The following is a 56,604-nucleotide window of genomic DNA, read 5'->3' as shown; positions in this document are numbered from 1 at the left end:
CGGCAGGTCCGTCGAGACGATCCTGCCGTTCCCGGTCGCGACGAAGGCGGGGGTGCCCTGGACGCGGAACGCCTGCCAGACGGGCTTGCCGAACTCCTCCACGATCACCTCGCCCACGGACTCCAGAGCCGAGAGCATCTCCTGGAAGCGCGGGTCGTCGCGGTCCCCGTCCATCATCACCGCCACGGCGCGCAGATCCGCGTTCTTCGCGTACGCCACGAACTGCGGCAGCCTGGTCCGGCAGGGCTCACATCCGGCCGACAGGAAGGCGACCACCGTCCCCGAGGCCACGTCCCCGTCGCCGATGGTGGCACCGGTCGTCGTCGTCGCCGTGAACGCTCCGATTTCCGTCCCGACCGGCGCCACGACGGACGCGGAGAATCCGGAATTCATCGTCTGCCGCAACAGGTCCGAATGCTCGCGCAGCCGGCGGATAACGGCCACCGTGAGCAGCAGGTCGATTATCGCGACGGCCCCGACCGCGACCAATCCGGCCACCAGCAACGACATGAGCACGCTCCCGAGGTTAAATTCACGTTACAGACACGGAAACGCGGGGGCCGCGCCCGCCTGCAGCGGCAGGCGCAACCCGGCATTTCACAGGCAGTTGGACGACGAGACGCAGGTGCTGAACACCGCGATACAGCCGCCGCTCTGACACTGCCAGCAGTATCGATAGGCCCACCTGTTGTTTCCCTGACAGCCGCAGCCCTGCTCCCAGCACCCGAAGCAGTTGGTGCAGGCCGCGCTCGCCGTCACTCTGGGCACCAGCCTGCCGAGCAGCCGGTCGCCGAGCCGTGCCATCGACTCGAACATTTCCCTCCTTCTCCTGCATTATCCGAACGTGAACTTCTCTCGGATGGTTACACGGCGCGGACAGAAGGGTCAAGGCATTCCGTACGAGCCGGAACGACGGAGAGTCATTCACCGAATACGCCCGGCCATACCGCTCGCACGGGCCCGACTTCCGGAAAAGTCGGCGCATAATACCGGCGGCCCGGGCAAATTCAAGCTCTTGTCAGGTGATTTTCCATGACCGAATCTGTTCGGGTGAAGCGGTCGCAGGAACGTCGCGTGCGGTGGCGCCGTCCCCCGGCCGGGCCGTGGATCGCGCTGACGATGGCGTGGCGTGCCGGAGCCGTCTGGGCCGTGTCGATCGCCGCCGTCACCGCCGTGTCCTCCGGCGTTCCGGTGGCCGTCGCCTGGCTGACCAAACTGGTGCTGGACCGGCTGGCCGGCGGCCCGGGAGCGCTGCCGGACGTGCTGGGCCCCGCGCTGGCGCTGATGGCGCTCGGCCTGGTGGCAGGCGTGCAGCCCTCCGTACGGCGGTTCGCCGGGAACGAGCTGGACCGCCGGATCAGCCTGCTGGCGCAGGACCGGCTCTACACGGCCGTGAGCCGGCTGAGCGGGCTCGCCCGGTTCGAGGACCCCGCTTTCATCGACCGGCTCCGGCTGGCCACCCAGGCCGGCGGGTCGACCCCGGGCCAGGTGCTCAACGCCGTGTTCGCCGTCGCCGGCGGCCTGATCACCCTGGCCGGCTTCCTGGTCTCGCTGCTGACGATCAGCCCTCCGATGGCGGTGGTGCTGCTGCTCGGCGCGGTTCCGGTCCTCGGCGCCGAACTGGTGCTGGCCCGCCGCCGGGCCGCCTCCGACTGGCGGCTGGGCCCGGTGGAACGACGCGAGTTCCTGTACGCCACCCTGTTGTCGAGCGCCAACGCGGCCAAGGAGATCCGCCTCTTCGGGCTGGCCGCGTTCCTGCACGACCGCATGCTGCGCGAGCGGTCGGTCGCCGAGCGCGAGCGGCGCGGGCTCGACCGGAGCGAGCTGCGGATCCAGCTCGCTCTCGGCCTGACGGCCGCCCTGGTGGCGGGCGGCGGACTGGTCTGGGCGATCACCCAGGCCGGGCGGGGGGCGCTGTCCGTCGGCGACGTGTCCATGTTCGTGGCGTCCGTCGCTGGCGTGCAGGCGGGCCTGTCCGGCATCATCACCGAGATCGCCGTCGCCGCGCGCCGGCTGCTGCTCTTCCAGCACTACCTGGCGGTCGTGGGCACCGAGCCCGACCTGCGGGGAACCAGGCGTGAGCTCCCCCCGCTCACGGGCGGCATCGAGTTCCGCGACGTGTGGTTCAGGTACGGCCCGGAGCATCCGTGGGTCCTGCGCGGGGTCAGCCTGGTGGTGCCGTACGGCCGCGGTGTCGGCCTCGTCGGCGGCAACGGGTCGGGCAAGAGCACGCTGGTCAAGTTGCTGTGCCGGTTCTACGACCCGGAAAAGGGCGCCGTGCTGTGGGACGGGGTGGACCTGCGGGAGATCGACCCGGCCGTCCTGCGCGCCCGGATCTCCGGCGTCTTCCAGGACTACATGCAGTACGACATGACCGCCGGCGAGAACATCGGGCTCGGCGACCTGGACAGGTTCACCGACCGGGCGGCGGTGCGGGAGGCGGCGCGCAGGGCCGGGGCGGAGGAGTTCGTCGCGGCGCTGCCCCGGGGATACGACACCCTGATCACCAGGGTGTTCTTCGACTCCTCCGACGACGAGGAGGGCGTCTTCCTGTCCGGGGGGCAGGGGCAGCGGGTCGCCGTCGCGCGGGCGATGCTGCGCGGCGACCGCGACGTGCTGATCCTCGACGAGCCGAGCTCGGGGCTGGACGCCGAGGCCGAGCACGAACTGCACACCAGGCTGAAGGAGCACCGCCGGGGCCGGACGAGCCTGCTCATCTCCCACCGCCTCGGCGCGGTGCGCGACGCCGACGTGCTGGTCGTCCTGGAGAACGGCGTCGTCGCCGAGCAGGGCACGCACGACGAGCTGATGGCCGCGGGCGGCGTCTACGCCCGCATGTTCACGATCCAGGCGTCCGGGTACCGCGAGCCGGACCGGCCGGCGATGACGGAACCCGGCCCGCCCGGATGACGCGCGGGGGCGGGCCGGTCGGACCGGCCCGCCCCCGTCACCGTCGTGCCGCCCGCCTAGCCGGCGATCTTGCCGGTGTTGAAGGCGGTGTTCTTGTTGTTGTTGTCGGCGCCGTACTCGTAGATGCCGATCGTGGCCTCGGCCGGGTCACCGGCGTCGTTGAACTCGATCGGGCCCGACGCGCCGTCGAAGTCGATGTCCTTGCCCGCGGCCAGCAGGTCGGCGCAGGACTTGAAGTCCTTGCACTTCTCGCCGCCGGTGGACACCTCCTTCAGGTGGGCCGCGATGTCCTTGCCCGCGTCGCTCTTGGCGGCGGTCGCCGCGAGCGCGGTGAGGATCGTGGCGTCGTACGACTCGGGGCCGTAGTTGAAGTCCTTCAGGCTCGGGTCGACCGACTTCAGCTTCTCCTTGAAGTCGTCGGAGACCTGGGCGCCCGGCTGGGTGCCCTTCGCGCCGTCGAGCGTGCCCTTGGGGAACCCGTCCTTGCCGGTGCCGTAGTTGTGCAGGTTGCCGTCGACGAAGTAGTACTTCACCTTCTTGGCGGTCAGGCCCTGCTTGACCAGCTCGGGGACGATCTTCTTGGTCTCGTCGAACCCGATCAGCGCGACGGCCTTGGGGTTCTTCTCCTTGATCTTGGCGACGTCGGCCGAGTAGTCGGCCGCCTTCGGGTCGTAGATGACCTTCTCCACGACCTCGCCGCCGCCGCCCTCGACCGCCTTCTGCACGTTGTCGGCCAGGCCCGTGCCGTACGCGTCCTGGAGGGCGAGGATGCCCACCGTGTCGTTGCCGTCGGCGAGGATCAGGTCGCCGAGCACCCGGCCCTGGAGCACGTCCGGCGGCGCGGTGCGGAAGTACAGGCCCTTGTCGTTGTACGTGGTGAACTGGTCGGAGGTGTTCGCCGGCGAGATCTGCACGACGCCCGCACCAGTGATCTTGTCGATGACCGACAGCGACACCGAGGACGACGCGGCGCCCACGACCACGTCGGCCTTCTGCTGCAGCAACTTGTCGACAGACTGGGAGGCAATGTTGGTGGAGGTGTCACCCGAGTCCGTGTCGATCTCGGTCACCGGCTTGCCGAGGACACCGCCGGCGTCGTTGATCTCCTTCACGGCCAGCTTCACACCGGCGAACTCCGGCGGGCCGAGGAAGGCGAGCGAACCGGTCTGGGGCAGCAACGTGCCGATGGTGAGGACGCCGTCGCCCTGCGCGGCGGCGGGGGCCGCCGAGGAGGCCGCCGGCGCCGGGGCCGAGGCACTCGGGGCGGCGCTGTCCTCGCCACCGCCACAGGCCGCCAGCGCGAGGGTGGCGGCCGCGGCGACGGCCAGAGCCCGCCCGAGGGGGGCAATGCGGATCATGAAAGCATCTCCTTCATCCAGGCCCGGGAATCCGTCAGCGCTGCCGACTGTCCCGATCGACTGGCTGAAAGGTACATAGGCGGGGGTGCCCCCGACCAGGGATGCATCAGAACTGTCCGCACTTGGATGCGGAGTCGTAATAACTCCTCAACTTAGCGGCGCACGCCCCTGACCAGGAGTCTTCTCCTAGACGATCAGCACGGGCGCGTGGTCAGGCGGGCGCCGGGGCCCCGCCGCCGTTCTCGTTCACCACGATTTGCGCCACCTGGCGCATGCTCATGCGCCGGTCCATCGACGCCTTCTGGATCCACCGGAACGCCTGCGGCTCGGTCCACCCGTGCTGGGCCATGAGCAGGCCCTTCGCCCGCTCCACCAGCTTCCTGGTCTCCAGCCGCTCCGACAGCGTGGAGACCTCCTTCTCCAGCGCGGCCATCTCCTCGTGCCGGCTGACCGCCATCTCGATCGCGGGGACCAGGTCGCCCTTGGTGAACGGCTTGACCAGATAGGCCATGGCCCCCGCGTCCCTGGCCCGCTCCACCAGGTCGCGCTGCGAGAACGCGGTGAGGATGAGACAGGGGGCGATCCGTTCCGACACGATGCGCTCCGCCGCGGAGATCCCGTCGAGCACCGGCATCTTCACATCCAGGATCACCAGGTCCGGGCGGAGCTCCAGGGCCAGTTTGACCGCCGTCTCTCCGTCACCGGCCTCCCCGACCACGGCGTAGCCGTCCTCTTCGAGCATCTCCTTCAGGTCGAGGCGGATCAGCGCCTCGTCTTCCGCGATCACCACTCGCCGCTGCGTACTCACGCACAAGAGGTTACCGATGTCCGCTACATTGGAACCACGCCAGGTGGGGGTGATCGACTGGAAGCCGATCACTCTCGAAGCGGACATATCGGGACATAGCTCGATAAAAGAGCCGGAATGATGGAATGGCAGACATAGACGCCTCAAAAGCGTCCGTCCGAAAGGGCGTGCGGGTTCGAATCCCGCTTCCGGCACAATCCGTGACGATGTAAAAACTGTCGGTGGCGACTGGCATGGTCGGACCATGCACCCCCGGGAAACCGTCGACCGTGCCCTGCGCCTCTCCGCCCTCGGCTACAACGACCGTCAAGTGGCGGCGTTCTGCGGTGTCTCCCTCGGAGCCGGTCCAGAAGTGGCGGACCGGCGCCCGGCGTGCCAGGGAGGATCAGGACCGCAGGCGCAACACCAACTGCCCGCTCTGTCACGGACGCGCGCTCGACCGGCGGTCGTACGCCTATCTCCTCGGCCTCTATCTCGGCGACGGCCACATCGTCCTGTGCCGCAAGCGGGTCTACCGACTGTCGATCTTCTGCGGCGACACCTGGCCCGGCCTGATCGAAGCCGCCGCCCAGGCTCTCGCCGCAGTGATGCCGACCTCTTCCGTGAGCCGGCGACAGCACCCGGGCTGCACCGAGGTGAAGAGCTTCTCCACTCATTGGGCCTGTCTCTTTCCGCAGCATGGGCCGGGGAAGAAGCATCAGCGGGCCATCGTGCTGGCGGGCTGGCAGGAGGAGATCGTCGCCGAGCATCCGGGTCTCTTCGCACGCGGTCTCATCCACTCGGACGGCTACCGGGGGACGAACCGGGTCCGGCGGCCGGTCGGCGGGGAGGACAAGTGGTACGAGTACCCGCGATACCTGTTCAAGAACGAGTCGGCCGACATCCTCCGGCTGTGCGGCGAGACGCTGGACCGCCTCGGCGTCGCATGGCGCCACAACAAACCCAACGAGATCTCGGTCGCCAGACGCGACGCCGTGGCCCGCCTCGACCAGTTCGTTGGCCCCAAGTACTGACGATCACATGGCCGCCCGAAGCGACGGTCAGGCGAGGCTGTCGAGCCAGGCGTGGTGGAGGCGGGCGAACCGCCCGGAGCGGGCGATCAGCCGGTCGGGCGGGCCGTCCTCCACGATCCGGCCGTGCTCCATGACGAGCACCCGGTCGGCGATCTCGACGGTGGACAGGCGGTGGGCGATGATCAGCGCGGTCCGGTCGGCGAGGATCGTCCGCAGCGCCCGCTGCACGAGCCGCTCGCTGGGCACGTCGAGGCTGGAGGTGGCCTCGTCCAGGATCAGCACGGCGGGGTCGGCGAGGAAGGCCCGGGCGAAGGCGACAAGCTGCCGCTGCCCCGCCGACATCCGGCCGCCGCGCTTGCCGACCTGCGTCTCGTACCCCTCGGGGAGGGTGGAGACGAACGTGTGAGCGCCGATGGCCTCCACGGCCCGCACGATCTCCGCGTCCGGCGCGCCGGGCCGCCCGAACCGCACGTTGTCCGCGATCGTCCCGCTGAACAGGTAGTTCTCCTGGGTGACCATCACCACGTGGCGGCGCAGGGTGTCCTCGTCGAGGTCGCGCAGGTCCACGCCGTCGAGCAGCACCCGTCCGGCGACCGGGTCGTGGAACCGGGCGATGAGCTTGGCCAGCGTGGTCTTGCCCGCGCCGGTCGTGCCGACGACGGCGACCGTCTGCCCGGCGGGGATCTCCAGGTCGAGCAGCGGCAGCACCGGCGGGCCCTCGGCATAGGCGAACCGGACGGTCTCGAAGCGCAGTGCCCCGGCGGCGTTCGGCAGCGGCGCCGGACGAGCGGGCTCGGCCACCGCCGGCCGTTCCTCAAGCACCCCCGACAGCTTCTCCAGCGCCGCACCCGCCGACTGGAGGGCGTTGTAGAACTGCGAGATCTCCTGCATCGGCTCGTAGAACTGGCGCAGGTAGAGCAGGAACGCGGCGAGCACGCCGACCGTGACCGTGCCGCGCAGGGCGAGCATGCCGCCGTACAGCAGGACGGCGGCGACCGTGACGTTGCCGATCAGCTTGATGCCGGGCATGAACACGGCCACCAGGCGCGAGCCGCGCACGTTGGCGTCGCGGTAGTCCGCGTTGAGCCGTTCGAAGATCTCCTGGTTGCGCGGCTCGCGGCGGAACGCCTGCACCGCCCGGATCCCGGTCATCGACTCGACGAAGTGGACGATGACCAGTGCGACGGCCTCCCGCGTACGGCGGTAGGTGACGCTCGACTCCCGGCGGAACCACCGGGTGAACAGCAGCAGGACCGGCAGCGGCAGCAGCGCCACCAGACCGAGGTGCACGTCGAGCACCAGCAGCATGACCGCGGTGCCGCACAGGGTGAGCACGGCGGTGACGAGGCCGTCGAACCCGGAGTCGAGCAGTTCGGCGATCGCGTCCACGTCGGAGGTCAGCCGGGAGATGACCCGCCCTGAGGTGTACTTCTCGTGGAACGACAGCGACAGCCGCTGGAAGTGGTCGAAGACCCGGCGGCGCAGCTCCAGCAGGGTGTCCTGCCCGATCCGGCCCGCCATCTGCAGGAACGCCTGCCGGGTGAGCGCCTGCGTGAGCGCGGCCAGCAGCACCGCGGCCACGACGGTCAGCAGGGTCCCCGCGCCCTGCCCGCGCAGCATCGGCGGGATCCCGTCGTCGATGCCCCTCTTCACCAGGTACGGCAGGGCCAGCCCGGCGGCGTTGGACACGACGATGACCGCGGTGAGCACGGCGATCGCCCGGCGGTGCGGGCGGAGCAGGTCGCCGAGCAGGCGGCGGGACCGGGTCCGCAGCAGCAGGGAGACCCGTTCGGAGATCTCGTCCCGGTCCTCCGCCGCGACCCCCCGCCAGGCGGTGTTTCCCGCTTCGCTCATCGGGAGCGCGCTCCTCAGTCCAGACCGGCGGCGCGCCCCTCCGGCTCGCTCGGTGTTTCCCGCTTCGCTGCCGGTGTCGTGAGTCATGGCGCGGATCTCTCGGCGTCGAGGCCGGCGTCCTGGGCGAGCAGTTCGCGGTATTCCGGCACCGTGGCCAGCAGGTCGCCGTGGCGTCCGACGTGGGCGATGGTGCCGTCGCGCAGCAGCGCCACGCGGTCGGCGAGCAGCACCGTCGAGGCGCGGTGGGCCACGACGATGCCGGTGGCGTCGGCGAGCACACGGCGCAGCGCCTCCTCCACCAGCGCCTCGGTCTCCACGTCGAGCGCCGACAGGGTGTCGTCGAGCACGAGCACGCGCGGCCGGCCGAGCACGGCCCGGGCCAGCGCCAGCCGCTGCCGCTGGCCGCCCGACAGCGACATGCCCTGCTCGCCGATGCGGGTGTCGAGCCCCCACGGCAGGTCGTAGGCGAACGTCGCCTGCGAGATCTCCAGGGCCTGTCTGATCTCCTCCTCGGTGGCGTCGCCCCGGCCGAGCGTGACGTTCTCGCGCACGCTCATGGAGAACAGCGTGGGCTCCTCGAACGCGGTGGCGACCACCGAGCGCAGCGAGGCCAGCGACAGGTGCCGTACGTCGTGCCCGTCGATGGTGACGCGGCCCGCGGTGACGTCGCACAGGCGGGGCACGAGGGTGGTCAGGGTCGTCTTGCCCGAACCCGTGGCCCCGACGACGGCGACGGTCTCCCCCGGCCGCACCTCCAGCCAGACGTCGCGCAGCACCGGGCGGTCCGCGCCGGGGAAGCGGAACTCCACGCCCTCGAAGCGGACGTGGCCGCGGGGGCGTTCGATGACGTCCGCGCCGCCGCGGATCGCGGGGACCGTGTCGAGCACCTCGACGACCCGGTCGGCCGAGGTCATCGCCTCCTGCCCCATGGCGAGGATGTAGCCGAGGGAGGCGACCGGCCAGACGAGCTGGAGGACCAGCGTGGTGAACGCGACCAGCGTGCCGAGCGTCAGCGCGCCGGCCCCGACCGCGATCGCGCCGAGCAGCAGGACCAGCGCGAGAGTGACGTTCGGCACCACTTCGAGGAAGGTGAAGAACCGGGAGGCCAGGCGGACCTTCCCCAGGGCGGTGCGGCGGACCTCGCGCGCGGCGGCGGCGTACCCGCCGAAGACGTGCTCGCGCCGCCCGAACGCCTTGACGGTGCGGACTCCGACGGCCGACTCCTCGACGAGCGTCGCGAGGTCGCCCTGCTGGTCCTGCAGCCGGCGGGAGATGCCGATGTAGCGCCGCTCGAACCGCAGCGACAGGGCCACGACCGGGAGCGCGGAGGCGGCGACGAGCAGGCCGAGCGGCCAGTACATCCGGAGGAGCACCACCGTCACCGCGGTGAGCTGCAGGATGTTCATGATCAGGAACAGCACGCCGAACCCGAGGAACCGGCGGATCGTCGACAGGTCGCTCGTCGCGCGGGACAGCAGCTGGCCCGACTGCCACCCGTCGTGGAAGCTCATCGGCAGCCGCTGGAGCCGCCGGTAGAGGTCGTCGCGGATCGCGGTCTCGAGGCCGAGGACCGGCCCTGCCTGCGACCACCGGCGGACGAACGTGAGAAGCGCCTCGGTCACGCCGAGGCCGAGGGCGAGCAGCCCGAGCGGGACCAGCCCGGCCAGGTCCCCATGGGCCACCGGCCCGTCGATGATCTCCTTGCCGACGAGGGGGATCACCGTGCCGGCCGCGATGCCGCCGAGTGCCGCGAACCACGAGACGACCAGGCTGCCGGCGTACGGCCGCAGGTAGGTCCGCAGCCGCCACAGCGAGCGCCACGACGACCGGCTGTGGACGGGCCCGGGGGTCTGGGGGGATGCCATCAACGGGCGCAGCGCTCCTCCGGCGTCTGACAGGACGGATTACTCGCTCCTGCCATGCTCCGTCGAAGAACGCCACGCCCGCAAGCGGTTTGACCCCGCCGCCGGGGATCACAGCTCCCGCGGGGGCCGGGCCCTCAAGGCTCGGCCCCGCGGGCCGCCGGTGTCAGCCCGCCGGGTGGGCGACGAGCGAGCCGACGGTGTGGACGCGCAGCGCGTTGGTGGACCCGTGGTTGCCGGGCGGGGAGCCCGCCACGACGACGATCTTGTCGCCCTTCTCGCACACGCCGAGCGCGAGCAGCGAGGCCTCCACCTGGCGCACCATGTCGTCGGTGTGGTGGACGAACGGCACCTCGAACGTCTCGACGCCCCAGGTGAGCGCCAGCTGGCCGCGCACCTGCGGGTTGGAGGTGAAGGCGAGCAGCGGGATCGACGAGCGGTAGCGCGCCAGACGGCGGGCGGTCTCACCGGACATCGTGAACGCCACCAGGGCCTTGGCCTTGACGATCGCGCCGACCTCGGCCGCCGCGCGGGCGATGGCGCCGCCGGTCGTCTCGGGCAGCCGGTCCAGGTTGTGGGTGGCCTGCAGCGTGGTGCCCTCCGCCGCGACCGCGATGCGGTCCATCGTGGCCACCGACTCGATCGGGTAGGTGCCGACCGAGGTCTCGCCGGACAACATCACCGCGTCGGCGCCGTCCATCACCGCGTACGCGACGTCGGACGCCTCGGCGCGGGTGGGCCGCGGGGCGCTCATCATCGAGTCGAGCATCTGGGTGGCCACGATGACCGGGTGGGCCTTCTCGCGGCACAGCTCGATGATGCGGCGCTGGACGATCGGCACCTGCTCCAGCGGAAGCTCGACGCCGAGGTCGCCGCGGGCGACCATCACGCCGTCGAAGGCGTCGACGATCGCCTCCAGGCACTCGACGGCCTGCGGCTTCTCGATCTTGGCGAGGAGCGGGAGCCGGACGCCCTCCTCCTCCATGATCCCGTGGACGAGGGCGGCGTCCTCCGGCGACCGGACGAACGACAGGGCGATCATGTCGAAGCCGGTGCGAAGGGCCCAGCGCAGGTCCTCCTCGTCCTTCTCCGTGAGCGCCGGCGCGCTGACGGCGACGCCGGGGAGGTTGAGGCCCTTGTTGTCGGAGATCATGCCGCCGATGACGACGCGGGTGACGACGCGCGGTCCCTCGACCGCGGTCACCTCGAGGTTCAGCCGTCCGTCGTCGACGAGGATGGTGTCGCCGGGACTGACGTCGCCGGGCAGGCCATCGTAGGTGGTGGACACGATGTCACGGTCCCCGGGGACGTCCTCGGTGGTGATGGTGAAGACGTCGCCGAAGCCGAGCCGGACGGGGCCGGAGGCGAAGCGTCCGACGCGGATCTTGGGACCCTGGAGGTCGGCGAGGACGCCGACGGCGCAGCCAAGCTCGTCGGCGGCGGCCCTGACCCGGTCGAACACCTCCTTGTGCAGCTCGTGGCTGCCGTGGGAGAGGTTGAAACGGGCCACGTTCATGCCCGCCTTGATGAGCTCGCGAAGGCGCTCCGGTGAGGAGGTGGCGGGCCCGAGGGTACAGACGATCTTTGCTCGACGACTCACGACACTACCCTAATTGGTACAGACCACTCGATGTGACGGCACATACAGCCGTCGCCAAATGTTCAGACACTTCACGCGATCACCCGCGTGCCCTAGCCTGCAGCCATGGAACGTACCCGGGCATGGGGGGCGATAACGGCGCTGTTCACCCTGGCGGCGTGCGGAGGACAGGCTACCGAATCTCCCGCTCCTCCGCCGGGCGTTTCGGTGTCCCTGAACCAGTGGCGCAGCGACGAGGCGGCCCACGAGCTCGAGGTGTCCGTGCGCAACGACGGCGACGCCCCCGTCCGGTTCCTGGACGTGCAACTCGTCACCGGCTCCTTCGCCACACTCCCGCCTACCCGGGTGGACTCCACGCTCGGCCGGACTCCGCGCACCGACCTGCGGATCCCCTACGGCGAGGCGCGGTGCGACCCCGCGACGATCCCGCCGGTGCGCCCCGCCGTCGTCGTCGCGAACGTGCAGGCGGGCGAGGGGCCGGCGCACAGGGTGGAGTTCCCCGTACGCCATCCGGACCCGCTGCTGGCGGGGCTGGTGAAGGCCGAGTGCGGGGCGTACCTCCTGCGCCTGGCGGCGGATGTCACCTTCGGCGACACCTGGACCAGGGCGGGCCGGACGCTGCGCGGGGTGCTCCTGGTGACCAGGAAGCGGGGCGCGGAGCCGGTGACGATCGACGAGCTGGGCGGCACCACGCACTACGACATGAGGCCGCTGTCGGGCCGGAGCCGCCCGGTCGCGGTGCTGGAGGCGGGGACGCCGCGTCTGGAGATCCCGGTGGAGGTCACCCCCGCCCGCTGCGACTGGCACGCCTTCGCCGAGGCGAAGAAGGCGTACCTGTTCCCGATCTACGGGAGGGTGGGGGCGGGCGAGCGGCGCTACCTCATCGCGACGCCTCCGGCGCCGGTGCAGCGGACGTTCCTGTCGTACGCGGAGGACGTCTGCGGCGTCGGCGGATGACGACCGCCAGACCGGCCCAGGAGACGAGCACGACGGCGATCACCGCCAGCCGGACGGCCGTGACGTACTCCTCCGGATAGACGATCCCTTCGATGTAGGTGTCGATGAAGCCGCCGGGCAGCAGGCCGCGCTCCCCCGCCCGGGCGCGCCCCCAGTTCTCCAGCGCGGTCAGCGGGCACTCCACCAGCCCGGTGAGCTGGACCAGCGCCCAGGCGCACAGCGCGAGGTGCGGCCAGGCCAGCCGGGGCCGCCACCAGGCGGGGAAACCGCCCAGGGCGATGTAGGCGATGACCAGGAAGTGCACGGCCATCGTGGCCTGCCAGACGAACCGGTAGATCATGATCTGCCCTCCCGAGAGGCCGAGGGTAGATCGCCGTCCGGCCGCCGGGCATCCGGCGGCCTACTCAGTTCGATACTCATCCGGGCCAGTACTCATCCGGGCCGATACTCAGACGGGTCAGCGGGCGACGGTCGCGGCCCGGGCGGCGTCGATCAGTCCGTGGCCGAAGAAGCCGTTCCGGCTCGCGGGGCCCTCGCAGACCTGCGTCTCGCCGGTCCCGTAGCGGTAGGTGCGGGGCGAGGGGCAGTCCTTCGGCGTCGCCGTGGCGTACAGCAGGCGCTCCACCTCCGCGGGGTCCATCTGGAGCCCGCCCCGGCCCGGCTTGCCGAACCGCCCGATGATGATGGCCGCCACGCCGGTCACGTGCGGCGCCGCCATCGAGGTGCCCTCCATGTACTGGTAGTAGGCGCACTTCCCGGCCCGGCACTCGCGGATCACCGAGTTGTCCTTCGGCACGCCCTTGGCGTCGAGGCGCCCCTGGGCGCGCAGGACGTGCTCGGGGGCGGCGGCGAGGATCTCCCGGCTCGGCCCCCGCAGCGCGGTGCCGCCGTCGAAGACGTCACCGCCCGGCGCCGCGATGTCGGTCTGCTCGGTGCCGTAGTCGGAGTACGGCGCCTTGCGGCCGCTCGGGCCGACCGCGGACACCGAGATGACGCCGTCGAGTTCGGCCGGGACGTTACGGCAGGAGTTGTCGACGGACCGGTTCTTCTCGGAGCCCCTCGGGAAGTCCGGGCTGGTGGTGTCCGTCTTCGGCTTGCCGAGGTCTCCCCCGGCGTTCCCGATGGCGGTGATCAGCGTGACGCCGTGCGACCGGGCGTAGTTCACCGCCCGCCGCATCCCCTCCAGGATCGCCCGCTGCTCCGACCGCTCGGCGGGCGTGTCATCGGGGTTGTCCGGGCAGTTGAACGTCCACGGGTCGACGTAGAAGCTCATGTTGACCACGTCGACGCCGATGTCGGCGGCGTACTCCAGGGCGTCCAGGGTCGGCTTGAGGAAGAAGAAGCCCGAGTCGGTGCCGGCGCGCAGGTTGACCAGCGACACGTCGGGGGCGACCCCGGCGACGCCGATGCCGTTGATCGGCGACCCGATCGTGCTCGCGACGTGGGTGCCGTGGCCGTCGTCGTCGACGTCGGCCGGGTCCTTGCACCCCTTGTACTCGCAGGGCCCGTCGAGCTTCTTCCCGTTGGGGTCGATGGGCTGGTCGGTCACGAAGTTGCGGCTCAGCGCCCGGTTGAAGTTCGGCGCGATGTCCGGGTGCCTGCCGTCGACGCCGGTGTCCATCACGCCGACCAGCACCTTGCGGCTGCCCCTCGCCTTCGCGTAGGAGCCCGTGGGCGTGGCGCCGATCATCCTCATGTTCCACTGCCGGTCGGCGAGCGGCTCCGCGCCGCCCGCGCGCGCGGCCGTGCCCGGGCGCGACGCGCCGGGGAGCGTACGCCCCGGCCCGGCGGAGACGGGAGCGTCGGCGGTCCGGCCGATGGGGCGGTCGCGGGCGACGCCGACCACGGCGGGGTCGTCGCCGATCCGCTCGGGCGCGGACGTGCGCACGACGAGATAGCCGAGGCGGTCGTCGCGGACCCGCACCGTGCCGCCGGCGGCCTCGGCCGCCCGCTGCGCGGCGGCCCGCCCGCCGTCCACGTAGAAGACCAGGTAGTCACCGGCCTGCCCGCTTCCCGACGGGCTTGACGAGCTGGATGGGCCTGCTGGGCTCGGTGTGCTCAGCGCGACCGGTATGCCCGGTATCCCTGGCGTGCCCGACGGGGCGCCCGGCCCGCCGAGCAGTGCGACCGACATGATGGCCCCGGCGAGCCGCCCCCGTGCGCGCAACGCTCCTCCTCGATTCCGGGCCCGTTGATCGGGCTCAGCATCTTCCCGGCAGCCGGCCGCACGTAGCAACCCGCCGGCCCGCGTGGCCCGAGGGCCGCACGGGCCGGCCGCCGCGCGGCGTGGCCTCCCGAGATGGAGGTATTCCCGATTTGCCGCGTGACGCCGCCGGAACGCGGTCCGGTCCCCTGAGGACCGCGTTCCGGCGGCTCACATCGCGATCAGACGAGGGGCCGCGCCGTCGGGGGGATCGGCACGGGCAGGACCGTACGGCCGCTCAGGTGCTGGTCGACCGCCGCCGCCGCGGACCGGCCCTCGGCGATCGCCCACACGATCAGCGACTGGCCGCGGCCCATGTCACCGGCGGAGAACACGCCCTCCACCGACGTCTCGTACGAGGAGTTCCTGGCCACGTTGCCACGGGCGTCGAAGAACGACTCCGGGTCGCCCGACAGGGCGGCGAGGTCGTTCAGCAGCGGGCCCTTCTCCGGGCCGAGGAAGCCCATGGCGAGGGTGACCAGGTCGGCCGGGATCTCCCGCTCGGTGCCGGGGATCGGCGCGAACCCCGCCGCCGGGCCCTCGACCTCGACCAGGCGCAGCGCCCGCACGTTGCCCTCGTCGTCACCGGCGAACTCGGTGGTGGACACCGCGTACACGCGGTCGCCCGCCCCGGCCTCCAGCTCCTCGTGCGCGCTCTCCATCTTGAACAGCATCGGGTACGTCGGCCACGGCTGGCTGCCGGGACGGGCCGCCGGCGGCCTCGGCATGATCTCCAGCTGGGTGACCGACAGCGCGCCCTGCCGGATCGCGGTGCCGATGCAGTCGGCGCCGGTGTCGCCGCCGCCGATCACGACGACGTGCTTGCCCTCCGCCGAGATCGGCGATTCGGCGTAGTCGCCCTCCTGGGCCTTGTTGGCCGGGGGGAGATACTCCATCGCCTGGTAGACGCCCTTGAGATCGCGGCCGGGCACCGGCAGGTCGCGCCACGCCGTGGCGCCGCCCGCGAGCACGATCGCGTCGAACTCCTCGCGCAGCTCGGCCGCCGTGACGTCCACGCCGACGTTGACGCCGGTGCGGAACTCGGTGCCCTCGGCCTCCATCTGGGCGATGCGGCGGTCGACGTGCCGCTTCTCCATCTTGAACTCGGGGATGCCGTAGCGGAGCAGCCCGCCGATCCGGTCGGCCCGCTCGAACACGACCACGTCGTGCCCGGCGCGGGTGAGCTGCTGCGCGGCCGCGAGGCCGGCCGGGCCGGAGCCGACGACCGCGACCTTGCGGCCGGTCTTGACGGCGGGCGGCTGCGGCGTGACCCAGCCCTCGGCGAAGGCCCGGTCGACGATCTCGACCTCCACCCGCTTGATCGCGACCGGGTCGGAGTTGATGCCGAGCACGCACGCCGACTCACACGGAGCGGGGCACAGGCGGCCGGTGAACTCCGGGAAGTTGTTGGTCGCGTGCAGCCGCTCGATCGCCTCGCGCCAGTCGTCGCGGTAGACGAGGTCGTTCCACTCGGGGATGAGGTTCCCGAGCGGGCAGCCGTTGTGGCAGAACGGGATGCCGCAGTCCATGCAGCGGGCCGCCTGCTTGGACAACGCGGGCTTGGGGAAGTCCTCGTAGACCTCGCGCCAGTCGCGGATGCGCACGTCGACCGGGCGGCGCGCCGGCAGCTCGCGCCCGTGTGTCAGGAACCCCTTCGGGTCAGCCATCGGTGTACCCCCCTTATCGTCGCGTGGGAATGGTGGTGATGACGCTCATCGGCGTCACCCGTGGGCGGCGGCCATGACCGCCTCGTCGATGTCGCGGCCCTCGGCCTCGGCGGCGGCCCGCGCCAGCAGGACCCGCTTGTAGTCGGACGGCATGATCTTGGCGAACCGGCCGAGCGCGGCGTCCCAGTCCGCCAGCAGCGCCTTGGCCACCGTGGACCCGGTCTCCGTGAGGTGCCTGTCGACGATCTCCCGCAGGAACTCGGCGTCCTCGTCGTCCAGCGCCTCGAGCTCGACCATCTCGCGGTTGACCCGCTCGGGCCGCAGGTCGAGCACGTAGGCCACGCCGCCCGACATGCCGGCGGCGAAGTTGCGGCCGGTCGCGCCGAGGACGACGGCCCGGCCGCCGGTCATGTACTCGCAGCCGTGGTCTCCCACGCCCTCGACGACGGCGGTGGCGCCGGAGTTGCGGACGCAGAACCGCTCGCCCACGATGCCGCGGACGAAGACCTCGCCGGACGTCGCGCCGTACAGGCCGACGTTGCCCGAGACGACCTGCGTCTCGGCCTCGAACGGAGCGTCGGGGTGCGGCCGGACCACGATCCGGCCGCCCGACAGGCCCTTGCCGAGGTAGTCGTTGGCGTCGCCGGTCAGCCGCAGCGTGACGCCGCGCGGCACGAACGCGCCGAACGAGTTGCCCGCCGAGCCGGTGAACGACACGTCGATCGTGTTGTCGGGCAGGCCCTCGCCGCCGTACCGCTTGGTCACCTCGTGGCCGAGCATGGTGCCGACCGTGCGGTTGACGTTGCGGATGGGCAGCTCCAGCGTGACCGGCTCGCCGAGGTTCAGCGCGCCCTCGGCGAGCTGGATCAGCGTGTTGTCCAGCGCCTTGTCGAGCCCGTGGTCCTGCTCGGCGACCCTGCGGCGCGGGGTGCCCTCGGGCAGCTCCGGCTGGTGCAGGATCGGCGACAGGTCGAGGCCGGCGGCCTTCCAGTGCTCGACCGCGCGGGTGGTGTCGAGCAGGTCGGCCCGCCCGATGACCTCGTCCAGCGAGCGGTAGCCGAGCTCGGCGAGGTACTCGCGCACCTCCTGGGCGACGAACTCGAAGAAGTTCACCACGAACTCGGGCTTGCCGCTGAACCGCTTGCGCAGCTCGGGGTTCTGCGTGGCCACGCCCACCGGGCAGGTGTCGAGGTGGCAGACCCGCATCATGACGCAGCCGGAGACGACCAGCGGAGCGGTGGCGAAGCCGTACTCCTCGGCGCCGAGCAGCGCCGCGATGACCACGTCGCGGCCGGTCTTGAGCTGGCCGTCGGCCTGCACGACGATGCGGTCGCGCAGCCCGTTGAGCAGCAGCGTCTGCTGGGTCTCGGCCAGGCCGAGCTCCCAGGGGGCGCCCGCGTGCTTGACCGAGGTCAGCGGGGAGGCGCCGGTGCCGCCGTCGTGGCCGGAGATCAGCACGACGTCGGCGTGGGCCTTGCTGACGCCCGCCGCCACGGTCCCGACCCCGACCTCGGCGACCAGCTTCACGTGGACGCGGGCGCGCGGGTTGGAGTTCTTCAGGTCGTGGATGAGCTGGGCGAGGTCCTCGATCGAGTAGATGTCGTGGTGCGGCGGCGGCGAGATGAGGCCGACGCCGGGGGTGGAGTGCCGGGTCTTGGCGATCCACGGGTACACCTTGTGGCCGGGCAGCTGGCCGCCCTCGCCGGGCTTGGCGCCCTGCGCCATCTTGATCTGCAGGTCGTCCGCGTTGACCAGGTATTCGCTGGTCACGCCGAACCGGCCGGAGGCCACCTGCTTGATCGCGCTGCGCCGCTCGGGGTCGTGCAGCCGCTCGGGGTCCTCGCCGCCCTCGCCGGTGTTCGACTTGGCGCCGAGCCGGTTCATCGCGATGGCCAGCGTCTCGTGCGCCTCCATGGAGATGGAGCCGTACGACATGGCGCCGGTGGAGAACCGCTTGACGATCGACTCGACCGGCTCGACCTCGTCGATCGGGATCGGCGCGCCGGCGGGGCGCAGCCTGAACAGGCCGCGCAGCGTCATGAGCTTCTCGGACTGCCCGTCCACGAGGGACGTGTACTCCTTGAAGATCTCGTACCGCCGGGTGCGGGTGGAGTGCTGGAGCTTGAAGACGGTGGTCGGGTTGAACAGGTGCGGCTCGCCCTCGCGGCGCCACTGGTACTCGCCGCCGACCTCCAGCCGCCGGTGCGGGTTCTCCGCGCGGGGGTAGGCCCGCGCGTGCCGCTCCAGCGCCTCCCTGGCCAGCACGTCGAAGCCGACGCCGCCGAGGCGGGAGGTGGTGCCGGTGAAGCACCCGTCGATGACCTCGGCGCCGAGGCCGAGCGCCTCGAAGATCTGCGCGCCGGTGTAGGAGGCGACCGTGGACACGCCCATCTTGGACATGACCTTCAGGACGCCCTTGCCGTACGCCTTGATCAGGTTGCGGACGGCCTTGCGCGGGTCCAGGTCGAGCTGACCGGTCGCGATCATGTCCTCGACCGTCTCCAGGGCGAGGTAGGGGTTGATCGCGCTGGCGCCATAGCCGACGAGCAGGGCCATGTGGTGGCACTCGCGGGCCTCGCCGGTCTCGATCACCAGGCCGACCCGGGTGCGGGACTTCTCCCGGATGAGGTGGTGGTGCACCGCGCCGGTGAGCAGCAGCGACGGGATCGGCGCCCGCTCGCGGGAGGACCCGCGGTCGGACAGCACGATGATCCGGGCGCCGTCCTCGATGGCCCGGGAGACCTCCAGGCGGATCTCCTCCAGCCGCCGCACCAGCGCCTCGCCGCCGCCGGCGGCGTCGAACAGGCCGGACACGACGTACGGCTGGAAGCCGGGCAGCGCGCCCTCGTCGTTGATGTGGACGATCTTCGCGAGCTCGTCGTTGTCGATCACCGGGTAGGGCAGCACGAGCCGGCGGCACGAGGCCGGGCCGGGGTCGAGCAGGTTGCCCTCGGGGCCGATCGTCGACTGCAGCGAGGTGACGAGCTCCTCGCGGATGGCGTCCAGCGGCGGGTTGGTGACCTGCGCGAAGAGCTGGCTGAAGTAGTCGAACAGCAGCCGCGGCTTCTCGCTCAGCACGGCGACAGGGCTGTCGGTGCCCATCGAGCCGATCGGCTCGGCGCCGTTCCGCGCCATCGGCGTGAGGATGATCCGGAGCTCCTCCTCGGTGTAGCCGAAGGTCTGCTGCCGCTTGACCAGCGCCTCGTGGGTGGGGTGCTCGTGCTCGCGCTCGGGCAGCTCCTCGAAGCGGACCAGGCCCGCGTGCAGCCACTCGCCGTACGGCTCGGCGGCGGCGAGCTCGGCCTTGATCTCGTCGTCCTCGATGATCCGGCCGCGCGCGGTGTCCACGAGGAACATCCGGCCCGGCTGCAGGCGGCCCTTGCGGACCACCTTCTCCTGCGGGATGTCGGACAGCACGCCGGCCTCGGAGGCGAGCACGACCAGGCCGTCGTCGGTGACCCAGAACCGGCCCGGGCGCAGGCCGTTGCGGTCCAGGACCGCGCCGACCAGCGTGCCGTCGGAGAAGGTGATCGACGCGGGGCCGTCCCACGCCTCCATGAGGGTGGAGTGGAACTCGTAGAAGGCCCGGCGGGCCGGGTCCATCTCGGTGTGGTTCTCCCATGCCTCCGGGATCATCATCAGCACGGCGTGCGGCAGCGACCTGCCGCCGAGGTGCAGCAGCTCCAGTGTCTCGTCGAACGAGGCGGTGTCGGAGCCGTCCGGGTCGCAGATGGGGAACAGCCGCCGCAGGTCGCCCGGGATCAGGCCGGTGGCGAGCATCGCCTCGCGGGCGCGCATCCAGTTGCGGTTGCCCCGGACGGTGTTGATCTCGCCGTTGTGCGCGACGTACCGGTACGGGTGGGCCAGCGGCCAGGAGGGGAAGGTGTTGGTCGAGAAGCGCGAGTGGACGAGCGCGATGGCGCTGACGTAGCGCTCGTCGGACAGGTCGGCGAAGAACGGCTCGACCTGCAGCGAGGTCAGCATGCCCTTGTAGACGATGGTCCGCGAGGACAGCGAGGAGAAGTAGACGTCCGCCTCGTGCTCGGCGCGCTTGCGGAAGGCGAACACGATCCGGTCGAGGTCGACGCCGGTCTCGCCGCCGGGCGAGGTCACGAACAGCTGCGCGAAGTGGGGCATGGCCGCCCGCGCGGTGGCACCGGGCAGGTCGCGGTCCACCGGCAGCTCGCGCCAGCCGAGGATGCTCACGCCCTCCTCCGCGGCGATCCGCTCGATGGTCTCGATCGCGGCGGCCCTCGCCTGCCCGTCCGCCGGCAGGAACGCGGCGCCCGCGGCGTACGCGCCCTCCGCGGGCAGCTCACTGTGCCATCCCAGATCGGCCACCACGGCGCGGAAGAACGCGTCGGGGATCTGGGTGAGGATGCCCGCGCCGTCGCCGGTGTCCGGCTCGCTGCCGCTCGCGCCCCGGTGGTCGAGGTTGCGGAGGGCAGTCAGTGCCTTGGCGACGATGTCGTAACTGCGGCGACCCTGCACGTCCGCGACCATGGCGACGCCACAGGCGTCATGCTCGAAGGCGGGGTCGTAGAGTCCCTGAGGCTCGGGGAGACCTCCGGGAAGGCCAAGGCGGGCAGCAGGCATGTAGTCACTCCCGTCGTCAACTTCTGCGTGGAACAGAGGGACGACGCTGGCCCTGCTGCGGTTGTGGTGCTTAGAGATTACAACACGCTGCCGGAATAGTGCCCCCCCGGTCTGCTTCGCGAACCTTCACAGGTCAGCGTGGTGAACAGGGCCTCGATAGGGTTTGCGCATGGGTGGTCATGAGGCGATCGACGAACTGCTGGCGGAGGCCGGCGTGGACGGCCTGCGCCTGCGCGGAGCACTGGCGCTCCTGGCGGGCGGCCGCTGGTGGACCCTGTCCGACCTGGTACGGGAGACCGCGACGCCACGGCGGACGATCGAGTCGCTGCTGCGGGCGCTCCCCCTTGAGCACAGCGGCGACCGTGTCCGGATACCCATGGATCAGGTCAACCGCTACAACGCCGGGGTCGGGCCGGAAATTTCCGATCTCGGGAATCCGGTGTCCGAAATGGTGCCGGAACACGCCGAAACCCTCGCCCGTCTGGAGCGGCTGATCGCCGAGGCTCCCCGGGGCCGGCACGCGCTCGACCACGTCTCCGCGACCGCCGAGACCGTGCTGCGCCGCGCCCTCCTGCTGGGGAGGCGGTTCTGGCTGCCCGGCGCCCGCCTGCTGTGCGTCGGCGACCACGACCTGACCTCGCTGGCCGTGCGGATGGTCCACCCGGAGGTCGAGGTGGCGGTGGCCGACATCGACGACCGCATCCTGGAGTTCGTCGACGCCCAGGACCTCGGGGTACGCACCCGGTGGGCCGACCTGCGTCTCGGCCTGCCGCCGTCGCTGCGCGGCTGGGCCGACCTCGCGATCACCGACCCGCCGTACACGCCGGACGGGATCGGGCTGTTCGCCGCGCGCGCCGCCGAGGGCCTGCGCGACCGCGAGCGGGGGCGCATCCTCCTGGCGTACGGCGCCTCCGAGCGCACCCCGATGCTCGCGCTGAAGGTGCAGAAGGCTCTTGTCGACCTCAACCTGCTGCATGAGGCGATATTTCCGCACTTCAACCGGTATTACGGGGCGGAGGCGATCGGCAGCGCGGCGGACCTGTACGTGCTGCGTCCCACCACGAAGACCTGGCCGGCGATCGCCGCGCGACTCGACCGCCTCGCCACGGCCATCTACACGCAGGGCCCTCAGGCCGTGGAGTCCGCCGGGCGCCCCGGCAAGTCGGCGGCCCAGGCGACGACCCAGGCGACGGCCGTGGACAGCGCGACCGGCAGGACGGCCGGTGCGGGGACGGACAGCACGGCGGGCAGCACGGCGGACAGCACGGCCGGTACGGGGGTGGACGCCACAGCGGACGAGGCGGCGGTGACCGCCTTCGGGCCGGACCTGCTCGCCGGGGACTGGCCGCGCGGCCTGCTGCCGCAGGTGCCCCGCACCCGGCTCGCCACGCTGCTGGCCAAGCCGTACGCCGCCGACCCGCGGCGGGTGGTCATCGCGGTGCCGGCCGGGCTGGAGGCGGCCCTGCCCCGCCTGCTGCTCGCGACCCGGGCCCGGCACGTGCGGGTGCTCACCGCCGCCCCGGTCGCCGGGCTGCCCGAGCTGGCCGCGTTGCTCGCCCCGGTCTACGAACTCACCGCCGAGGGCCGTGTCCTCGACGCCGTACGGCTCGCGCCGCCGGAGGACGGGCCGGAGCGGATCATCCGCGCGATCCTGGACAGCGCGCACGGGAAGCTCGCCAACACCTGGCGGGAGGCGCTCACCAGGACCGGCCTCACCACGACGCCCGGACACGCCACACCGCCCGAGCACGCCGGGACCCCCGGGCACGCCGGGACCCCCGGGCACGGCGGGACGGCCGGCCACGGCGGGACGGCCGGGCTCACCAAGCGGCAGGCCAGGGCCGCCGTCGAGGAGGCCGCTCCCTGGGCCGGCGACGCGACCCCCCTCGAACTCCCGCTCCACCGCCTCACGCAGCTGACGGCGGAGATCACCGCCCCCGCCCCGGCCTGAGGATCGACCGCCCGAGGTCGTCCTTGGGCCGCGGTCAGCCGGGGCGCACACGCCCCTCCCGGCGGGGGAACCGGGCACGCTCCCGGGGCTCCGGTCGGGCCGGCGCGGGCTGACGGGCGGGCGGCCCTGCGACCTATCTACCGGGCGGCCGGGGACGGCGCGGCCGTGTTCGTCGAAGGGGCCGCGCTCGCGGAAGGGGCCGGAGAGGCGCCGGGATCGGACGGCGGGTCCTCCGCGGGCTGTGCGGTGTCGGCCGGGCCCGGCGGCTGGGCGGGGTCCGACGGCACGCCGGCGACCGCGACCACCCGGCGGAAGACCGCTCTCTCCGCCTCGCGCACGGCCAGGCCGAGCATGACGAAGTCGTCGGTCTCCCCCGGCTCGGCGCCGTCGGTCCTGCCGATCCAGGCCACGCCGAGGTAATGGCCCATGACCTGGGCGCTCGCCTCGCTGTAGGCGCCGAACTTCGCCCGGGGGGATTCGAGCGGCTGCACCCACGATCCCCGGTAGAGCGTCCCCAGCGACGTCGCCAGGGACTCGGCGGCGGCGACGGACGACAGGTTGAACAGCGTGTACTGCGCGAGATAGACCCCGTCCGCCGTGGCGTACAGGCCGCGGACAGCCTGGGTGCACCCGGCCTCCGCGAGGGCGTCGACGAGGTCGGCGCCCCACACCGCTCCCCCGCAGGCCTGGTCGGGACGGCTGGTGAGGCGGCGCAGCGTGATCTTTCCCGCGCTGAGCGTGCGGGCGCCGAACACCTCCTGGACGCTCAGCGGCGCGGAGTCCGCCTTGCGGTCCGCGATCGGGGCGAACTCCTTAAGGGACGGCCAGGACTGGAAGGACGACGGCAGTCCCTGCCCCGCGATGTCCGCCGACGCCCCCGCCGGCACCGCGGGTCCGCCTCCGCCCAGCGCGTTGACCACCAGCGTCAGCACCAGGGCGATCACCAGGACGCCCGCGGCGGTCACGGACCACACGAACACGCGCTGCTGCCGGTTGTCCAGCCCGAGCTCGGTGAGGGTGGGTCCGGCCCAGCGCTCGGCCGTCGCGGACGACCGGCGCTTGCGCTTGGTCATAGACCGCCGGTTCCTATCAGCGACCCCAGTCCCCAGGTCAGCGCCGCCGCCACGGCGCCCACCACGAGCTGGCGGAGACCGCTGAACCACCAGCTTCTGGCCGTCACGCGCGAGACCACCGCGCCGGCGACGAACAGCGCCACCATCGACGCGGCGGCCGAGATCCACAGGCTCCGCGCGCCGATCAGGTACGGCAGGAGCGGGACCAGGGCGCCGAAGGCGAACGATAAGAACGACGATCCGGCGGCGAGCAGCGGTGAGGGCAGGTCGCCGGGGTCCACGCCCAGTTCGGCCCGCGTGTGGACGGCGAGCGCCTCCTCCGGGTCGCGGGAGATCTGGCGGGCGACCTCCCTGGCGGTCTCCGGATCCACGCCCCGCTGGACGTACATCTGGGCCAGCTCGGCCTCCTCGGCCTCGGGGTGCCGCTCCAGCTCCCGCCGCTCCACGTCGATCTCGGCCTCGGCCAGCTCGCGCTGGCTGGCGACCGACACGTACTCGCCGCCCGCCATGGAGAAGGCTCCGGCGGCCAGGCCGGCGATGCCGGCGAGGGCGATGATCCTGGTCTCGGCGGTGCCGCCGGCGACGCCCGCGATGAGCGCGAAGTTGGACACCAGTCCGTCCATCGCGCCGAACACCGCGGGCCGCAGCCATCCGCCGGTGACGTCCCTGTGCTGGTGGTGTGCCTCGGCCCGTGCCCCCGTCCTGGCCTCGGTCATCGCCGCCCGGCCTCCGGTTCCGGCATGGTCCCGCCGTCGCCCGTGGCGCCGGCGCCCGCCGGCGCCCTGTCCCCCTCACCGGAGTCCGCCGGAGCGTCATCGGAACCCGCGGAAGCGGAGCCGGCCGGGCCGTCCGTCTCCGGAGCGTCCTCGTGGGCCGCGGGCAGGCTCCCGGCCTCCCCGCCGCCGAGCTCGGGCTCGTCGGCCTGGTCCCGCCGGTGGGCGGGGTCGGCGCCCTCGCCGTCCCCCGCGAGGACGCCGACCGGCTCCTCGCCCGTCCGGTTCCGGGACAGCACCAGGTACGCGACGGCGCACAGGAAGATGACGATCGAGGTCCACTGGTTCAGCCGCAGCCCGAGGATCTCGTGCGCGGGGTCGACCCGCAGCCCCTCGATCCAGAACCGGCCCAGCGTGTAGCCCGCGACGTACAGCGCGAACACCCGGCCGTGGCGGAGGCCGAAGCGGCGGGCGGCCAGGATCAGCACGCCGGCGAGCGCCAGGTCCCACAGCGACTCGTACAGGAAGGTCGGGTGGTAGGTGGTCGCGCCGGGGACGGTGCCCGGGTGGCCCGGCTCGATCTCCAGCCCCCACGGCAGGTCGGTGGGGCCGCCGAAGAGCTCCTGGTTGAAGTAGTTGCCCCACCGGCCGATGGCCTGGGCCACGGCCACGCCGGGGGCGAGGGTGTCGGCCACGGCGGTGAAGGAGATGCCGCGGCGGCGGCAGGCGATCCAGACGCCGAGCGCGCCGAGCGCGATCGCGCCCCAGATGCCGAGGCCGCCCTCCCAGATGAACAGGGCGTCGATCGGCCGCTTGGGCGCGTCGGAGCCGAAGTAGATCTGCCAGTCGGTGATGACGTGGTAGAGACGTCCGCCGACGAGGCCGAACGGCACGGCCCAGACCGCGAGGTCGGTGACCGTCCCGGGAGCACCGCCGCGGGCGCGCCAGCGGCGTTCGCCGATCCAGACGGCGACGACGACGCCGAGCACGATGCACAGGGCGTACGCGCGGATCGGAATCGGTCCGAGATTCCAGACCCCCTGTGACGGGCTGGGAATCGAGGCGAGGAGGGGCATGTAACGTGACGTTACCGCAAGAGGGGGCGAGTCCGGTGCCCGCCGCGTTCATCGGTACCAGGACGTGCTCCGGCCCCCGGCGGGCGGCTCATCCGGGCGGCGGCGGAGCCGCGCGGAGGGCGGCCAGGCGGGCCGCGAGGTCCGGCAGGGCGGGATACTCGCCGAGGTCCACCGGCCCGAGCCAGCCGAGCGCGGCCACCCCCTCCGGTTCCCGGGCGCCGAGGACCCCGCCGACGAGCGCGGCGACCGTGTCGGTGTCGCCGCCCAGGGACACGGCGTACGGCAGCGCGGCGGCGAGGGCGGGAGCCTCTCGCAACACGTGGACCACCGCGGCGACGGTCTCGACGGCGTCCAGCGAGACGCCCTCGGACGGGGGCGTCCACCGTCCGTGAGCGGCATCCACCACGGCGTCCACAGGAGCGGCACGCCCGCCTGCCGCCACGCCGTCCACCACGCCGGCCGCGGACGCGGGTGGCCCGCTCGCCGCCACTGCGCCACTGGCGACCTCCGTCGCCTCGTCCATGGTGTCGAGATGCTCGTCCGCCCGGCGGGCCTCGTCCACGGCCACTTCCAGCAGGGCGGGCACGCTCTCTCCCTCCAGCGCGTGCGACGCCAGCGCCGCGATGACGCGGGCCGCCGCCACGGCCGCCGGCGCCCGGTGCGTCGCGGCGGAGACGACCTCGCAGAGCCGGCGGCGCAGGCCGGGCCGGTCGGTCGGAACGGCCCAGCCGATCGGGGTGACGCGCATGGCCGCGCCGTTGGTCGGCCGGTCTCCCGCCGAGGGGGCGGGCGGCTCACCCGTGGCGTGGAAGTGCGCCAGGGCGTGCCGCGTGGTGGGTCCGAGGCCGCGTACGGCCGGCGCCGCCTCGGCGAGGCGGGTCAGGAACTCCAGCGAGGTGGGGCGGCCGCCGGTGTCGGCCAGGCAGCGTGCGACCAGCACCATCTGCGCCGTGTCGTCCGAGGTCGACCCGCGCGGCCATCCCCGGTCCGGGGCGGGGAGCCGGACGACCTCCTCGGGGTCGATCCGCTCAGGCCCGCGCCCCTCCCAGGGCACGCCGAGCGCGTCGCCCGCCGCGAAGGCCACCATCGCCTGGTGGATCCGTGCGGCGACGTCCTGCCGGGGGCCGGCGATCGGCGCGGAGCGAGGGGCGGAAGGGTCGTCGCGGGGCATGCCTGCATGCTGACCCGCCACGCGGCGGCGAAACCCGGGTGCGGTAGAGGCGTCCGGCCCTTCGGAAGGCGACGCACGGGCCGTCGTCCGGTACCACAGGTCCCTGGTGAGCCGGCGGCCGAAATGGGCAGACTCCGATCATGAACGACACACTCACGCCCGAAGCGGTCACTGTGGAGACGAGCGGGCAGGTGCCCGCGGGAGCGGTCACCGAGGCGCGGGAGCGCATCGCGTCGGTGTCCAGGTTCACCGCCAGGCCGATCCTCTACGCCAGGGTCAACCTCGCCTACAGTCCGTCGCTCAGCCCGGGAGAACGGTGCGCCGCGCGGGCGGTCCTCGACGTGAACGGGCAGCCCGTGCACGCCCAGGCCGAGGCGGAGACCATGCACCTCGCGATCGTGGAGGTCCAGCACCGCCTCCGGGTTGGCCTGGACCGCCTGTCCTACCGTCCGGCCCACCGGGGCTGAGGCCCTCCCGCCGGAACCCCGCCGGCCCCGCCGACCCGCCGGGACGCACCCTGGAACGGGTCCGGCGGGCCTCGCGGCCCAGATGGCGGCGCGCGGGACGGTCCGGTCGTCCGGCTTGGGCCTCGCCCGGGTCAGCTCTTGGCGGCGTTCACCACGGCGTCGCGCAGGTCGCTCGGCACGAACGCGACCTTGCTGTCGATCTCCTTGCCGTTGATCTTGACCGTCGGCGTGCCGCCCAGCTTCTGCGTGGTCATGACCTGCTGCGTGTACGCCTGGTGTGCCGCGACGTTGCCCTGCTTGCGCACGCAGTCGTCGAAGCCGGAGGAGGTCACGCCCGCCTCCTTGCCCCACGTGATCAGCTGGTCCACGGAGAACCCGCTGGAGGTCTCGCTCGGCTGGTTCTTGTAGAGCTTGTCGTGGAACGCCAGCCACTGCCGGCCGTCCGTGACGCACCGTGCGGCCGAGGCCGCGCGCAGCGAGTTGCTCTTGGTCGGCTCCTGCGTGAAGATCGTGATCACGTGGTAGGCGACCTTCGCCTTGCCCTCGGCGGCCAGGTTCTTCAGCGTGGCGCCGCTGGTCTCCTCGAACTGCTTGCACGCGGGGCACTGGAAGTCCTCGTACACGTCGACCACCGGCGTGGTGACCCCCGGCTGGGCCATCACCACGGTCCCGTCCTCCTGCACGGTCGCGGCGGCGAGGCCGCCGGTGACCTTCTCCGAGGCGCCCTGCCGCACCGACCACACGACGAAGGCGGCCGCGACCACGACGACCACCACGATGGTGGCGATCATCGTGACGCGCCTGCGCTGATCCTGCTTGCGCAGGGCCTCCCGCTGCGCCGCGATGCGCGCCTTGGCCGCCTCACTCGTCCGCTTGCTCACGAACCTTCCCCCCTGCTGTCACCGCGGCCGGACCCAGAGCCGGACCGCGGTCCTGCGTGTCAGGCGCGGTCGTCCCGGCCCTCGTCCTGACCGTCCTCGTCCACCGGCTCCCGGGCTCCCCCGAAACCCAGAGCCGAGTCCAGCGACAGGCGGCTCACCGGCTTCACGACGATCCACGCCGCGCAGGCGAGCAGCCCGATGTCACGCACCAGTTCCCAGAAGTAGTTCGGGTCCTGGCCCGCGGCGAGGGTGCCGTCACCGCCGAAGCAGCCGCAGTCGATGCGCAGCCCTCTGGCCCACGCGGACCCGATGCCGATGACGAACGCCACCATCAGCACGCCGCCGGCTCCCGCCGCCACCCGGGTGAACAGGCCGACGAGCAGCAGCAGACCCGTGATGATCTCCACGACGGGCAGGCCGTACCCGACGACCTGCGCCAGGGACTCCGGCAGCAGCTGGTAGGCGAGCACCGCCTGCACCGACAGGGCGGGCGCGCCGATCTTGAGCGCGCCGGCGACGATCAGTACGGCCGCCAGCACGACGCGCGCAGCGGTCGTGACCCAGGAGTGCGCCGGTCTCTCGGACGGTAAATGGCCGGAGACCTGAGCGCCGGATGCCAACTGAACCATCAGACTCCTCGCCCGGTAGGCAACACCGACTGAACAGTACCGGGACCCAACCTCACCATGTGCGGGATAAGAGCATGGTAAGCGGTGGCGTTTCCGCTGTTCGCGGCGGTACCGGGGGGAGAAAGCCGAAGATCCGGCTCAGCGCCGGACACCCCTGGCGAGTTCCTCCGCGAGTTCGCGTACCGCCACGAGACCGGACTTCTCGTCCGGCGCGTCCAGCAGGCGCCGGATGAAGGCCGACCCCACGATGACCCCGTCGGCGTACGACGCGACCTCGGCGGCCTGGGCGCCGTTCCCGACGCCGAGACCGACGCAGACCGGCAACGCCGTGTGGGCCTTGGTCTTCTTGACCAGTCCCTCGGCCGCCGAGCTGACGGACTCCCGGGCGCCGGTCACGCCCATCAGCGAGGCCGCGTACACGAAACCGGTGCAGCAGGCGGCGACCTTGGCGATGCGCTCGTCGGGCGAGCTGGGCGCGACGAGGAAGACCGTGCCGAGGCCGGACTCCCGGCTCGCGTCGAGCCAGGGCCCGGACTCCTCGGGCGTCAGGTCCGGCGTGATGGTCCCCACGCCGCCCGCCGAGGCGAGGTCCCGGGCGAAGCGCTCGGCGCCGTAGCGGTCGATCGGGTTCCAGTACGTCATGACCAGCGTCGCGGCCCCGGACTTCGCGACGCCCTCGACGGTGCGCAGCACGTCGGCGATGCGGGTCCCGTTCTCCAGCGACCGGTGCACCGCGTCCTGGATCGTCGGGCCGTCCATCAGCGGATCGGAGTACGGCAGGCCGATCTCGATCACGTCGCAGCCGGCCTCGACCATCGCGGTCGCGGCCCTCACCGCGCCGTCCTTGGTCGGGAAGCCGGCCGGCAGGTAGCCGACGAGCGCGGCCCTGTCCTCGGCGCGTGCCTTGTCGAACACCGCCTGGAGTGTCGTCATCGGATGCCCTATCGATGCTGGATCAGAGGTTGAAGTACTTCATGGCGGTGCCCATGTCCTTGTCGCCGCGTCCCGAGAGGTTCACCAGGATCACGGCGTCCGGGCCGAGCTCGCGGCCGAGCCGCAGCGCGCCCGCGAGCGCGTGGGAGGACTCGATGGCCGGGATGATGCCCTCGGTGCGCGCGAGCAGGGCGAAGGCCTCCATGGCCTCCTCGTCGGTCACGCCCTCGTAGGTGGCGCGGCCGCTGTCCTTCAGCCACGCGTGCTCGGGGCCCACGCCGGGGTAGTCGAGACCGGCGGAGATCGAGTGCGACTCGATCGTCTGGCCCTCGTCGTCCTGCAGGACGTAGGTGCGGGCGCCGTGCAGCACGCCGACGCTGCCCTGGGTGAGGGTGAGCGCGTGCTCGCCGGTCTCCGCGCCCCGCCCGCCGGCCTCGTAGCCGTACAGCCGGACCCCCTCGTCGGGGATGAAGGCGTGGAAGAGACCGATGGCGTTCGACCCGCCGCCGACGGCGGCGCAGACCGCGTCGGGCAGACGGCCGACGAGCTCCTGCACCTGGCGGCGCGCCTCGACTCCGATGATCCGGGCGAAGTCCCGGACGATCTCGGGGAACGGGTGCGGCCCGGCGACCGTGCCGAACAGGTAGTGGGTGTGCTCCACGTTGGTGACCCAGTCGCGGAACGCCTCGTTGATGGCGTCCTTGAGGGTCTGGCTGCCGTTGGTGACCGGGACGACCGTCGCGCCGAGGAGCTTCATCCTGGCGACGTTGAGCGCCTGGCGCTCGCAGTCGACGGCGCCCATGTAGATGACGCACTCCAGGCCCATGAGCGCCGCCGCGGTGGCCGTGGCGACGCCGTGCTGGCCCGCCCCGGTCTCCGCGATGACCCGCCGCTTGCCCAGCCGCTTGGTCAGCAGCGCCTGGCCGAGCACGTTGTTGATCTTGTGGGCACCGGTGTGGGTGAGGTCCTCGCGCTTGAGCAGGATCCGGGCGCCGCCCGCGTGCGCGGCGAAGCGCGGCACCTCGGTCAGCGTCGTGGGACGGCCCGCGTACGTGCGCAGCAGGTGGTCGAACTCGCGGACGAAGTCGAGATCGGTCTTGGCCTTCTCGTACTCGGCGGCCACCTCGTCGAGGGCCGGGATGAGCGCCTCGGGCACGTACCGGCCGCCGAATATGCCGAACTTGCCCTGGACGTCCGGATCGTTGCCGCCGACACCGCCCCCCGCCAGGTCGGCGGGGGTGATGAGGGTCCCATCCGTCGAGGTCACTCGGCCTCCTTCTGCGGTGCTGTCGTTCACGGGTGCCTCTCGGAGCCGCTGTCCTGCCGGGAGGCCGGGTGCGCGCCCGCGGTCACCAGGTCGTTGACCGCGGCCTTGGGGTCCCTGCCGGTGACCAGGCTCTCGCCCACCAGCACCGCGTCGGCCCCCGCCCGCGCGTACGCGAGCAGGTCGTGCGGCCCGCGCACCCCCGACTCCGCGATCTTGATGATGCCGTCCGGCACCTTGGGCGCGAGCCTGGCGAACACCTCGCGGTCCACCTGCAGCGTCTTCAGGTCGCGGGCGTTGACGCCGACGACCTTCGCGCCGGCGTCCACCGCGCGGGTCAGCTCCTCCTCGGTGTGCACCTCGACGAGCGGGCAGAGCCCGATCGACTCGGCCCGCTCGATCAGCGAGACGAGCGCCTGCTGGTCGAGGGCCGCCACGATCAGCAGGGCGAGGTCGGCGCCGTGCGCCCTGGCCTCCCACAGCTGGTAGGAGGTGACGATGAAGTCCTTGCGCAGGACGGGCACGTCGACCGCGGCCCGCACCGCCGCGAGGTCGGCGAGCGTGCCGCCGAACCTGCGCCGCTCGGTCAGCACGCTGATGACGTGCGCGCCGCCCTCCTCGTAGTCGGCGGCGAGCGCGGCGGGGTCGGCGATGGCGGCGAGCGCGCCCTTGGACGGGCTCGACCTCTTCACTTCGGCGATCACGGAGACCCGGTCGCCGCCGAGCGCGGCGTAGGCGTCCCGGGGCTCGGGGGCGCGGGCGGCGATGCGCTTGAGCTCCTCGATCGGCACGTCGCGCTGCCGCTCCTCGAGGTCCTCCCGCACGCCCACGATGATGTCCTCAAGAACACTCACGCGTCCTCCTCGCCTTCGGCTCGGAGCTCGCGCGAATCACCTGTCCGCTCGCTCACGCGCAAGGGTCCCTCCGGTCGGCTGCTCTCGTCGGCTGCTCTGCGTGTCCTGCCCTGCGATGGTATCGGCCCGTCTCGCGTCGATCGGCCACAGGGTCGCGTCACGGAGCGAGGAAATGCCCGAAAGGCGTATTACGCACTACCCAGAAGACGGCCGCGACGACGATCAGTCCCCACAGGTAGACGGGGCGTGCGGCACCCGGGCCCACGGGCCGCCCCTGCCATGATCGTAACGTCCACCTGGCCCATGCCGCGATCACGACAGGAACGCAAACGACAAAGAGAAGGTTCATGCGCGCCGCCCCGGCGAGGTCGGCGTGCGCGAGATCGTGCACGGCGCGCAGGGCGCCGCAGCCCGGACAGTACAGGCCGGTGAGGTAGTAGAAGGGACAGACGGGGTAGTGACCCGGCTCGTGCGGGTCGACCACCGCCAGGTACGCCACCGCCGCGGCGAGACCGGCCGCGGCGCCGGACGGCGCGCGCAGCGACCGAATCCGGTCCCACGCGCGCCGTCCGGTCACGTCCACGTGCTCAGCCTAGCGCTCAGGCGCGCACGACCACGGTGCCGACGATCTTGTCGGCGAAGGTCTGCCGCTTGGCGTCCCACAGCGGCCAGAGGAAGCCGATGTAGCAGGGCAGGCCGTCGATGATGTGGCAGAGGTAGCGGACGAAGGCCATGCCGAAGCCGATGTACTCGCCCGTCTGCTCCTTGACCGTCTTGATGCCGACGACCTTCTTGCCCACCGTCTGGCCGGTGGTGCCCTCCTGGTACTTCAGCCACAGGCCGAGGCCGATCGCGACGGCGAAGCCCAGGAGGTAGATGATCATGCCGATCCCGCTGCCGCCCGTCGAGGTGAGCTGCCCCGTGTTCGGGTCCACCTCAAGGGAGCTGGCGGTCATGGAGCCGCCGATGGTGTAGAGGATGCCGGACGGGATGCCGACGATCAGGGCGTCGATCAGGTACGCGCCGACGCGCAGGCCCCAGTGGGCGAGCTCGGGGCCGCCGTAGCCGCCGGAGGGCTGGCCGTACGCGCCGGCGCCGTACTGGCCGCCGCCGTACTGGCCGCCCTGCGGGGGCGCGGGGTAGGAGCCCTGCGGCGGCGGGGGGTAGCCGCCCTGGGACGGGTACCCGCCCTGCGGGCCGGGCTGCTGGGGAGGCTGCTGAGGGGGGTAACCACCCTGGTTGTACGGGTCGTTGCCGTAGGACATGTGATGCTCCAGCGGAAGTGGGAGAAGAAGGAGAGCGAAGGGGAGGGAGACCCGGGGTGGGGCTAACCGGCGATGCTCGTGACGCTCAGCGCCGCCAGCAGACCCAGCCCGATCGCGTACAGGAGCCAGACGGAGGCGCCGGCGTAGGACAGGATCAGCCCGGCGATCGCAAGGCCCCGCCCCTGTTCGCCCGTCCGCCTCGTCTGGTGCAACGCGATGTGACCACAGATGACGCCGGCGATCCCGGGGATCCCGCAGAAGAGCAGGCCGAGAACGCCGAGAACGAGCGACGCGACGGCCATGCCGTTCGTACGGGGACCATGGGGTTGGTGGTACCCGTACGGAGGGGGCGGTGGCGGATAGCCGTACCCGTTTCCATAGCCGTGGCCATAGCCGGAGACCGGCGGCACGCCGCCCGCGCCGGGCGGGTGGCCGTAGCCGCCCGAGTCACCCGGCAGGTACCCGTGGCTCATCCGGTCTCCTGTTGCGATCAACGAAGTCGCCGCGAAGCCTATCGACAGCCGGGCGACCGGTCAGAGCGTAAACCGGGTTTGTGGACAATTTGTAATCTGAGGTGGGAACGGTCCAACAACTCCGGCTCTTCGCACCCCGGGCGAAAAGGCTCAGCGCGCCCGATCGTCGGTGGGGTCCTCCCCCTCGTCGAGCGCGTCCCACATGGCGCGGTCGGCGTCACGCGCGGGAGCCCGTCCCGGCTCAGTGCGGGCGTGACCGGCGTCCCGTTCGTACCTGCCCGACATGCCGGGCCAGCGCGCGCCGCGCACCGCCGCCACCGCCCCGGACCCGAGCAGGACGAGCCCGCCCGCGGCGGCGAGCAGCGGCCAGACCCAGGCGCGCGACTCCACCGGGATCGCGGCGCCGGAGACCGTCGCCGCCGTCGCGTGCGCACGGGCCGCGGCGGCGACCGTCGCGTCGCGGGTGCCGTCCCAGGCTCCGGCCGCGACCGCCGCGCCGAGCAGGGCGACGACGCCGCCGATCATCCGCCGCCCGATCCCCCTCGCCGCCAGTACGGCCACGGCGGCGGCGAGCGCGGCCAGCGCGGCGGGTGAGAGCCAGGCGACCAGGTCGCCGCCCGTGAGGCCGTCCTGCCCCGCTCCCCCGGGTCCCCCGGCGGCGCCGAGCGTCACCCACCGCCTGCCCGCGGCGAGCAGCGCGAGGCCGCCGCCGGCGGCGCAGGCGGCGAGCCAGACGAGCAGCGAGCGCCCCGCCGGAGAGCCGGCCCGGCCGGGCGCGGCGGCGGGAACGGGGGTGGGAGCGGTCACGGCGCGCCGGTCACGTCGAGGACGTCGGCGTCGAAGCAGGTGCGGTCGCCGGTGTGGCAGGCGGCCCCCACCTGGTCGACCTTCAGCAGGACCGTGTCGCCGTCGCAGTCGAGCGCGACGTGCCTGACCCACTGCACGTGGCCGGAGGTGTCGCCCTTCACCCAGTACTCCCCCCGGCTGCGGGACCAGTAGGTCGCCCGGCCGGTGGTGAGCGTGCGGTGCAGCGCCTCGTCGTCCATCCAGGCGAGCATCAGCACCTCGCCGGTGTCGTGCTGCTGGACGATCGCGGGCACCAGGCCGTCCGGGGTGCGCTTGAGCCGGTCGGCGATCTTCGGGTCGAGGGCCATGTGGCCAATTGTGCCGCAGCGCCCCGCCGCCCCCGCCGCCGCTCCCTGCCGCCCCGCCGCCGCTCCCCGCAAGCCCTCCCCCGGTGTCACCGGACGGTGGTGGCGGTGGTCCACGACGCGTAGAGGTCCGCGTACACGCCGGGCTGGGCGGCGAGCACGGCGTGGGGGCCGCGCTGGACGATCCGGCCGTGCTCGAACACCAGGACCTCGTCGGCCGCCTCGGCGGTGGACAGGCGGTGGGCGATCGAGACCGCCGTACGGCCCCGGGTCACCCCGTCGAGCGCCCGGGCGAGCCGCACCTCGGTGGCGGGGTCCACGGCGGAGGTGGCCTCGTCGAGCAGCAGCAGGTCGGGGTCGGCGAGGTAGGCCCGGGCCAGCGCGACCAGCTGCCGCTCACCGGCCGACAGCGACTCGCCGCGCTGCCCGACGGGGGTGTCCAGACCGGCCGGGAGTCCGTCGAGCCAGTCGGCCAGGCCGAGCTCGGTCAGCGCCCGCGTGATCTCCTCGTCGGTGGCCGAGGGACGCCCGAACCGGATGTTGCCGGCGAGGGTCGAGTCGAACAGGAAGCCGTCCTGCGGGACCATGACGATCCGCTCCCTCAGGGAGGCGAAGCCGACCTCCCGCAGGTCGACCCCGTCCACCGTGATCCTGCCGGAGGTCGGGTCCATGAGCCGGGTCAGGAGCTTGGCGAAGGTCGTCTTGCCCGAGCCGGTCTCCCCCACCACCGCGACCCGCGTGCGCGGGGCGATCTCGGCCGACACCTCGTGCAGGACGGGCGGCCCGCCCGGGTAGGCGAAGCCGACGCCCTCGAAGCGGACCGTGATCGGGCCGCGCGGCAGCGTCGCGCCGTTCTCCGGGTCGGCCACGTCGGCCGGGGTGTCGAGCACGCCGAGGATGCGGCGCCAGCCCGCGATCGCGTTCTGCGCCTCGTTCAGCACCTCGGTCGCGGTCTGCAGGGGGCTGACGAACAGCGTGATGAGGAACAGGAACGCGATGAGCCGGCCCGCCGTGATGGACCCGGCGACGCCCAGCTCGACCCCGGCGACGACCACCAGCGCGACGGCGGCCGAGGCGACCAGCTCGGTGGTCGGGAACGTGAAGCCGACGATCTTCTGGGCCCGGGTCTGCGCCGCGCGCATCCCGTCCACCGCCCGGTCGATCCGCTCGGCGGTGCGGTCCTCCGAGCCGTACGCGCGGATCACGCCGCTGCCGACGACCGACTCGCTGACGGCGGCGAGCACGTCGCCCGCCCGCTCGCGCACCCGGGTGTACGCCCTGGCCACCAGGCGCTGGAACCTGGGCAGGGCCAGCATCACCGGCAGGAAGCAGGCCCACACCAGCAGCGTGAGCTGCCAGGAGTAGACGGCCATGAGCACGGTCGCGACCAGCAGCTGGCCGACGGACACGATGACCATCAGCCCGCCCCACTGCATGAAGGCGCTGATCTGGTCGACGTCGCCGGTGACCCGGGAGACCAGGCCGCCGCGCCGCTCGCTGTTCTGCGTGAGCACCGACAGGTCGTGCACGTGCCGGAAGCCCTTGCCGCGCAGGGTGGCCAGGCCCGACTCCGTGGAGCGGTAGAGCCGCACGTTCATGAGGTAGCCGCACACCGCGGTCAGCGCCACCGCGACCGCGCACAGGACGACGGCGTCGCGGATGAACGGCACGTCGGGCGCGCCCTGCCCGAGGCCTCGGTCGATCACCTGCTGCACGGCGACCGGCACGACGACCTTGCCCAGCGTGGCCAGCACGGCCAGCGCCAGGGTCCCGGCGATGCCGCGGCGGAACTCCGGCGACAGCCGCAGGCCCTGCCTGAGCGTCTCCACCGCCCCGCGCTCCGCCGACCGCAGCGCGGAGGCCTCCCCATTCTCCGGGCCGGTCTTCCCGCCGGTCTTCCCCGTGTCCGTGACGGCGGTCACCGGGTCACACTCCTCGCTGAAAGCCTCACTGAAAGCCTCACTGTGCGCCGTGGAAGGTTCGTCACGCCACGACCTCCTCACCGCTGTCGAGCGCGGCCCGTTCGGCCTCCTCGCGCTCGTACGCGGTGACGAGGGCGCGGTAGCCCGCGCAGCGGGCCAGCAGTTCCTCGTGCGCGCCCTGGTCGGCGACCACGCCCTGCTCCAGGTAGACGACCTCGTCGGCGAGGGCGATCGTCGCCATCCGGTAGGCGACCACGATCACCGTCGCCTCGGCGGCGCCGTCGCGCAGGCCGTACAGGATGCGCTTCTCGACCTGCGGGTCGACGCTGGAGGTGGCGTCGTCGAGGATCAGCAGCCGGGGCTCGCGCACTAGGGCGCGGGCCAGCGCGAGGCGCTGCCGCTGCCCGCCGGACAGCGTCGCGCCGCGCTCGCCGATCCGGGTGTCGAGGCCCGACGGCAGCCCGCTGACGAAGCCGTCGGCCTGCGCGAGGCGCAGCGCGGCCCAGACCCGCTCGTCCGGGACGGCCTCGCCGAGGGTGACGTTGCCGCGCACGGTGTCGTCGAACAGGAACGTCTGCTGCGGGACGAGCGCCACCGACCGGCTGACCTCCCCCCTGGCCGCGTCGCGCAGGTCGACCCCGTCGACCCGTACGACGCCCTCGCCGGGGTCGACGAGCCGCGCGAGCAACTGGGTGAGGGTCGACTTGCCGGCGCCGGTCGGGCCGACGATCGCGGTCGTGCGGCCCGGCGTGACCGTGAAGGTCACGTCCTTCAGCACCGGGCTCCCGGGGACGTACGCGAAGCCGACGCCCTCCGCGGCCAGCCGGGCCGGGCCGGGGGCGTCCAGGCGGGCCGTGCCGTGCTCCATGGAGCCGGTGGCGTCGAGGACCTCCCTGATCCGCGTCCAGCCGACGACGCTGCGCGGCAGCTCGGCCAGCACCCAGCCGAGCGCCCGGATGGGGAAGGACAGGAGCGTGAACAGGTAGGCCACCTGGATGAGGTCGCCGGCCGCGACGCCGCCCGACTCCAGGCGCAGCGCGCCGACGAGCAGCACGGCCAGCACGCCGAGCGTGGGCAGCGCCTCCAGCAGCGGGTCGAACAGGCCCCGGACCCGGCCGACGGCGATGTTGGCGTCGCGCAGCGCGTCGGCCTTCGCCTGGAACCGGACGGTCTCGGCGTCCTCCCGGCCGAGGGTCTTGACGACGAGCGCGCCGTCGAAGCTCTCATGTGCGACCTCGCTCACCTCGGCCCGCAGCGCCTGGGCCCGCATGGCCAGCGGCGACAGCCTGCGCTGGTAGACCAGGTTGAGCACGGCCACGGCGGGGAAGATCAGGAAGCCGACGACGGCGAGAACGGGGTCGACCAGCACGATCGCCACGGCGGCCGTGACGAGCATCACGACCACGCCCACCGCCATCGGCAGCGGCGCGAGCGGCGCCCAGGCCGCCTCGACGTCGGAGTTCGCGTTGGACAGCAGCTGCCCGGTCGGGTGGCGGTGGTGCCACGCGAGCGGCAGCCGCAGGTACTGGCGGGTGACCGCGCGGCGGGAGTGGGCCTGCATGCGGTACTGGTGGATGCCGGCCAGGATGCGGCGGCCCATGACGCCCGCGGCCTTGAGCACCGCGACGCCCACGATCAGCGCCGCCGCGGCGACGAGCCCTCCGGTGGCGGCCTCGTGGTCCCGGAACGCGGGCAGCACGGCGTTGTCGGTCGCCCACCCGAGCGCCCAGGACGACGCGACGGTCATCCCTCCGTAGAGGGCGCTGGCGAGGACCGCGCCGATGAAGATCCGCGGCTCCGTCCTGATCGCCACGCCGAGGACCTTGAGACCCTGGAGCATGATCGAGCTGCCGGGCCGCGCGGGAGACTCCTTCGTCGGCACGCGGTGTGCTTCCTTCCGATCGGGGATCGTCCGGGCCGCTCCCTGCGAGCGCCCCGGACGGGGACGATACCCATGCGGGCGGACCGCCGGATCGGTCCCAGGCCCCAGGCCCGCCCAAGCCATTGGTCCTAGATACTCCCTATCATCCTGATCAAGCGGTTTATTCCTGCGCTCCGCTTCGGGGCGGGCGGGGCGCCGGCCGTAGGCTGATCACGTGACTCACGCCCAGACGGAGCGCGCGGCGCTCTGCGACCTGCTCGACGACCTCGGCCCCGGCGCGCCCACGCTGTGCGAGGGCTGGGCCACCGAGGACCTGACGGCCCATCTCGTCCTCCGCGAGCGCCGCCTCGACGCGGCCCCCGGCATCGCGCTGCCGCTCCTGGCGGGCCACACCGCCGCCGTGCAGGAGCGCCTCATCCGGCGTCACTCCTACCCCGAGCTGGTCGGGCTCGTGCGGAGCGGCCCGCCGCGCTGGACGCCGTACGGCCTGGTGTCCCGGCTGGACGAGATCGTCAACACCGTCGAGCTGTTCGTCCACCACGAGGACGTACGCCGGGCACAGTCCGGATGGGAGCCCCGGGACCTCCCCGAGGACCTCCAGGAGACGTTCTGGCGGCGGCTGCGGGGCGGTGCCCGCTTCTTCATGCGCGGGGCGCCCGTGGGCGTCGTGCTCCAGCGTACGGACGGGGCGAGGACCGCGGGACGCATGGCCGAGCCCGCCGTCGTGGTCACCGGCGAGCCGGCCGAGCTGCTGCTGTTCGCCTTCGGCCGGCAGGAGCACGCCCGGGTGACCTACCAGGGGGACGACCAGGCGGTCGCCCGGCTGCGGCAGGCGAGATTCGGCCTGTGATCAGGGCATGGTGGGAACTGCCCGGAATTCCCACGTAAACATCTTGATATGGGGCAGCATGTGATCCAGACATGAGTGTTTGGGAGCCCCGATGAACCTCAAAAAGGTCCTGACCTATGTGGCCGTCGCGTTTGTGATCTTCTACTTGTTCACCCAGCCCGCGAACGCCGCCGCCGCGGTCAGGAACCTGTTCGGGGGGATCACGACGGGTGCGGAGCGGCTTTCGGCCTTCTTCACCTCGCTCGTGTCGGGCTGACCGCCGGGGCCCGGAGGCCGGCCCGCCTCCGTCTCACGATGAGAGCGGAACGGGCTCGTGTCCTCGCGGCTAGTTATGATCATTCCTGCCGCCGGGTACAAACGTCCGGGAAACCGACAGCAGGAGGCCCCCCCGATGAAGTTGAAGAAGGTTCTTACGTACGCGGCCATCGCGTTCGTAGTTTTCTACCTCTACAACCAGCCGCACGCGGCGGCGGGCGCCGTCCGCGGCGTGTTCGACACGGTCAACACCGGGGCCAGCCGGCTCGCCACCTTCTTCACCTCGGTCCTACCCCGGTCCTGACCCCGTCCTGACCCGGTCCTGAGCCGACCGTCGCGGCATCCCGGCCGCGAGATCCCTCAAGGGCCGTGAAGGAACCCGTTCCGGCACGGCCACACTCTCCCGACAGGGCCGACGCCAGGGCGCCAACAGGGGCCGACACAGGGCCGGCAGGGCAACCGCCCTCGCTCCGCCGGCCTCTTCTCACCCGTCTCCGCGCCCTGCTCGTTCGACCTGTCCGCCCGACCTGTCCGCCCGACCCGTCCCTCCGACCCATCCCTTCGGAGCGCCACCCTCCGCGCCGGACACGCCACCCTCCGCGATCATCGATGCGACCCTTCTCGCGGCTCCTCCGGCGTTCGTCGAGTGGGGTCCGGCCACCGGTCCCCTACCTTTACCCCTACGGGCCGCTCTCACACCGGTCTCCGCAGAAGCCGCCGTACGGCGGCCGCGGGCACGGCGCGTGCGACCGGAACGGCCAGGACCGTTACGACCCGGCCGCGTCCGCACCTCGCCTCGGCAAATCACGATCTTTCCGCACCAAGGCGGGAAAAGGGCACTAAATCCCTTATGCCTGATTCGTCCGCATATTGCCCTGTTTGCTGCTGAATGCCTGGACGGCCATGGCGCGCCCGGTGACCATTGGAGATGCCGATCCGGATCGCCGTACCCGCGCCAGTTCAGCAAGAGGAGCTCAGCAGGACGAGCCAGCAGGACAGGAGGCAGTATGCCCGCCATGCGATTCCCGAGCCCGCTCGGTCTCGCGGTCCTCGCCGCCATCGGTCTGTCGGCCGTGCAACCGGCGCCCAGAGCGTTCGCCGACACGGTCGTCCCTGTCGGCCACACCGGTTCCGGCTTCCACCACCAGGTGTCCGGGCAGGGCTGTGACGGCCCCTACCAGGCGCAGTGGCAGTACCAGTCGCAGGCGTCGTCCTCACTCGGCACCGGTCCCGCGGCCTTTCCCACGGCCATCGTGGAGATCGACGACGACTGACCGGTGCATGATCATCGGAGACGTGCGGGGCAGGCCGGGCGGTGAGGGCCCGGCCTGCCGGCGCGTTCAGCGGACCGGGTGACCGGCCGCCCGCAACGTGTCCTTGACCTCGTGGATCTTGAGCTGGCCGAAGTGGAAGACCGAGGCGGCCAGCACGGCGTCCGCTCCGGCGTCCACCGCGGGCGGGAAGTCCTCCAGCCGCCCGGCACCGCCGGAGGCGATCAGGGGGATGCCCACCGCGGCCCGTACGGCCCGCAGCAGCTCCAGGTCGTACCCCGTCTTGGTGCCGTCGCCGTCCATCGAGTTGAGCAGGATCTCCCCGACCCCCAGCTCCTCGCCGCGCCTGGCCCACTCGATCGCGTCCATGCCGGTCCCCCGGCGCCCGCCGTGGGTGGTCACCTCGAACCCCGAGGGCGTGGGCGGGCCGTCGACCACCCGGCGCGCGTCCACCGACAGCACGATGCACTGGGACCCGAACCGGCGGGAGGTCTCCGTCAGCAGCTCGGGCCGGGCGATCGCGGCGGTGTTGACGCCGACCTTGTCGGCGCCCGCGCGCAGCAGCCGGTCGACGTCGTCGGCCGACCGCACGCCGCCGCCGACGGTGAGCGGGATGAAGACCTGCTCGGCCGTACGGCGAACCACGTCGAGCATGGTCTCCCGCTCACCTGAGGACGCCGTGATGTCGAGGAAGGTCAGCTCGTCGGCGCCCTCGGCGTCGTACCGCGCGGCCAGTTCGACCGGGTCGCCGGCGTCCCTGAGGTTCTCGAAGTTGACCCCCTTCACGACCCGTCCGGCGTCGACGTCCAGGCAGGGGATGATGCGCACCGCTACCGTCATCGCTCAGCCCCCGCCGCCGCTTGCCGCCCGGTACGCCTCGACCTCGACCTCGACCAGCATGCGCCGGTCGACGAGGCCGGCGATCTGCACGCTCGTGCAGGCGGGCCGCACGTCGCCGAAGATCTCCCCGTGCGCCTTGCCCACGGCGTCGAAGTCGTCGGCGTTCACGACGAACATGCGGGTGCGCACCACGTCGGCCCGCGTCGTGCCGGCCTTCTCGACGGCGTCCAGCGCGATCGAGAAGGCGGTGAGCGTCTGCCGGTAGGCGTCGCCCACGTGCTGCACCTCCCCTCCGACGGTGGCGGTGCAGCCGGACACGAGCACGTGCGGCCCGGCGACGACCGCGCGGGCGTAGCCGTACCGGTCCTCCCAGGGACCGCCGGAGGAGATCCGGCCCTCGGGCATCTGCGCCGAGGGCGTCTGTGCCGGTGCCGATGCCTGTGCCTGTGCCGATGTCTGTGCCGATGTCTGTGCGGGCGTCTGCGCGGGAGTCTGTGCGGGCGTCGGGGTACTCATCCGGCCGTCACCGCCGCGAGCGCCTCCTGCAGCGTGAACGCCTGGGCGTACAGCGCCTTGCCCACGATCGCACCCTCGACGCCCTCCGGCACGAGCGTCGCGATGGCCCGCAGGTCGTCTAGCGACGACACGCCACCGCTGGCGACGACCGGGCGGTCGGTCCGCGCGCAGACCTGGCGCAGCAGGTCGAGGTTGGGACCGCGCAGCGTGCCGTCCTTGGTCACGTCGGTGACGACGTAGCGGGGGCAGCCCTCGGACTCCAGCCGGTCGAGGACCTCCCACAGGTCGCCGCCCTCCTTCGTCCAGCCGCGGGCGGCCAGCGTGGTGCCGCGCACGTCGAGCCCCACCGCGATGCGGTCGCCGTACTCGGCGATCGCCTTGGCGCACCACGCCGGGTCCTCCAGCGCGGCGGTGCCGATGTTGACCCGGCGGCAGCCGGTGGCCAGCGCGGCCTCCAGCGTGGCGTCGTCGCGGATCCCGCCGGACAGCTCGACCTGCACGTCGAGCCTGCCCACGACGGAGGCCAGCAGCTCGCGGTTGCTTCCCCGCCCGAACGCCGCGTCGAGGTCGACCAGGTGGATCCACTCCGCGCCGGCCTCCTGCCAGGCGAGGGCGGCGGCGAGCGGGTCCCCGTACGAGGTCTCCGTCCCCGCCTCACCCTGCACGAGGCGTACGGCCTGGCCGTCGGCGACGTCGACGGCTGGGAGCAATACGAGCGACATTTGGTCATGACCTCCGGTCGAAAACGATGGTGACGAGCACCGGGAGCAGCAGGATCGAGCCGAGGAAGACGCCCAGCCGGGCCATCCACGACTCGAACAGGATCCAGGCGAGCGCCTGGACGAGGAACCACAACGTGACCGCGACCCCGTTCTCCGTGCGGCGGCGGCGGGCGAGATACCCCCGCTGCCGGGCGACCCGCACCGGTCGGGCGGGGCGCGGGAGCACCGCGGTCCGGATCGGCCCGACGAGCCTGTCACGCAGCTCGCGCCGCCTGGCTGCCCTCGCCTCGCGTTCGGCGCGGGCCGCCGCGAGGCGCTCGCGCTCGGCCTCGCGCTCCGCCCTCCGGCGGGCCCGCTCCCTGCTCATCGAGCCTCCCGCTCAGGTCTTCCGGTCACGCCCTGGTCCTGGTCACGCTCTGGTCAGGCTTGGTCACAGCCGCGGTCAGGGCTCTGGTCACGGTTATAGCCGGGCCCGGCCGCGCCCATGTCCGTTTCCAGGTCCGTTTCCAGGTCGGAGCCCATGTTTCTGCCCGCGTTCCTGGGCGTGTTCCTCGCCGTGTTCTTCTCCGTGTCGCGCGCCGCCGCTCCCCAGTGTCGCACCGCCGTACCGGGTTTCCGCGGGCCGCGCACGCTCACAGCGTGTTGAGCCAGTTGGACAGCAGCCGGGCGCCCGCGTCCCCGGACTTCTCCGGGTGGAACTGGGTCGCCATGAGCGGCCCGTTCTCGACGGCGGCCACGAACGGCACGCCGTGCTCGGCCCAGGTGACCAGCGGTTCACGGAAGCCGTCGCCCGTCTGGAGCAGCCACTTCCGCACCCCGTAGGAGTGCACGAAGTAGAAGCGGGTCGCCTCGTCCAGCCCCTGGAACAGCGCGCTGCCCTCCGGGGCGGTCACGGTGTTCCAGCCCATGTGGGGCAGCACGGGCGCGTCGAGCCGCTCGACCGTGCCCGGCCACTCGCCGCAGCCCTCCGTGTGGACGCCGTGCTCGACGCCCTTGCCGAACAGGATCTGCATGCCGACGCAGATGCCGAGCACCGGCCGGCCACCGGACAGGCGGCGCCCCACGATCTGGTCGCCGCGCACGCTCTTCAGCCCCTCCATGCAGGCGGCGAACGCCCCGACGCCGGGGACGACGAGCCCGTCCGCCTCCAGGGCCTCGTCGAAGTCGGCGGTGACCGTCACGTCGGCGCCCACCCGGGCGAGCGCCCGCTCCGCGGACCGGAGGTTGCCCGACCCGTAGTCGAGCACCACCACACGCCTGCTCATTGCCACCACATCACTCCCGCGGTCAGTGCCAGGGCCGCGCCCACGCCGGCGATCGCCGCCAGCAGCTTGATCCCCTGCCGGATGCCGGAGACGACCCCGCCGATCAGGAAGAGCGCGATGAAGATCATGCCACCGGACGCGAAGGTCATCAGAGCACGCCCTTGGTGCTGGGCACCCCGGTCGCCCTCGGGTCCCGCTCCGACGCCTCCCGCAGCGCCCGCGCGAGCGCCTTGAACTGCGCCTCCACGATGTGGTGCGCGTTGCGCCCGTACGGCACGTGCACGTGGAGGCAGACCGCCGCCTGCGCGACGAACGACTCCAGGATGTGCCGGGTCATGGTCGTGTCGTAGTCGGGCCCGATCATCGGGGCCATGCTCTCGGGCTCGGTGTGGACGAGGTAAGGCCGGCCGGACAGGTCGACGGTGACCTGCGCGAGCGCCTCGTCCAGCGGGCAGGAGGCGCTGCCGAACCGCCGGATGCCCGACTTGTCGCCCAGGGCCTCGCGGAAGGCCGCGCCGAGCGCGATCGAGGTGTCCTCGATCGTGTGGTGCGCGTCGATGTGCAGGTCGCCCTCGGTCTTCACGGTGAGGTCGAACAGGCCGTGCTTGCCCAGCTGGGCGAGCATGTGGTCGTAGAACCCGACGCCGGTCGCCACGTCGACGATCCCGGTGCCGTCGAGGTCCACCTCGACCAGCACCGACGTCTCCTTCGTCGTACGCTCGACCCGGCCGCGGCGCGCGTCGATCTCGGTCATGCGAGGACCCCTTCCAGCGCGGCGCGGAACGCCGCCATCTCTTCCGGCGTGCCGACCGACACGCGCAGCCAGCCCGCGGGCCCGGTCTCCCGGATCAGCACCCCGCGCTCCAGCAGTCCCTCCCAGACGGACCGCCGATCGGGAAACCTGCCGAACAACACGAAGTTGGCGTCCGAGTCGGCGACCGTCAGGCCGCGACCCCGCAGCCAGTCCACCGCGGCGTCCCGCTCGGCGCGCAGCGCGTCCACCGTGCTCAGCAGCTCCTCGCGGTGCGCGAGCGCCACCCGGGCCGCCGCCTGGGTCAGCGTCGACAGGTGGTACGGCAGGCGGACCAGCAGCAGGGCGTCGACCACCGCCGGGTCGGCGGCGAGGTAGCCGAGCCGGGTGCCGGCCATCGCGAACGCCTTGGACATGGTCCGCGTCACGATCAGCCGGGGGTTGCCGGGCAGCAGCGTCAGCGCCGACGGCGTGCCGGTGCGGGCGAACTCGGCGTACGCCTCGTCCACGACGACCATGCCGGGCGCGGCGGCGAGGACCCGCTCGATCACCTCCAGCGGCAGGGACGTGCCGGTGGGGTTGTTCGGCGAGGTCAGGAACACCACGTCCGGGCGGTGCTCCTCGATCGCGGCCACGGCGGCGGCGGGGTCGAGCGCGAAGTCCTCCTCGCGCAGGCCCTCGATCCAGCGGGTGTTCGTGCCGCCCGCGATGATCGGGTGCATCGAGTAGGACGGCTCGAACCCGATGGCCGCGCGGCCGGGGCCGCCGAACGCCTGGAGGATCTGCTGGATGATCTCGTTGGACCCGTTGGCCGCCCACATCTGGCGTGCGGTCAGCCCGTGGCCGAGGTAGTCGGCGAGGTCCTTGCGCAGCTCGACGGCGTCCCTGTCGGGGTAGCGGTTGAGCGTGGCCGCGCCCTGCCGTACGGCCTGGGCGAGATCGTCGATCAGCGCGGCGGACGGCGGGTAGGGGTTCTCGTTGGTGTTGAGCTGGACCGGCACGTCGAGCTGCGGCGCGCCGTACGGGTGCTTGCCGCGCAGGTCGTCGCGGATCGGCAGGTCGTCGAGGGTCGTCATGCGGGCACTTCCCAGTCGAAGCGGGCGCGGACGGCGGCGCCGTGGGCGGGCAGGTCCTCGGCGTCGGCGAGCGCGCACACGTACGGCGCGGCCCCGGCCAGCGCCTCGCGGCTGTAGTCGACGACATGGATGCCGCGCAGGAACGTCTGCACCGACAGTCCCGAGGAGTGGCAGGCGCAGCCGCCGGTCGGCAGCACGTGGTTGGACCCGGCCATGTAGTCGCCGAGCGACACCGGCGCATACGGCCCGATGAAGATCGCGCCGGCGTTGCGCACGCGGGCGGCGACAGCGGCGGCGTCGGCGGTCTGGATCTCCAGGTGCTCGGCGGCGTAGGCGTCCACGACCTTCAGGCCGTCCTCGACGTCCGAGACGAGCACGATGCCCGACTGGCGGCCGGCCAGCGCCTCGGTGATGCGCTCGGAGTGGCGGGTCGCGGCGACCTGGCCGGGCAGCTCCTTCTCCACCGCGTCGGCCAGCTCGGGGCTGGTGGTGACCAGGACGGCCGCCGCGATCACGTCGTGCTCGGCCTGACTGATCAGGTCGGCGGCGACGTGCGCGGGGTCTGCGGTCTCGTCGGCGAGGATCGCGATCTCGGTGGGGCCGGCCTCGGAGTCGATGCCGATGCGGCCCTTGAGCAGGCGCTTGGCCGCCGCCACCCAGATGTTGCCCGGGCCGGTCACCATCGTGGCCGGGCGGCACTCCTCGGTGCCGTAGGCGAACATCGCCACGGCCTGGGCGCCGCCCACCGCGTACACCTCGTCGACGCCGAGCAGCGCGCAGGCGGCGAGGATCGTGGGGTGCGGCAGCCCGCCGAACTCCTTCTGCGCGGGCGAGGCCACGGCCAGCGAGGCGACCCCGGCCTCCTGGGCCGGGACGACGTTCATGACCACGCTGGACGGATAGACGGCCCGGCCGCCGGGGACGTACAGCCCCACGCGGTCGACCGGCACCCAGCGCTCGGTGACCGTGCCGCCCGGCACGACCTGCGTGGTCGTGTCGGTGCGCCGCTGGTCGCGATGGACCAGGCGGGCGCGGCGGATCGACTCCTCCAGCGCGGCGCGCACGGCCGGGTCCAGCTCCGCGAGCGCGCGGGTGATCGCCTCGGCGGGCACCCGGGCGGACTCGATGTCGACGCCGTCGAACCGCGCGGTCAGCTCCCGTACGGCCGCCGCGCCGCGATGGCGGACCTCCTCGCAGATGGGCCGCACCTTCTCCAGGGCGGCCTCGACGTCGAGTTCGGCTCGCGGCAGCACGTCGCGCAGGTCGCCGGGCAGGGACCCGCGCAGGTCGATACGGGAAATCACCGTCCCAGTCTACGGACGACCAGAGGCGCATCCGCGTGTGTCCAGCATTCGGGACGGGCGTTTCACCGCCACGCGCACCCCTTCCGAGCTGGGGCGTCGTGCCGGCCACCCGCGTTCGGGCCCGGCGGTTGACAGGTTTTCGGGCGCCGATCCACACTCTCGGGCGACATCGGTCATGTTCGGTCGGTCGAAAGAGGGTCTCGTGCTTCCCGCCCAGCGCCACCAGCGGATCATCGAAAGCCTCGGGCGGAAGGGGACCGTACGCACCGAGGACCTGGCCGCGCTGCTCGGCGTGTCCCACGAGACCGTACGGCGCGACCTGGCGGTCCTGGAGCGCCGCGCGCTGCTGGTCCGCGTGCACGGCGGGGCCACCTCGGCGGCGTCGGGCACCGGCGAGGAGCTGTCCTACCTGGAGCGCTCGACGAGCCAGTCCGAGGCGAAGGCCGTGATCGGCGGGCTCGCGGCGGGGCTGCTCCGGCCGAGACAGACGGTGATCATCGACGTGGGGACCACGGCGGTCCACGTCGCACGGGCCGTCCCCCCGTCCTTCCGCGGGGTGGTCGCCACCTGCTCGCTGCTGGTGGCGGCCGAGCTCGCCGGCCGTCCCGGCGTCGAGGTGCTCGTGGCCGGCGGGCGCGTCCGGCAGGGCGACCTGGCCGTCTCCAACGCCCGGACACTGGAGTTCTTCGAGGACCTGCGCGCCGACGTCGCCTTCCTCGGCTCGGGCGGGGTGGACGCGCACGCCGGGCTCACCGACTACTTCGTGGACGAGGTCGCGACCAAGCGCGTGATCCTCGCCCGCACCGCGCGGACCTACGTGCTCGCCGACACGGAGAAGCACGGCAGGGTCGCCGCCTACCGGGTGTGCGGCCTGGACGGCCCGTCCGGTCTCGTCACCGACGCGGAGCCCCCGCCCGCCCTCGCGTCCGCCCTGGCCAGGGCGGGTACGGAGGTGATCCACCCCTGAGCTCTCGCGTCACCGGCGCCTGTAAGATCCTGATCACCACCGGCTCGCGGCACCAGCGGCGGGGGACGGCATGGTGGCGAGATCGCGACGGAGGGCTTCGAGCTATGGCTGTCATCCACAAGACCACGCTGACACCCGGCAAGCTGGAGCTCCTCACCGCGTGGCTTCCCGCCCAACCCTGGTACGAAGGCGGGGAGCGCCGCCCGGAACTCGCCAGGGCCGGCGGCTTCCGGCTGGACGATCCGCAGGGTGAGGTCGGCATCGAGTTCATGGTCGTCACCGACGAGTCCGGTGACGAGCCGCTCTCCTACCTCGTGCCGCTCAGCTACCGGGGGGCGCCGCTCGACGGAGCGGACCACGCCCTCATCGGTACGACGGAGCACGGGGTGCTGGGGCCTCGGTGGGTCTACGACGGCGCCCATGACCCGGTCCTCGTCGCACAACTTCTGGCGCTCTTCCTGGGCGAGGCCGAGCCACAGGCCCAGAGCGTGAGCGACACCCCCGACCCCTCCGTCGTCAGCGGCTTCACGGGACCGGCGATCAGCGGCCCGATCACGTCGACGGCCGCGACCGACGGTCCGCGATGCACCGACATCGTCGTACGGGCGAGCTCGGTCGTACAGGCAGACTCGGTCGTACGGGCAGGCTCGGGGGAAGACCCGCAGCGGGACCAGGACGGACGGCTGGTGATCCGGGTGAACCGCGTGCTGCGGCCCGGCGAAGAGAACGCGACGGGGGCTCAGGGACACGTGACGGCGGGCTGGCGCCTCCCGGACGGCACCGAGACCCGGGCAGTGTTCGCCGTCATCCCAGACGCGGCGCCCTGACAGCGCAGATGCGGCGCACTGGCAGGCGCCCTGACAGCACTTAGCTGCGGCGGCCCTGGCGCGGCACCCGGACAGCGCTCAGAGGCGGCGGCCCGGCGCGGCACCCGGACAGCCCTCTGACGTGGTGCCCTGGCGCGGCACCTTGACAGCGCAGACGCGGCGGCCTGGTGCGACGCCCTGACAGCGCCCTGACGCGGCCCGCGGCCCAACCAGACTGAGCCCGCCGCACCCTCCCTGCGCCTGGGTCTGCACCGCCCGGCCGGACGGCACCGAGGCCTGACACGTTTGCGCCGCCACTCAGAACGCGGCGCCCGGCCGCAGCCCGCGCCCCGACCACACCGCCTCTGCCGCACCCCTCCCTGCGCCTGGGCCTGCACCGCCCGGACGGACGGCACCGAGGCCTACCCACCCCTATACGCCGCCTACGCCGCCGCGGCCCTGCCCATCCCACCCGCGCGGCTGCCATCGTGCGTTTCACCCTCTGGGGTGCCGCCACAGGCGCGCTCACAGCACGGGACAAAAATGGTCGAATTTGGAAAATATCACTGAAAATCCTTTTCATCGACGGTGACCTGTAACTCCAACAATTCAATGGTCGAGGCTGTTCTCGACAGCAGGAGGCATGGGAGAATTCATACAGGGTTTCGAATAAGAAGATGAGGAGGTGCCATGGGCCTGTTCGGCTTTGATCCTGGCGACCTTCATCGTTCGAATAAATGCGATGACACCGAACACGACGCGACCGGCGGCGGGACGGCCGGTCCTGGCGCTGACCACGAATACACCAGCAGCGCGCCCGGGGATAGCGGACCCAGCGACCGTGAATTTGATGGCGCTGGATCTGATGGCATTGGATCTGATGACACCAAGGCTTCGGCGGATGCCGACGCCGGTGGTCGTGCCAGCGGCCGGGGACGGTCGTCTTGGATGCTGGTGGCATCGTTGCGAGAGACGGCGCAGGCGTTGGCGTTGATGCCGGCGCCGGATGCGGCGGAGATTTGCATGGCCGAAGCCGAGGACCTGCTGTTCGCCCGCGACCGGATCACAAGTGCGCTGGCCGAGCGTGTCGGCCGCGTACATAGAACGGGAGAGGCCAAGCAGCATGGGCACGCCTCCACGCGCACCTGGTTGCGCACCGCCGGCGGAATGAGCACGCCCGGAGCGAGTCGTTTGCTGACTCTCAGCGAGGAGCTGCCCCGGCTGCCGGATGTGGCGCGGCGGTTCGCCGCAGGCGAGATGACGGCCGGGGTGGCGGAGGCCATCTGCGCCGCGACGGCCGGGCTGTCGGACGAGAATGCCGCGCTGGCCGAGCCGATTCTGGTGGAGCTGGCCAAAAAGGCGACCGCCGCAGAGGTATCCAAGGCGGGACGGTACCTGCGGGCGGTGCTGGATCCTGACGGGGAAGAACAGGATGAGCAAGCCGACTACCAGCGGCGTTTCATGACGGTACGTCCGACCAAGAACGGCGGAGTGGAAGGGCAGTTCTATCTTCCCCGCGAGGCGGCCGCGCGCCTGATGGCGTTGCTGCAGACATACGGCAAGCCCAGAGCCGAGGGCGATGACCGGCCGCGACGGGTACGCAACGCGGACGCCTTCATCGCGCTCCTCGGGCAGAAGGTCGCCGCCGAACTGCTTGTGATGGTCAGAGCCGAGTCCCTTCCCACCGATGGCCCCGTGCCCGCCGAGGGCTCTGTTCCTGCCGAGAGCCCTGTTCCCGCCGAGAGCCCTGTTCCCGGCGAGGAGCCGGTCCGCGCGAAGAAGGCCGAATCTGGCTGCTCCCGGAACAGCGGCCCGGAGAGTTCCGCTACGGCCGACGACGGTCTTGCTGACCGGGTTTCGGGTGACAGCCCCCAATCCGACCCCGTTCATGACGCCTGCCGCCCCTGCCCTCGCGGGCCCTCTGGTGGGCCCTCTGGTGAGCGCGCAGATGAGCATGGAGATGAGCACGGCAACTCGCGGCGCGCAGGCGAAGCAGCCACGGGGACGCCGCCCGGAGCTGTGCCAGGGCCGGAGCCGGAGCCGGAGCAGTCGAAAGAAACTCCCGGAGCGTCCCACTGCGTAGGAGAGACACCAGGCGAGCCGGGAGAAACACCAGGCGGACCTGGCGAGATACCAGGCGAACCGAAGGGACCACCGAACGAACCGGAGGGAGGGCCCGGCACACCGGCGGCTCTGGCATGGGCGCTGCTCGGAACCGCGCCCGGGTTGTTGCTGGCGACCGGGCAGATGCTCCCCGTTTCCAGCGTGCACCGTCTGGCTCGTACTAGCACCCTGGTCCGGATCGTCATGGACGCCGACGGGCAGGTGCTCGACATGGGGCGGAAGGTCCGCCTTGCCACAACCGCACAGCGCCGGGCGGTCTTCGCCCGATACGCCACCTGCTGGGTGGACGGCTGCCCGCTGCCCGCCACGATGTGCGAGATCGACCACGCCGACAACTGGAGCAGCGGAGGGTTGACCGACCTGAAGCTGCTGGGACCGGCCTGCCAGTTCCACAATCGTGACCGCTATCGCCGTCCCGGCCGCTACCTGCGGCGGAAGGTCGGCGAAGACCGCTGGGGCTTCACCCACCTTGGCCGCTTCGCCTCCTTCCGGCAACGCGAGTGAGCCCGCTGGTACGGCCACCCCTGGCCAACCCATGCCCTGCCCCGACCGGCGCCAGGGAATACCGGCGCGGGCAAGTTCGGCACGGACAGCCGGGGATGGGCAGGCGGGGCAACGGCCAGAGGGGCACGGGCAGACGGGGCACGGACAAGCACTGCGCGCGGGGTCGGCACAGGCGGGATCGGCACAGGCGGGATCGGCATAGGCGGGGCGGCAGGCAGTCGGGGCGGGCGACCGCGGGGACGAGGGACAGCGGGGACGAGGGACAGCGGGGACGAGGGACAGCGGGGACGAGGGACAGCGGGGACGAGGGACAGCGGGAGCGACGCCGTTAGGCTTGCGGTCGTGAGCAAGACCAAGAGCAAGGGCGGCCAGAGCACTCCGGCGACGGTCGCTCTCACGCAGGCGAAGGCGGAATTCACCCTCCACCCCTATGACCACGACCCGAATGCGCAGGCGTACGGCGAGGAGGCGGCCGACGCGCTCGGAGTGCCGTACGAGCGGATCTTCAAGACGCTGGTGGCGGAGACCGAGGCGGGTCTGGCGGTCGCGGTCGTGCCGGTGGCGGGCAAGCTCGACCTCAAGGCGTTCGCGGCGGCGCTCAAGGGCAAGCGGGCGGCCATGGCCGACGCGGCCAAGGTCGAGCGGATCACCGGCTACGTCGTCGGGGGCATCAGCCCGCTCGGCCAGCGCAAGCGGCTGCCGACCGTGGTGGACGAGTCGGCGCTCGGCTTCGAGACCGTCTACTTCTCCGCGGGGCGGCGTGGCCTGCAGATCGAGACCGCGCCGGAGAACCTCGTCCGGCTCGCGCAGGCGGTGACCGCCCCCATCGCCAGGGTGTGAACCTGTCGACTGTTGCCATCGCCGGTACGGCTCGCGCCCGTCAACACTGGCGATAGCCGAGGAACGGGGGAAATGTGAGCGAACACGGCGGACATGCCAGCCACCACGACGGGCCGGCGGACCTGACGGCGACGGAGATGGCCGCGCTGCTTCGGGCGCGGGAGGTCAGCGCCGTCGAGCTGACGCAGGCGTGCCTGCGGCGGATCGAGGAGACGAATCCGCAGGTCAATGCCATCGTGACATTAACCGCTGAGCGGGCGCTCGACCAGGCCGCACGGGCCGACGAGGATCTCGCACGCGGTCTGGTGCGCGGCCCACTGCACGGCATCCCGGTCGCGCACAAGGACCTCGCCGACACCGCGGGCGTGCGGACCACGTACGGCTCGCGGGCGTTCGCCGATCACGTTCCCGTCGAGGACGATCCGCTGGTGCGGCGCATCCGCGAGGCGGGCGGGATCGCGCTCGGCAAGACGAACACCCCCGAGTTCGGCACCGGGTCGCACACGGTCAACGAGGTCTTCGGCGCGACCCGCAACCCCTACGACCTGTCGAAGAGCGCGGGCGGCAGCAGCGGCGGGGCCGCGGCGGCGCTGGCCTGCCGGATGGTGCCGCTCGCCGACGGTTCGGACATGGGCGGCTCGCTGCGCAACCCCGCGTCGTTCTGCAACGTGGCGGGGCTGCGGCCGACTCCCGGCCGGGTGCCGTCGAAGTCGCCCACGGCGGCCTGGTTCACGCTGAGCGTCGCGGGACCGATGGCCCGCACAGCAGGCGACCTGGCACTGTTCATGTCGGCCATCGCCGGGTTCGACCCGGTCTCGCCGCTTTCGATTCGTGAGGACGGGTCAGCCTTCACGGAACCTCTGGACATGGACCTCACGTCCGTCCGAGTGGCCTTCAGTCCAGATCTGGGGGGCCTGCCGGTCGACCCGCGTACCGCGGCGGTGACGGCGCGGGCGGTGGAGGCGCTGACCCGCCTCGGCGTGAAGGTCGAACAGGTGGACCTGGACCTGTCCGACGCGGAGGAGGCGTTCCGCGTCTACCGGTCGTGGCACTACGCGCTCGCCTTCGGCGACTTCCCTGAGGTGGGCCCCAACGTGGCGTGGAACGTGGAGCAGGGGCGGAAGGTCACCGGAGCCGACCTCGGGCGGGCCGAGCGCCTGCGCACCCGGCTCTGGCACCGCATGCGGCGCTTCTTCGGACGGTACGACTTCCTGGTGGCGCCCGTGAGCCAGGTGCCGCCCTTCCCGATCGGGCAGCCGTACGTCACGGAGGTGGCCGGGGTGGAGATGCCCGACTATCTGGCCTGGATGCGCTCCTGCTACTGGATCAGCGTGCTGCACGCGCCAGCGATGTCGGTGCCCTGTGGTTTCACGTCCGACGGGCTCCCCGTCGGCCTGCAGATCGTCGGCCGGCCGTGGGCCGACATGGACGTCCTGCGCCTCGGGCACGCGTTCGAGCAGGCGACCGGCTTCTGGCGGACCGCTCCCCGGCTGCCCGAGCCGACAGGGTGACCGCCGAACAGGTGACGCGGTAAACAGGTGACGCGGTAAACAGGTGACGCAGCGCGTGGGAGATCCGGCCGGTGCGGCTCAGCCGGCGGCCGCGTCGCCCCGCAGGAGGGCCGCACCCAACGGGGTCAGCGCGTGCAGGACGGCTCCGCCGGACCGGGTCGTGGCGACCAGCCCGGCGTTGCGCAGGACCGTGGCGTGCTGGCTGGCGGAGGCGAGCGACACCCCCACCCGCTCCGCCAGGGCGGTCGTCGTCGCCGGATCGCGCAGCGCGGCCAGGATCGCCGCCCGGGTACGCCCGAGCAGCGGGCCGAGGGCATCGGCGAAGCCGGCCCTGTAGTCCTGGCACAGCGGGTAGACCAGCACGGTGGGCTGGTCGGGACGCCAGGTCAGCAGGACCTTCGGCGCGAAGTACGAGGGGACCAGCAGCAGCCCGCGGCCGCACAGCGGGATGTGATAGTCGAGCGGCGAGGGAATCTCCAGCACGGGAGGCTGCCAGTGCCACCCGGGGCTGATCGTGGCGAGCAACGCGTCGATGCCGCCGCGAAGCAGGGTCTCGGCGCGCAGGGAGCGGTCGGCGGTGACACCGGCCTGGACCAGCGGCCACATGGGAGCCAGCGACGAGCCGAAGTAGTTGTGCAGGTCGGCGGCGAGCGTCCGCCGTGCCGCGGCGTCCCCGGAGGCCAGCTCCCGCAGCCAGCGGCTCGGCCGCGGAGACGCGGGCAGCTCGCTGAGGTCGGCGGCGAGCAGGTTCGCCGGCACCTGGCCGACGAGTTCGACGCCGGTGGCGAAGTCACGCGCCTCCGGCTGGAGCAGGAAATCCGGGAGGAAGCCGTCGGGCGGGACCACCTCCAGGAGCACCCCCGCCCGCGCCGCCAGGCTGCCGTTCACCACGTGGCGCAGCCGCCGCAAGCCGGGGCTCGACCGTGTCCCGGCTCCGGGCCCGGTACGCAACCGGCGCACGCTGAGGGCCGTTTCCAGCACCGCGTCAGGAGCGGCGGCCACGGTGATCTGGCGCAGGTCGGCGTCGGTGAACTCCAGTTTCAGCATGACACTGATCACGATACTGCCGTTGAATCCGCCGGTTGCGAGCCTCTGCCGCCCGGCCCCTTTCAGGCAGGCCTGAAACCGGTTGTCGTGCCGGTCCGGCGCACGACAGGCTTGTGCCGGAGGGCGGTCGCGACCCCCTGACTCCGGTCCGGCACGGGTAACGGAGGCACCCGTGCCGGACCGGCTCCTCACCGCACGAAAGACCGAGCGAAAGAGCGGGGCGAAAGAGCAGGTCCGCCGGTGTGGAGCCGTCCGGCGCCGCTACCGTCAGGCTTCGCGCTGACGGTAGCTCACGGCGAACTCGACGACCCAGAAGACCGCGGTGGACAGCAGGGGCCAGGCGAACAGCACGCCGTACGCCGTGACTCCCAGGGACGTCGTGGTGGTGAAGCCGCCGGGTCCCGCCGCCTGGACGGTTCCCTTCGCGGACGTGCCGACCATCAGGGCGACGTACCCGGCGAGCAGGCCGCCGGCGGCAAGCCCGACGAGCACCTCGACCGGCGGGTGACGGCGCGACAGCACGTACCCCGCGATGCCGGAGGCCAGGCCGAACGCGCCGGTGACCACGGCGAACCATCCGTCGGCCTCGATGAGCGACTGCGTCTCGGGGTCGAGGGGCTGCCGTGTCCCCTCGATGAGCACATAGCGCGTGCCGGGGGCGAGCACCGACCACACGTACCCCGCGACGACACCCAGGAGGGCCAGCACCAGGACGGTCACCACGACTGTCGCCAGATTGCCCCTCACATGCCGCACCGTCCCGATAGTACTCACATAGCGATCGAATTCGGTCCCGTACTCTTGCAGCACCGAGTGCGGGGGACGCACGGCACGGTGTGGGGCCAAGGAGGCCGAGTGAGCGAAGAGGTATGGCAGATCGACCCGTCGGGCCCGCTGCGGGGCGACGTGGAGGTCCGGGGATCGAAGAACGCGGTCTCCAAGCACATGGTGGCGGCGATGCTCGGGACCGGTCCGAGCACCCTGCAGAACGCGCCGGAGGTCGGCGAGGTGGGGCTGACCGCCGCAATGCTCGAAGCCCTCGGCATCCATGTGGACATCACCCCCGGTGAGATCACCATCGAGCGGGGCAGCGACATACGGCCGCGGGTGCCGGAGGAGTACACCGGCCTCAACCGCATCCCGATCCTGATGCTCGGCCCGCTGCTGCACCTGGCGGGCGAGGCGTTCGTGCCGCTCGTCGGCGGCGACCCGATCGGCAGGCGGCCGGTGAACTTCCACGTCGAGGCGCTGCGGTCGATGGGCGCGGAGATCGAGGTCGGCGACAACGGCATCTCGGCCAAGGCGGCGCGGCTGCGCGGCAGCCGCATCTCGCTCCCCTATCCCAGTGTGGGCGCGACCGAGACGATCCTCATGACCGCCGTCCTCGCCGAGGGCAAGACCGTCATCAAGGGCGCGGCCATG

53 protein-coding genes and 1 tRNA gene (2 of these 54 running past the window's edge) are annotated in these 56,604 nt (G+C 72.2%); 16 read left to right on the top strand and 38 right to left on the bottom strand.

Features of this window, described 5'->3' with window-relative positions; all coding sequences use genetic code 11:
- Together FED44_RS25890 and FED44_RS25885 are read right to left on the bottom strand one after the other, a co-directional pair.
- Positions 1–516, bottom strand: partial view of a TlpA family protein disulfide reductase gene (locus FED44_RS25890; protein WP_133306090.1) — the 5' portion only. 27 nt of this gene lie to the left of the window's left edge; only the first 516 of its 543 coding nucleotides appear in the window; the start codon lies at positions 514–516; its stop codon lies off the left edge, out of view.
- 81 nt (positions 517–597) lie between these two features.
- A complete protein-coding gene (locus FED44_RS25885) occupies positions 598–816 on the bottom strand; it encodes a hypothetical protein (protein WP_117408730.1) in 219 nt (72 codons plus the stop codon).
- Positions 817–1,032: 216 nt separating this feature from the next.
- On the opposite strand from FED44_RS25885, the gene FED44_RS25880 reads away from it, so the two are divergent.
- Positions 1,033–2,910, top strand: coding sequence for an ABC transporter ATP-binding protein (locus FED44_RS25880; RefSeq protein WP_208759171.1), 1,878 nt, complete (start codon positions 1,033–1,035; stop codon positions 2,908–2,910).
- 56 nt (positions 2,911–2,966) lie between these two features.
- Here the strand turns inward: FED44_RS25880 and FED44_RS25875 are convergent, their stop codons facing one another.
- The gene (locus tag FED44_RS25875; RefSeq protein WP_117408729.1) at positions 2,967–4,268 is read right to left on the bottom strand and encodes an ABC transporter substrate-binding protein; all 1,302 of its coding nucleotides are present in this window, start codon (positions 4,266–4,268) and stop codon (positions 2,967–2,969) included.
- 211 nt (positions 4,269–4,479) lie between these two features.
- Entirely contained in the window at positions 4,480–5,076 is a 597-nt protein-coding gene (locus FED44_RS25870) for an ANTAR domain-containing response regulator (RefSeq protein ID WP_167521591.1), read from the bottom strand.
- Positions 5,077–5,187: 111 nt separating this feature from the next.
- Between FED44_RS25870 and FED44_RS25865 the strand changes: the two genes are divergently transcribed.
- Together FED44_RS25865 and FED44_RS25860 are read left to right on the top strand one after the other, a co-directional pair.
- Positions 5,188–5,270, top strand: a tRNA-Leu gene (locus FED44_RS25865).
- Positions 5,271–5,402: 132 nt separating this feature from the next.
- Entirely contained in the window at positions 5,403–6,089 is a 687-nt protein-coding gene (locus tag FED44_RS25860; RefSeq protein ID WP_316246883.1) for a helix-turn-helix domain-containing protein, read from the top strand.
- Positions 6,090–6,116: 27 nt separating this feature from the next.
- Here the strand turns inward: FED44_RS25860 and FED44_RS25855 are convergent, their stop codons facing one another.
- The 3 genes from FED44_RS25855 to pyk form a co-directional block, all read right to left on the bottom strand.
- Complete coding sequence (locus FED44_RS25855; protein WP_138462352.1) at positions 6,117–7,943, bottom strand: ABC transporter ATP-binding protein; 1,827 nt, start codon at positions 7,941–7,943, stop codon at positions 6,117–6,119.
- 83 nt (positions 7,944–8,026) lie between these two features.
- Entirely contained in the window at positions 8,027–9,808 is a 1,782-nt protein-coding gene (locus FED44_RS25850) for an ABC transporter ATP-binding protein (protein WP_138462351.1), read from the bottom strand.
- 163 nt (positions 9,809–9,971) lie between these two features.
- Positions 9,972–11,405, bottom strand: coding sequence for a pyruvate kinase (gene pyk, locus FED44_RS25845; RefSeq protein WP_138462350.1), 1,434 nt, complete (start codon positions 11,403–11,405; stop codon positions 9,972–9,974).
- A 105-nt stretch (positions 11,406–11,510) separates the two neighbouring features.
- Between pyk and FED44_RS25840 the strand changes: the two genes are divergently transcribed.
- Positions 11,511–12,362 carry a hypothetical protein gene (locus tag FED44_RS25840; RefSeq protein ID WP_138462349.1) on the top strand — a complete coding sequence of 284 codons (852 nt, stop codon included), beginning with the start codon at positions 11,511–11,513 and terminating at the stop codon, positions 12,360–12,362.
- On the opposite strand, the gene FED44_RS25835 is transcribed toward FED44_RS25840, so the two are convergent.
- The 4 genes from FED44_RS25835 to gltB all read right to left on the bottom strand — a co-directional run bounded on the left by FED44_RS25835 (position 12,286) and on the right by gltB (position 20,828).
- Positions 12,286–12,702, bottom strand: coding sequence for a DUF2784 domain-containing protein (locus tag FED44_RS25835; protein WP_117408716.1), 417 nt, complete (start codon positions 12,700–12,702; stop codon positions 12,286–12,288). The genes FED44_RS25840 and FED44_RS25835 overlap by 77 nt on opposite strands.
- Before the next feature lie 117 nt (positions 12,703–12,819).
- A complete protein-coding gene (locus FED44_RS25830; RefSeq protein WP_244302264.1) occupies positions 12,820–14,529 on the bottom strand; it encodes a S8 family peptidase in 1,710 nt (569 codons plus the stop codon).
- 218 nt (positions 14,530–14,747) lie between these two features.
- Positions 14,748–16,232 (bottom strand): glutamate synthase subunit beta, encoded by a 1,485-nt coding sequence (locus FED44_RS25825; RefSeq protein WP_138462348.1) that lies wholly within the window; start codon positions 16,230–16,232, stop codon positions 14,748–14,750.
- Between the two features lie 54 nt (positions 16,233–16,286).
- Positions 16,287–20,828, bottom strand: a complete 4,542-nt coding sequence (gltB, locus tag FED44_RS25820) for a glutamate synthase large subunit (protein ID WP_138462347.1) — start codon at positions 20,826–20,828, stop codon at positions 16,287–16,289.
- Between the two features lie 169 nt (positions 20,829–20,997).
- Here gltB and FED44_RS25815 point away from each other — a divergent pair, with 169 nt between their 5' ends.
- Positions 20,998–22,779, top strand: a complete 1,782-nt coding sequence (locus FED44_RS25815) for a bis-aminopropyl spermidine synthase family protein (protein WP_138462346.1) — start codon at positions 20,998–21,000, stop codon at positions 22,777–22,779.
- Between the two features lie 137 nt (positions 22,780–22,916).
- Here the strand turns inward: FED44_RS25815 and FED44_RS25810 are convergent, their stop codons facing one another.
- The 4 genes from FED44_RS25810 to FED44_RS25795 all read right to left on the bottom strand — a co-directional run bounded on the left by FED44_RS25810 (position 22,917) and on the right by FED44_RS25795 (position 26,812).
- Positions 22,917–23,852 carry a hypothetical protein gene (locus FED44_RS25810; RefSeq protein WP_138462345.1) on the bottom strand — a complete coding sequence of 312 codons (936 nt, stop codon included), beginning with the start codon at positions 23,850–23,852 and terminating at the stop codon, positions 22,917–22,919.
- Complete coding sequence (locus FED44_RS25805) at positions 23,849–24,568, bottom strand: VIT1/CCC1 transporter family protein (RefSeq protein ID WP_117410543.1); 720 nt, start codon at positions 24,566–24,568, stop codon at positions 23,849–23,851. The genes FED44_RS25810 and FED44_RS25805 overlap by 4 nt, the downstream gene beginning before the upstream one ends.
- Entirely contained in the window at positions 24,565–25,641 is a 1,077-nt protein-coding gene (gene lgt, locus FED44_RS25800) for a prolipoprotein diacylglyceryl transferase (RefSeq protein WP_138462344.1), read from the bottom strand. The genes FED44_RS25805 and lgt overlap by 4 nt, the downstream gene beginning before the upstream one ends.
- Positions 25,642–25,729: 88 nt before the next feature.
- Positions 25,730–26,812: an ADP-ribosylglycohydrolase family protein gene (locus FED44_RS25795; RefSeq protein ID WP_138462343.1), complete on the bottom strand. Its 1,083-nt coding sequence runs from the start codon at positions 26,810–26,812 to the stop codon at positions 25,730–25,732.
- Positions 26,813–26,952: 140 nt separating this feature from the next.
- Between FED44_RS25795 and FED44_RS36045 the strand changes: the two genes are divergently transcribed.
- The gene (locus tag FED44_RS36045; RefSeq protein WP_117410540.1) at positions 26,953–27,279 is read left to right on the top strand and encodes a hypothetical protein; all 327 of its coding nucleotides are present in this window, start codon (positions 26,953–26,955) and stop codon (positions 27,277–27,279) included.
- Between the two features lie 131 nt (positions 27,280–27,410).
- On the opposite strand, the gene FED44_RS25785 is transcribed toward FED44_RS36045, so the two are convergent.
- The 12 genes from FED44_RS25785 to FED44_RS25730 all read right to left on the bottom strand — a co-directional run bounded on the left by FED44_RS25785 (position 27,411) and on the right by FED44_RS25730 (position 38,491).
- Complete coding sequence (locus tag FED44_RS25785; RefSeq protein ID WP_138462341.1) at positions 27,411–28,160, bottom strand: DsbA family protein; 750 nt, start codon at positions 28,158–28,160, stop codon at positions 27,411–27,413.
- Positions 28,161–28,219: 59 nt separating this feature from the next.
- Positions 28,220–28,699: a DoxX family protein gene (locus tag FED44_RS25780; protein WP_244302263.1), complete on the bottom strand. Its 480-nt coding sequence runs from the start codon at positions 28,697–28,699 to the stop codon at positions 28,220–28,222.
- Positions 28,700–28,927: 228 nt separating this feature from the next.
- On the bottom strand, positions 28,928–29,722 hold the full coding sequence (gene trpA, locus FED44_RS25775) for a tryptophan synthase subunit alpha (RefSeq protein ID WP_117410537.1): 795 nt from the start codon (positions 29,720–29,722) through the stop codon (positions 28,928–28,930).
- A 22-nt stretch (positions 29,723–29,744) separates the two neighbouring features.
- The gene (gene trpB / locus FED44_RS25770) at positions 29,745–30,950 is read right to left on the bottom strand and encodes a tryptophan synthase subunit beta (RefSeq protein WP_244302284.1); all 1,206 of its coding nucleotides are present in this window, start codon (positions 30,948–30,950) and stop codon (positions 29,745–29,747) included.
- Between the two features lie 65 nt (positions 30,951–31,015).
- A complete protein-coding gene (gene trpC, locus FED44_RS25765; protein WP_117410535.1) occupies positions 31,016–31,840 on the bottom strand; it encodes an indole-3-glycerol phosphate synthase TrpC in 825 nt (274 codons plus the stop codon).
- A gap of 157 nt (positions 31,841–31,997) precedes the next feature.
- Positions 31,998–32,423 carry a DUF2752 domain-containing protein gene (locus tag FED44_RS25760; RefSeq protein ID WP_117410534.1) on the bottom strand — a complete coding sequence of 142 codons (426 nt, stop codon included), beginning with the start codon at positions 32,421–32,423 and terminating at the stop codon, positions 31,998–32,000.
- A gap of 16 nt (positions 32,424–32,439) precedes the next feature.
- A complete protein-coding gene (locus tag FED44_RS25755) occupies positions 32,440–33,105 on the bottom strand; it encodes an RDD family protein (protein ID WP_117410533.1) in 666 nt (221 codons plus the stop codon).
- Positions 33,106–33,167: 62 nt separating this feature from the next.
- The gene (locus FED44_RS25750; protein WP_117410532.1) at positions 33,168–33,578 is read right to left on the bottom strand and encodes a DUF4190 domain-containing protein; all 411 of its coding nucleotides are present in this window, start codon (positions 33,576–33,578) and stop codon (positions 33,168–33,170) included.
- A gap of 150 nt (positions 33,579–33,728) precedes the next feature.
- The gene (locus tag FED44_RS25745) at positions 33,729–34,385 is read right to left on the bottom strand and encodes a TIGR02234 family membrane protein (RefSeq protein WP_167521589.1); all 657 of its coding nucleotides are present in this window, start codon (positions 34,383–34,385) and stop codon (positions 33,729–33,731) included.
- Positions 34,382–34,732: a phosphoribosyl-AMP cyclohydrolase gene (hisI, locus tag FED44_RS25740; RefSeq protein WP_111697426.1), complete on the bottom strand. Its 351-nt coding sequence runs from the start codon at positions 34,730–34,732 to the stop codon at positions 34,382–34,384. The genes FED44_RS25745 and hisI overlap by 4 nt, the downstream gene beginning before the upstream one ends.
- Positions 34,733–34,818: 86 nt before the next feature.
- A complete protein-coding gene (locus FED44_RS25735) occupies positions 34,819–36,651 on the bottom strand; it encodes an ABC transporter ATP-binding protein (protein WP_138462338.1) in 1,833 nt (610 codons plus the stop codon).
- 61 nt (positions 36,652–36,712) lie between these two features.
- On the bottom strand, positions 36,713–38,491 hold the full coding sequence (locus tag FED44_RS25730) for an ABC transporter ATP-binding protein (protein ID WP_138462412.1): 1,779 nt from the start codon (positions 38,489–38,491) through the stop codon (positions 36,713–36,715).
- A gap of 256 nt (positions 38,492–38,747) precedes the next feature.
- On the opposite strand from FED44_RS25730, the gene FED44_RS25725 reads away from it, so the two are divergent.
- From FED44_RS25725 to FED44_RS25720, 4 genes are all read left to right on the top strand, one after another.
- On the top strand, positions 38,748–39,383 hold the full coding sequence (locus FED44_RS25725) for a TIGR03085 family metal-binding protein (protein WP_111697424.1): 636 nt from the start codon (positions 38,748–38,750) through the stop codon (positions 39,381–39,383).
- A 91-nt stretch (positions 39,384–39,474) separates the two neighbouring features.
- Positions 39,475–39,639: a hypothetical protein gene (locus tag FED44_RS36040; protein WP_167521588.1), complete on the top strand. Its 165-nt coding sequence runs from the start codon at positions 39,475–39,477 to the stop codon at positions 39,637–39,639.
- Between the two features lie 135 nt (positions 39,640–39,774).
- Positions 39,775–39,942 carry a hypothetical protein gene (locus tag FED44_RS36035; protein ID WP_165900427.1) on the top strand — a complete coding sequence of 56 codons (168 nt, stop codon included), beginning with the start codon at positions 39,775–39,777 and terminating at the stop codon, positions 39,940–39,942.
- Positions 39,943–40,645: 703 nt separating this feature from the next.
- A complete protein-coding gene (locus tag FED44_RS25720; RefSeq protein ID WP_111697423.1) occupies positions 40,646–40,912 on the top strand; it encodes a hypothetical protein in 267 nt (88 codons plus the stop codon).
- Positions 40,913–40,978: 66 nt separating this feature from the next.
- Here the strand turns inward: FED44_RS25720 and hisF are convergent, their stop codons facing one another.
- The 9 genes from hisF to hisD form a co-directional block, all read right to left on the bottom strand.
- Positions 40,979–41,749: an imidazole glycerol phosphate synthase subunit HisF gene (hisF, locus tag FED44_RS25715; protein WP_111697422.1), complete on the bottom strand. Its 771-nt coding sequence runs from the start codon at positions 41,747–41,749 to the stop codon at positions 40,979–40,981.
- A gap of 3 nt (positions 41,750–41,752) precedes the next feature.
- Positions 41,753–42,154: a RidA family protein gene (locus tag FED44_RS25710; protein ID WP_111697421.1), complete on the bottom strand. Its 402-nt coding sequence runs from the start codon at positions 42,152–42,154 to the stop codon at positions 41,753–41,755.
- A gap of 107 nt (positions 42,155–42,261) precedes the next feature.
- Positions 42,262–42,987 carry a bifunctional 1-(5-phosphoribosyl)-5-((5-phosphoribosylamino)methylideneamino)imidazole-4-carboxamide isomerase/phosphoribosylanthranilate isomerase PriA gene (gene priA / locus FED44_RS25705; RefSeq protein ID WP_111697420.1) on the bottom strand — a complete coding sequence of 242 codons (726 nt, stop codon included), beginning with the start codon at positions 42,985–42,987 and terminating at the stop codon, positions 42,262–42,264.
- Between the two features lie 4 nt (positions 42,988–42,991).
- Positions 42,992–43,354 carry a hypothetical protein gene (locus FED44_RS25700; RefSeq protein WP_138462337.1) on the bottom strand — a complete coding sequence of 121 codons (363 nt, stop codon included), beginning with the start codon at positions 43,352–43,354 and terminating at the stop codon, positions 42,992–42,994.
- Between the two features lie 265 nt (positions 43,355–43,619).
- A complete protein-coding gene (gene hisH, locus FED44_RS25695; protein ID WP_111697418.1) occupies positions 43,620–44,252 on the bottom strand; it encodes an imidazole glycerol phosphate synthase subunit HisH in 633 nt (210 codons plus the stop codon).
- Positions 44,249–44,401: a hypothetical protein gene (locus FED44_RS36030; RefSeq protein ID WP_165900426.1), complete on the bottom strand. Its 153-nt coding sequence runs from the start codon at positions 44,399–44,401 to the stop codon at positions 44,249–44,251. Before FED44_RS36030 ends, hisH begins: the two co-directional genes overlap by 4 nt.
- Positions 44,401–45,006, bottom strand: coding sequence for an imidazoleglycerol-phosphate dehydratase HisB (gene hisB, locus FED44_RS25690; protein ID WP_111697417.1), 606 nt, complete (start codon positions 45,004–45,006; stop codon positions 44,401–44,403). The genes FED44_RS36030 and hisB overlap by 1 nt, the downstream gene beginning before the upstream one ends.
- Entirely contained in the window at positions 45,003–46,079 is a 1,077-nt protein-coding gene (locus FED44_RS25685; RefSeq protein ID WP_138462336.1) for a histidinol-phosphate transaminase, read from the bottom strand. The genes hisB and FED44_RS25685 overlap by 4 nt, the downstream gene beginning before the upstream one ends.
- Positions 46,076–47,383, bottom strand: coding sequence for a histidinol dehydrogenase (gene hisD, locus FED44_RS25680; RefSeq protein ID WP_111697415.1), 1,308 nt, complete (start codon positions 47,381–47,383; stop codon positions 46,076–46,078). The genes FED44_RS25685 and hisD overlap by 4 nt, the downstream gene beginning before the upstream one ends.
- 202 nt (positions 47,384–47,585) lie before the next feature.
- Between hisD and FED44_RS25675 the strand changes: the two genes are divergently transcribed.
- The 5 genes from FED44_RS25675 to FED44_RS25655 all read left to right on the top strand — a co-directional run bounded on the left by FED44_RS25675 (position 47,586) and on the right by FED44_RS25655 (position 54,135).
- The gene (locus FED44_RS25675) at positions 47,586–48,350 is read left to right on the top strand and encodes a DeoR/GlpR family DNA-binding transcription regulator (protein WP_138462335.1); all 765 of its coding nucleotides are present in this window, start codon (positions 47,586–47,588) and stop codon (positions 48,348–48,350) included.
- Positions 48,351–48,454: 104 nt separating this feature from the next.
- Positions 48,455–49,177, top strand: coding sequence for a maltokinase N-terminal cap-like domain-containing protein (locus FED44_RS25670; RefSeq protein ID WP_138462334.1), 723 nt, complete (start codon positions 48,455–48,457; stop codon positions 49,175–49,177).
- Positions 49,178–49,846: 669 nt separating this feature from the next.
- Positions 49,847–51,784 (top strand): HNH endonuclease signature motif containing protein, encoded by a 1,938-nt coding sequence (locus FED44_RS25665; protein WP_138462333.1) that lies wholly within the window; start codon positions 49,847–49,849, stop codon positions 51,782–51,784.
- Between the two features lie 342 nt (positions 51,785–52,126).
- A complete protein-coding gene (gene ybaK / locus FED44_RS25660; protein WP_111697411.1) occupies positions 52,127–52,624 on the top strand; it encodes a Cys-tRNA(Pro) deacylase in 498 nt (165 codons plus the stop codon).
- A gap of 74 nt (positions 52,625–52,698) precedes the next feature.
- Positions 52,699–54,135 carry an amidase gene (locus tag FED44_RS25655; protein ID WP_244302261.1) on the top strand — a complete coding sequence of 479 codons (1,437 nt, stop codon included), beginning with the start codon at positions 52,699–52,701 and terminating at the stop codon, positions 54,133–54,135.
- A gap of 78 nt (positions 54,136–54,213) precedes the next feature.
- Here FED44_RS25655 and FED44_RS25650 read toward each other — a convergent pair whose 3' ends face one another.
- Both FED44_RS25650 and FED44_RS25645 read right to left on the bottom strand, forming a co-directional pair.
- On the bottom strand, positions 54,214–55,182 hold the full coding sequence (locus FED44_RS25650; RefSeq protein ID WP_138462332.1) for an ArsR/SmtB family transcription factor: 969 nt from the start codon (positions 55,180–55,182) through the stop codon (positions 54,214–54,216).
- A gap of 267 nt (positions 55,183–55,449) precedes the next feature.
- Positions 55,450–55,938, bottom strand: coding sequence for a hypothetical protein (locus FED44_RS25645; protein ID WP_133305853.1), 489 nt, complete (start codon positions 55,936–55,938; stop codon positions 55,450–55,452).
- Positions 55,939–56,037: 99 nt separating this feature from the next.
- On the opposite strand from FED44_RS25645, the gene murA reads away from it, so the two are divergent.
- Positions 56,038–56,604, top strand: the 5' end (the start) of a protein-coding gene (gene murA, locus FED44_RS25640; protein ID WP_111697408.1) for a UDP-N-acetylglucosamine 1-carboxyvinyltransferase. It continues 738 nt past the right edge of the window; 567 of the gene's 1,305 nt are visible here — the first part of the coding sequence; its start codon is at positions 56,038–56,040; the stop codon falls past the right edge of the window.

Source organism: Microbispora triticiradicis (assembly GCF_005864065.1).
In the GTDB taxonomy this organism is placed as follows: Bacteria; Actinomycetota; Actinomycetes; order Streptosporangiales; family Streptosporangiaceae; genus Microbispora; species Microbispora triticiradicis.
Note: the sequence above shows the minus strand (reverse complement) of the source record. Positions and strands in the feature narration are given on the sequence as shown.

Coding starts and splice junctions, on each gene's coding strand:
- FED44_RS25885 (WP_117408730.1), bottom strand. CDS start 816: ATGTTCGAGTCGATGGCACGGCTCGGCGACCGGCTGCTCGGCAGGCTG.
- FED44_RS25880 (WP_208759171.1), top strand. CDS start 1,033: ATGACCGAATCTGTTCGGGTGAAGCGGTCGCAGGAACGTCGCGTGCGG.
- FED44_RS25875 (WP_117408729.1), bottom strand. CDS start 4,268: ATGATCCGCATTGCCCCCCTCGGGCGGGCTCTGGCCGTCGCCGCGGCC.
- FED44_RS25855 (WP_138462352.1), bottom strand. CDS start 7,943: ATGAGCGAAGCGGGAAACACCGCCTGGCGGGGGGTCGCGGCGGAGGAC.
- FED44_RS25850 (WP_138462351.1), bottom strand. CDS start 9,808: ATGGCATCCCCCCAGACCCCCGGGCCCGTCCACAGCCGGTCGTCGTGG.
- FED44_RS25840 (WP_138462349.1), top strand. CDS start 11,511: ATGGAACGTACCCGGGCATGGGGGGCGATAACGGCGCTGTTCACCCTG.
- FED44_RS25835 (WP_117408716.1), bottom strand. CDS start 12,702: ATGATCTACCGGTTCGTCTGGCAGGCCACGATGGCCGTGCACTTCCTG.
- FED44_RS25825 (WP_138462348.1), bottom strand. CDS start 16,232: ATGGCTGACCCGAAGGGGTTCCTGACACACGGGCGCGAGCTGCCGGCG.
- gltB (WP_138462347.1), bottom strand. CDS start 20,828: ATGCCTGCTGCCCGCCTTGGCCTTCCCGGAGGTCTCCCCGAGCCTCAG.
- FED44_RS25815 (WP_138462346.1), top strand. CDS start 20,998: ATGGGTGGTCATGAGGCGATCGACGAACTGCTGGCGGAGGCCGGCGTG.
- FED44_RS25810 (WP_138462345.1), bottom strand. CDS start 23,852: ATGACCAAGCGCAAGCGCCGGTCGTCCGCGACGGCCGAGCGCTGGGCC.
- FED44_RS25805 (WP_117410543.1), bottom strand. CDS start 24,568: ATGACCGAGGCCAGGACGGGGGCACGGGCCGAGGCACACCACCAGCAC.
- lgt (WP_138462344.1), bottom strand. CDS start 25,641: ATGCCCCTCCTCGCCTCGATTCCCAGCCCGTCACAGGGGGTCTGGAAT.
- FED44_RS25795 (WP_138462343.1), bottom strand. CDS start 26,812: ATGCCCCGCGACGACCCTTCCGCCCCTCGCTCCGCGCCGATCGCCGGC.
- FED44_RS36045 (WP_117410540.1), top strand. CDS start 26,953: ATGAACGACACACTCACGCCCGAAGCGGTCACTGTGGAGACGAGCGGG.
- trpA (WP_117410537.1), bottom strand. CDS start 29,722: ATGACGACACTCCAGGCGGTGTTCGACAAGGCACGCGCCGAGGACAGG.
- FED44_RS25755 (WP_117410533.1), bottom strand. CDS start 33,105: ATGTCCTACGGCAACGACCCGTACAACCAGGGTGGTTACCCCCCTCAG.
- FED44_RS25750 (WP_117410532.1), bottom strand. CDS start 33,578: ATGAGCCACGGGTACCTGCCGGGTGACTCGGGCGGCTACGGCCACCCG.
- hisI (WP_111697426.1), bottom strand. CDS start 34,732: ATGGCCCTCGACCCGAAGATCGCCGACCGGCTCAAGCGCACCCCGGAC.
- FED44_RS25730 (WP_138462412.1), bottom strand. CDS start 38,491: ATGCTCCAGGGTCTCAAGGTCCTCGGCGTGGCGATCAGGACGGAGCCG.
- FED44_RS36040 (WP_167521588.1), top strand. CDS start 39,475: ATGAACCTCAAAAAGGTCCTGACCTATGTGGCCGTCGCGTTTGTGATC.
- FED44_RS36035 (WP_165900427.1), top strand. CDS start 39,775: ATGAAGTTGAAGAAGGTTCTTACGTACGCGGCCATCGCGTTCGTAGTT.
- FED44_RS25720 (WP_111697423.1), top strand. CDS start 40,646: ATGCCCGCCATGCGATTCCCGAGCCCGCTCGGTCTCGCGGTCCTCGCC.
- hisF (WP_111697422.1), bottom strand. CDS start 41,749: ATGACGGTAGCGGTGCGCATCATCCCCTGCCTGGACGTCGACGCCGGA.
- FED44_RS25710 (WP_111697421.1), bottom strand. CDS start 42,154: ATGCCCGAGGGCCGGATCTCCTCCGGCGGTCCCTGGGAGGACCGGTAC.
- priA (WP_111697420.1), bottom strand. CDS start 42,987: ATGTCGCTCGTATTGCTCCCAGCCGTCGACGTCGCCGACGGCCAGGCC.
- FED44_RS25700 (WP_138462337.1), bottom strand. CDS start 43,354: ATGAGCAGGGAGCGGGCCCGCCGGAGGGCGGAGCGCGAGGCCGAGCGC.
- hisH (WP_111697418.1), bottom strand. CDS start 44,252: ATGAGCAGGCGTGTGGTGGTGCTCGACTACGGGTCGGGCAACCTCCGG.
- FED44_RS36030 (WP_165900426.1), bottom strand. CDS start 44,401: ATGACCTTCGCGTCCGGTGGCATGATCTTCATCGCGCTCTTCCTGATC.
- hisB (WP_111697417.1), bottom strand. CDS start 45,006: ATGACCGAGATCGACGCGCGCCGCGGCCGGGTCGAGCGTACGACGAAG.
- FED44_RS25685 (WP_138462336.1), bottom strand. CDS start 46,079: ATGACGACCCTCGACGACCTGCCGATCCGCGACGACCTGCGCGGCAAG.
- FED44_RS25670 (WP_138462334.1), top strand. CDS start 48,455: ATGGCTGTCATCCACAAGACCACGCTGACACCCGGCAAGCTGGAGCTC.
- FED44_RS25665 (WP_138462333.1), top strand. CDS start 49,847: ATGGGCCTGTTCGGCTTTGATCCTGGCGACCTTCATCGTTCGAATAAA.
- FED44_RS25650 (WP_138462332.1), bottom strand. CDS start 55,182: ATGCTGAAACTGGAGTTCACCGACGCCGACCTGCGCCAGATCACCGTG.